This window comes from Hyphomonas sp. (assembly GCF_022844445.1).
Classification (GTDB): domain Bacteria; phylum Pseudomonadota; class Alphaproteobacteria; order Caulobacterales; family Hyphomonadaceae; genus Hyphomonas.
In genome coordinates, this window is the sequence record NZ_JALHLS010000005.1 from 56,424 (window position 1) to 111,153 (window position 54,730).

At 63.9% G+C, this 54,730-nt stretch carries 55 protein-coding genes and 1 tRNA gene (1 of these 56 running past the window's edge); 31 read left to right on the forward strand and 25 right to left on the reverse strand.

The genetic code is table 11. From position 1 onward, the window contains the following. Nucleotides 1-91 precede the first annotated feature (91 nt). From Q0C17_RS07330 to ald, 4 genes are all read left to right on the forward strand, one after another. Nucleotides 92-907: an SDR family oxidoreductase gene (locus Q0C17_RS07330; protein ID WP_291203604.1), complete on the forward strand. Its 816-nt coding sequence runs from the start codon at nt 92-94 to the stop codon at nt 905-907. 215 nt (nt 908-1,122) lie between these two features. After that, nucleotides 1,123-1,782 (forward strand): TorF family putative porin, encoded by a 660-nt coding sequence (locus Q0C17_RS07335; protein WP_291203607.1) that lies wholly within the window; start codon nt 1,123-1,125, stop codon nt 1,780-1,782. A gap of 313 nt (nt 1,783-2,095) precedes the next feature. Continuing rightward, nucleotides 2,096-2,776, forward strand: a complete 681-nt coding sequence (locus Q0C17_RS07340; protein WP_291203610.1) for a TorF family putative porin — start codon at nt 2,096-2,098, stop codon at nt 2,774-2,776. A 100-nt stretch (nt 2,777-2,876) separates the two neighbouring features. Beyond that, nucleotides 2,877-4,001 carry an alanine dehydrogenase gene (gene ald / locus Q0C17_RS07345; protein WP_291203613.1) on the forward strand — a complete coding sequence of 375 codons (1,125 nt, stop codon included), beginning with the start codon at nt 2,877-2,879 and terminating at the stop codon, nt 3,999-4,001. Nucleotides 4,002-4,024: 23 nt separating this feature from the next. Here the strand turns inward: ald and Q0C17_RS07350 are convergent, their stop codons facing one another. Both Q0C17_RS07350 and Q0C17_RS07355 read right to left on the reverse strand, forming a co-directional pair. After that, nucleotides 4,025-4,564: a phospholipid-binding protein MlaC gene (locus Q0C17_RS07350; RefSeq protein WP_291203616.1), complete on the reverse strand. Its 540-nt coding sequence runs from the start codon at nt 4,562-4,564 to the stop codon at nt 4,025-4,027. Between the two features lie 183 nt (nt 4,565-4,747). Continuing rightward, nucleotides 4,748-6,058 (reverse strand): amidohydrolase family protein, encoded by a 1,311-nt coding sequence (locus tag Q0C17_RS07355; RefSeq protein WP_291203619.1) that lies wholly within the window; start codon nt 6,056-6,058, stop codon nt 4,748-4,750. A gap of 136 nt (nt 6,059-6,194) precedes the next feature. Here Q0C17_RS07355 and Q0C17_RS07360 point away from each other — a divergent pair, with 136 nt between their 5' ends. Both Q0C17_RS07360 and Q0C17_RS07365 read left to right on the forward strand, forming a co-directional pair. After that, on the forward strand, nt 6,195-7,061 hold the full coding sequence (locus tag Q0C17_RS07360; RefSeq protein WP_291203622.1) for a pirin family protein: 867 nt from the start codon (nt 6,195-6,197) through the stop codon (nt 7,059-7,061). Nucleotides 7,062-7,114: 53 nt separating this feature from the next. Then, on the forward strand, nt 7,115-8,044 hold the full coding sequence (locus Q0C17_RS07365) for a hypothetical protein (RefSeq protein WP_291203625.1): 930 nt from the start codon (nt 7,115-7,117) through the stop codon (nt 8,042-8,044). Here Q0C17_RS07365 and Q0C17_RS07370 read toward each other — a convergent pair. Beyond that, nucleotides 8,023-8,109: transfer RNA gene (locus Q0C17_RS07370), tRNA-Leu, on the reverse strand. The genes Q0C17_RS07365 and Q0C17_RS07370 overlap by 22 nt on opposite strands. A 119-nt stretch (nt 8,110-8,228) precedes the next feature. Between Q0C17_RS07370 and Q0C17_RS07375 the strand changes: the two genes are divergently transcribed. Together Q0C17_RS07375 and Q0C17_RS07380 are read left to right on the forward strand one after the other, a co-directional pair. After that, on the forward strand, nt 8,229-9,692 hold the full coding sequence (locus tag Q0C17_RS07375; protein WP_291203626.1) for an SLC13 family permease: 1,464 nt from the start codon (nt 8,229-8,231) through the stop codon (nt 9,690-9,692). A gap of 160 nt (nt 9,693-9,852) precedes the next feature. Continuing rightward, nucleotides 9,853-10,515 carry a DUF2490 domain-containing protein gene (locus Q0C17_RS07380; protein ID WP_291203629.1) on the forward strand — a complete coding sequence of 221 codons (663 nt, stop codon included), beginning with the start codon at nt 9,853-9,855 and terminating at the stop codon, nt 10,513-10,515. A 97-nt stretch (nt 10,516-10,612) separates the two neighbouring features. Here Q0C17_RS07380 and Q0C17_RS07385 read toward each other — a convergent pair whose 3' ends face one another. The 3 genes from Q0C17_RS07385 to Q0C17_RS07395 all read right to left on the reverse strand — a co-directional run bounded on the left by Q0C17_RS07385 (nt 10,613) and on the right by Q0C17_RS07395 (nt 12,776). Then, entirely contained in the window at nt 10,613-10,822 is a 210-nt protein-coding gene (locus Q0C17_RS07385; RefSeq protein ID WP_291203632.1) for a cold-shock protein, read from the reverse strand. Nucleotides 10,823-11,061: 239 nt separating this feature from the next. Next, on the reverse strand, nt 11,062-11,562 hold the full coding sequence (locus Q0C17_RS07390) for a CAP family protein (protein WP_291203635.1): 501 nt from the start codon (nt 11,560-11,562) through the stop codon (nt 11,062-11,064). A 2-nt stretch (nt 11,563-11,564) separates the two neighbouring features. Beyond that, complete coding sequence (locus Q0C17_RS07395) at nt 11,565-12,776, reverse strand: acetyl-CoA C-acetyltransferase (RefSeq protein ID WP_291203638.1); 1,212 nt, start codon at nt 12,774-12,776, stop codon at nt 11,565-11,567. A gap of 173 nt (nt 12,777-12,949) precedes the next feature. Here Q0C17_RS07395 and Q0C17_RS07400 point away from each other — a divergent pair, with 173 nt between their 5' ends. Then, on the forward strand, nt 12,950-13,720 hold the full coding sequence (locus tag Q0C17_RS07400) for a class III extradiol ring-cleavage dioxygenase (protein WP_291203641.1): 771 nt from the start codon (nt 12,950-12,952) through the stop codon (nt 13,718-13,720). Between the two features lie 45 nt (nt 13,721-13,765). Here the strand turns inward: Q0C17_RS07400 and Q0C17_RS07405 are convergent, their stop codons facing one another. From Q0C17_RS07405 to Q0C17_RS07420, 4 genes are all read right to left on the reverse strand, one after another. After that, a complete protein-coding gene (locus Q0C17_RS07405; RefSeq protein WP_291203645.1) occupies nt 13,766-14,548 on the reverse strand; it encodes an enoyl-CoA hydratase in 783 nt (260 codons plus the stop codon). Nucleotides 14,549-14,627: 79 nt separating this feature from the next. After that, nucleotides 14,628-15,113 (reverse strand): hypothetical protein, encoded by a 486-nt coding sequence (locus Q0C17_RS07410; RefSeq protein ID WP_291203648.1) that lies wholly within the window; start codon nt 15,111-15,113, stop codon nt 14,628-14,630. After that, the gene (locus Q0C17_RS07415) at nt 15,110-15,865 is read right to left on the reverse strand and encodes a molybdopterin-binding protein (RefSeq protein WP_291203651.1); all 756 of its coding nucleotides are present in this window, start codon (nt 15,863-15,865) and stop codon (nt 15,110-15,112) included. The genes Q0C17_RS07410 and Q0C17_RS07415 overlap by 4 nt, the downstream gene beginning before the upstream one ends. Next, on the reverse strand, nt 15,862-17,175 hold the full coding sequence (locus tag Q0C17_RS07420) for a serine hydrolase domain-containing protein (RefSeq protein WP_291203654.1): 1,314 nt from the start codon (nt 17,173-17,175) through the stop codon (nt 15,862-15,864). Before Q0C17_RS07420 ends, Q0C17_RS07415 begins: the two co-directional genes overlap by 4 nt. A gap of 112 nt (nt 17,176-17,287) precedes the next feature. Here Q0C17_RS07420 and map point away from each other — a divergent pair, with 112 nt between their 5' ends. Beyond that, nucleotides 17,288-18,109: a type I methionyl aminopeptidase gene (map, locus tag Q0C17_RS07425; protein WP_366914782.1), complete on the forward strand. Its 822-nt coding sequence runs from the start codon at nt 17,288-17,290 to the stop codon at nt 18,107-18,109. 39 nt (nt 18,110-18,148) lie between these two features. Here the strand turns inward: map and Q0C17_RS07430 are convergent, their stop codons facing one another. Beyond that, complete coding sequence (locus tag Q0C17_RS07430) at nt 18,149-19,774, reverse strand: ABC-F family ATP-binding cassette domain-containing protein (protein ID WP_291203660.1); 1,626 nt, start codon at nt 19,772-19,774, stop codon at nt 18,149-18,151. A 258-nt stretch (nt 19,775-20,032) separates the two neighbouring features. Between Q0C17_RS07430 and Q0C17_RS07435 the strand changes: the two genes are divergently transcribed. From Q0C17_RS07435 to rnhA, 5 genes are read left to right on the forward strand one after another with little or no spacing between them, the layout of a single operon-like run. Further along, nucleotides 20,033-21,526 (forward strand): MFS transporter, encoded by a 1,494-nt coding sequence (locus Q0C17_RS07435; protein ID WP_291203663.1) that lies wholly within the window; start codon nt 20,033-20,035, stop codon nt 21,524-21,526. Between the two features lie 36 nt (nt 21,527-21,562). After that, entirely contained in the window at nt 21,563-23,065 is a 1,503-nt protein-coding gene (locus tag Q0C17_RS07440) for an MFS transporter (protein WP_291203666.1), read from the forward strand. Nucleotides 23,066-23,074: 9 nt separating this feature from the next. Further along, entirely contained in the window at nt 23,075-24,061 is a 987-nt protein-coding gene (gene thrB, locus Q0C17_RS07445; protein WP_291203669.1) for a homoserine kinase, read from the forward strand. After that, nucleotides 24,058-24,618 (forward strand): hypothetical protein, encoded by a 561-nt coding sequence (locus Q0C17_RS07450; protein WP_291203672.1) that lies wholly within the window; start codon nt 24,058-24,060, stop codon nt 24,616-24,618. The genes thrB and Q0C17_RS07450 overlap by 4 nt, the downstream gene beginning before the upstream one ends. Nucleotides 24,619-24,659: 41 nt before the next feature. Further along, a complete protein-coding gene (gene rnhA, locus Q0C17_RS07455) occupies nt 24,660-25,106 on the forward strand; it encodes a ribonuclease HI (RefSeq protein ID WP_366914776.1) in 447 nt (148 codons plus the stop codon). 74 nt (nt 25,107-25,180) lie between these two features. Here the strand turns inward: rnhA and ctrA are convergent, their stop codons facing one another. From ctrA to Q0C17_RS07470, 3 genes are all read right to left on the reverse strand, one after another. Beyond that, nucleotides 25,181-25,894: a response regulator transcription factor CtrA gene (gene ctrA / locus Q0C17_RS07460; protein WP_291203678.1), complete on the reverse strand. Its 714-nt coding sequence runs from the start codon at nt 25,892-25,894 to the stop codon at nt 25,181-25,183. Nucleotides 25,895-26,027: 133 nt separating this feature from the next. Then, nucleotides 26,028-26,855 carry an AAA family ATPase gene (locus Q0C17_RS07465; protein WP_291203680.1) on the reverse strand — a complete coding sequence of 276 codons (828 nt, stop codon included), beginning with the start codon at nt 26,853-26,855 and terminating at the stop codon, nt 26,028-26,030. A gap of 16 nt (nt 26,856-26,871) precedes the next feature. Then, a complete protein-coding gene (locus tag Q0C17_RS07470) occupies nt 26,872-27,882 on the reverse strand; it encodes a flagellar biosynthesis protein FlhF-like protein (RefSeq protein ID WP_291203682.1) in 1,011 nt (336 codons plus the stop codon). A gap of 292 nt (nt 27,883-28,174) precedes the next feature. Between Q0C17_RS07470 and Q0C17_RS07475 the strand changes: the two genes are divergently transcribed. The 7 genes from Q0C17_RS07475 to Q0C17_RS07505 are packed head-to-tail and all read left to right on the forward strand — an operon-like array spanning nt 28,175 to nt 34,816. After that, nucleotides 28,175-28,576: a hypothetical protein gene (locus tag Q0C17_RS07475; protein WP_291203685.1), complete on the forward strand. Its 402-nt coding sequence runs from the start codon at nt 28,175-28,177 to the stop codon at nt 28,574-28,576. 21 nt (nt 28,577-28,597) lie between these two features. Then, nucleotides 28,598-29,542: a pseudouridine synthase gene (locus Q0C17_RS07480; protein ID WP_291203688.1), complete on the forward strand. Its 945-nt coding sequence runs from the start codon at nt 28,598-28,600 to the stop codon at nt 29,540-29,542. A gap of 18 nt (nt 29,543-29,560) precedes the next feature. Continuing rightward, nucleotides 29,561-30,898, forward strand: a complete 1,338-nt coding sequence (locus tag Q0C17_RS07485; RefSeq protein ID WP_291203691.1) for a cytochrome P450 — start codon at nt 29,561-29,563, stop codon at nt 30,896-30,898. Between the two features lie 14 nt (nt 30,899-30,912). Continuing rightward, complete coding sequence (locus Q0C17_RS07490) at nt 30,913-31,641, forward strand: SDR family oxidoreductase (RefSeq protein ID WP_291203695.1); 729 nt, start codon at nt 30,913-30,915, stop codon at nt 31,639-31,641. An 8-nt stretch (nt 31,642-31,649) separates the two neighbouring features. Beyond that, nucleotides 31,650-32,981 carry a cytochrome P450 gene (locus tag Q0C17_RS07495; protein WP_291203698.1) on the forward strand — a complete coding sequence of 444 codons (1,332 nt, stop codon included), beginning with the start codon at nt 31,650-31,652 and terminating at the stop codon, nt 32,979-32,981. Then, on the forward strand, nt 32,978-33,724 hold the full coding sequence (locus Q0C17_RS07500) for an enoyl-CoA hydratase/isomerase family protein (protein WP_291203701.1): 747 nt from the start codon (nt 32,978-32,980) through the stop codon (nt 33,722-33,724). The genes Q0C17_RS07495 and Q0C17_RS07500 overlap by 4 nt, the downstream gene beginning before the upstream one ends. 21 nt (nt 33,725-33,745) lie before the next feature. After that, nucleotides 33,746-34,816: a DUF2855 family protein gene (locus tag Q0C17_RS07505; RefSeq protein WP_291203704.1), complete on the forward strand. Its 1,071-nt coding sequence runs from the start codon at nt 33,746-33,748 to the stop codon at nt 34,814-34,816. A gap of 4 nt (nt 34,817-34,820) precedes the next feature. Here the strand turns inward: Q0C17_RS07505 and Q0C17_RS07510 are convergent, their stop codons facing one another. From Q0C17_RS07510 to Q0C17_RS07545, 8 genes are all read right to left on the reverse strand, one after another. Next, entirely contained in the window at nt 34,821-35,669 is an 849-nt protein-coding gene (locus tag Q0C17_RS07510; protein ID WP_291203707.1) for an OmpA family protein, read from the reverse strand. Nucleotides 35,670-35,782: 113 nt separating this feature from the next. Further along, nucleotides 35,783-37,063, reverse strand: coding sequence for an amidohydrolase family protein (locus tag Q0C17_RS07515; RefSeq protein WP_291203710.1), 1,281 nt, complete (start codon nt 37,061-37,063; stop codon nt 35,783-35,785). 62 nt (nt 37,064-37,125) lie between these two features. Next, a complete protein-coding gene (locus tag Q0C17_RS07520; protein ID WP_291203712.1) occupies nt 37,126-38,037 on the reverse strand; it encodes a crotonase/enoyl-CoA hydratase family protein in 912 nt (303 codons plus the stop codon). Nucleotides 38,038-38,115: 78 nt separating this feature from the next. Further along, nucleotides 38,116-38,565, reverse strand: a complete 450-nt coding sequence (locus Q0C17_RS07525) for a host attachment family protein (RefSeq protein WP_291203716.1) — start codon at nt 38,563-38,565, stop codon at nt 38,116-38,118. Nucleotides 38,566-38,637: 72 nt separating this feature from the next. Then, the gene (locus tag Q0C17_RS07530; RefSeq protein WP_291203719.1) at nt 38,638-38,979 is read right to left on the reverse strand and encodes an MmcQ/YjbR family DNA-binding protein; all 342 of its coding nucleotides are present in this window, start codon (nt 38,977-38,979) and stop codon (nt 38,638-38,640) included. Next, nucleotides 38,976-39,884, reverse strand: coding sequence for a hypothetical protein (locus tag Q0C17_RS07535; protein WP_291203722.1), 909 nt, complete (start codon nt 39,882-39,884; stop codon nt 38,976-38,978). The genes Q0C17_RS07530 and Q0C17_RS07535 overlap by 4 nt, the downstream gene beginning before the upstream one ends. 44 nt (nt 39,885-39,928) lie before the next feature. Beyond that, entirely contained in the window at nt 39,929-41,161 is a 1,233-nt protein-coding gene (locus tag Q0C17_RS07540) for an MFS transporter (RefSeq protein WP_291203725.1), read from the reverse strand. After that, complete coding sequence (locus Q0C17_RS07545) at nt 41,158-42,246, reverse strand: phosphotransferase family protein (RefSeq protein ID WP_291203728.1); 1,089 nt, start codon at nt 42,244-42,246, stop codon at nt 41,158-41,160. Before Q0C17_RS07545 ends, Q0C17_RS07540 begins: the two co-directional genes overlap by 4 nt. A 103-nt stretch (nt 42,247-42,349) precedes the next feature. On the opposite strand from Q0C17_RS07545, the gene Q0C17_RS07550 reads away from it, so the two are divergent. Both Q0C17_RS07550 and Q0C17_RS07555 read left to right on the forward strand, forming a co-directional pair. Continuing rightward, entirely contained in the window at nt 42,350-42,940 is a 591-nt protein-coding gene (locus Q0C17_RS07550; protein WP_291203731.1) for a murein L,D-transpeptidase catalytic domain family protein, read from the forward strand. 40 nt (nt 42,941-42,980) lie between these two features. Next, nucleotides 42,981-43,235 carry a DUF3297 family protein gene (locus tag Q0C17_RS07555; protein ID WP_291203734.1) on the forward strand — a complete coding sequence of 85 codons (255 nt, stop codon included), beginning with the start codon at nt 42,981-42,983 and terminating at the stop codon, nt 43,233-43,235. Between the two features lie 389 nt (nt 43,236-43,624). Here the strand turns inward: Q0C17_RS07555 and Q0C17_RS07560 are convergent, their stop codons facing one another. Continuing rightward, nucleotides 43,625-44,275, reverse strand: a complete 651-nt coding sequence (locus Q0C17_RS07560; protein ID WP_291203737.1) for a TetR/AcrR family transcriptional regulator — start codon at nt 44,273-44,275, stop codon at nt 43,625-43,627. A gap of 157 nt (nt 44,276-44,432) precedes the next feature. On the opposite strand from Q0C17_RS07560, the gene Q0C17_RS07565 reads away from it, so the two are divergent. Genes Q0C17_RS07565 through Q0C17_RS07575 form a run of 3 tightly spaced genes read left to right on the forward strand, consistent with a single transcriptional unit; the run spans nt 44,433 to nt 46,823 of the window. Continuing rightward, on the forward strand, nt 44,433-44,966 hold the full coding sequence (locus Q0C17_RS07565) for a cupin domain-containing protein (protein ID WP_291203740.1): 534 nt from the start codon (nt 44,433-44,435) through the stop codon (nt 44,964-44,966). Continuing rightward, complete coding sequence (locus Q0C17_RS07570) at nt 44,966-45,754, forward strand: SDR family oxidoreductase (protein WP_291203743.1); 789 nt, start codon at nt 44,966-44,968, stop codon at nt 45,752-45,754. Before Q0C17_RS07565 ends, Q0C17_RS07570 begins: the two co-directional genes overlap by 1 nt. Before the next feature lie 16 nt (nt 45,755-45,770). Beyond that, nucleotides 45,771-46,823, forward strand: a complete 1,053-nt coding sequence (locus Q0C17_RS07575) for a zinc-binding dehydrogenase (RefSeq protein WP_291203746.1) — start codon at nt 45,771-45,773, stop codon at nt 46,821-46,823. Here Q0C17_RS07575 and purD read toward each other — a convergent pair. Continuing rightward, nucleotides 46,820-48,112, reverse strand: coding sequence for a phosphoribosylamine--glycine ligase (gene purD / locus Q0C17_RS07580; RefSeq protein WP_291203749.1), 1,293 nt, complete (start codon nt 48,110-48,112; stop codon nt 46,820-46,822). The genes Q0C17_RS07575 and purD overlap by 4 nt on opposite strands. A 147-nt stretch (nt 48,113-48,259) precedes the next feature. Here purD and xseA point away from each other — a divergent pair, with 147 nt between their 5' ends. The 4 genes from xseA to Q0C17_RS07600 all read left to right on the forward strand — a co-directional run bounded on the left by xseA (nt 48,260) and on the right by Q0C17_RS07600 (nt 53,140). Next, nucleotides 48,260-49,648, forward strand: a complete 1,389-nt coding sequence (gene xseA / locus Q0C17_RS07585) for an exodeoxyribonuclease VII large subunit (RefSeq protein ID WP_291203752.1) — start codon at nt 48,260-48,262, stop codon at nt 49,646-49,648. A 3-nt stretch (nt 49,649-49,651) separates the two neighbouring features. After that, the gene (locus Q0C17_RS07590; protein WP_291203755.1) at nt 49,652-50,263 is read left to right on the forward strand and encodes an FMN-binding negative transcriptional regulator; all 612 of its coding nucleotides are present in this window, start codon (nt 49,652-49,654) and stop codon (nt 50,261-50,263) included. Beyond that, nucleotides 50,260-51,672, forward strand: a complete 1,413-nt coding sequence (locus Q0C17_RS07595; protein WP_291203758.1) for an FAD-binding oxidoreductase — start codon at nt 50,260-50,262, stop codon at nt 51,670-51,672. The genes Q0C17_RS07590 and Q0C17_RS07595 overlap by 4 nt, the downstream gene beginning before the upstream one ends. 97 nt (nt 51,673-51,769) lie before the next feature. Then, a complete protein-coding gene (locus tag Q0C17_RS07600; RefSeq protein ID WP_291203760.1) occupies nt 51,770-53,140 on the forward strand; it encodes an endonuclease/exonuclease/phosphatase family protein in 1,371 nt (456 codons plus the stop codon). A 15-nt stretch (nt 53,141-53,155) separates the two neighbouring features. On the opposite strand, the gene mutL is transcribed toward Q0C17_RS07600, so the two are convergent. Then, nucleotides 53,156-54,730, reverse strand: partial view of a DNA mismatch repair endonuclease MutL gene (mutL, locus tag Q0C17_RS07605; RefSeq protein WP_291203763.1) — the 3' portion only. Its footprint extends 264 nt past the window's final position; only the last 1,575 of its 1,839 coding nucleotides appear in the window; its start codon lies off the right edge, out of view; it ends in the stop codon at nt 53,156-53,158.

A 54,730-nucleotide genomic window follows, 5' to 3' on the forward strand; every position in this document is an offset into this window, starting at 1 on the left:
TACCCGTCCCGCGAGCGCCCCAATGGACAGGCCCGGCCTGGGCGCGATACGAGGGAAACAGACAGATCAAACAACACCCGGGAGGAACATCATGACGCAGCCCAAGGACCTCGAAGGCCGCAGCGCCCTCGTCACCGGATCAGCCACCGGCCTCGGCCGCTCGATCGCGCTGCGCCTCGCCGAGCGCGGCGCCAGCGTCATCATCAACTGCACCAAGTCCGTCGCGGACGGCGAAGCCACCGTCGCCGATTGCCAGAAGGCCGGCGCGCAGGCGCGCCTCATCCAGGCCGACGTCTCGACCGATGAAGGCTGCGCCAAACTCGCCGAAGCAGCCGCCCAGGCCGGCCGGCTGGATATCCTCGTCAACAATGCCGGCATCACCAAGCACGCACGCGACCATTCGGACCTGGACGCCCTCTCGCGCGAAGACTTCCTGCACACCTATGCGGTAAATGTCGCCGGCCCCTTCCTGATGATGCAGAAGGTGAAGCCCCTTCTCGTCGAAGCCCACCGCCAGACAGGCCGTGCCTCGGCCGTCCTCAACGTCTCCTCGATCGCCGGCGTCACCGGTATCGGCTCCTCGGTCGCCTACGCCGCCACCAAGGGCGCCCTTAACACAATGACGCTCAGCCTCGCGCGCGCCCTCGCGCCCGCCATTCGCGTCAACGCCGTCTGCCCCGGCTTCATCGGCACGCGCTGGTTCAAGGACGAGATGAGCGCTGAGCAGTACGCCAAGATGGAAGCCGGCGTCGCCGCCTCCGTCCCGCTCCAGGTCGCCAGCGGGCCGGACGACATCGCCGATTCGGCGGTCTTCTTCCTCACCGATGCCTCCCGGCACGTGACGGGCGAAACCCTCATGGTCGATGCGGGCATGCACCTTGGCTATGCGCCCATGGTAGCACGTTAGAGCCGAAATCTGTGGCGAATCCGCCACAGGGGTGTGGATTCGCCGCAACGCCCAAAGGTGAGGCAAGGGGTGCATTGCCTGCCCAAAACCCCGGCGAACGCCCACCCCGGCAAGACTTTACGCTACGTTTCCCATCGAATTTTCCGTCACCCCCCGGCACCTTCCAGCGTGGCGCTCGATCAGGAGCGTACTGACAGAAGCGAGGTTTCCTCCAAATGACCAAGAAATTCACACGGGCGAGTCTGCTCGCAATCGCGCTGGCCTCGGCCGCAGGCGCAGCCTCTGCACAAGGCGACTTTTCCGCCAACGTCGCGGCGACCAATGACTATGTCTGGCGCGGCGTTTCCCAGAGCGACAACAACTTCGCCGTCCAGGGCGGCCTCGATTACACCAATGGCGGCTTCTATGTCGGCACCTGGGCCTCGAACGTCGATTTCGGCTCGGACGCAGATATCGAAGTCGATCTCTATGGCGGCTTCCGCGGCGCGCTGACCGAATCGCTCAGCTTCGATGTCGGCGTGATCGGCTACATCTACCCGGGTGAAGACGACCTCGACTTCCTCGAAGTCAAAGCCGGCCTCGGCTATACTGTCGATGCCCTCTCGGCCGGCGTTACCGCCTATTACGACCCGGACAACGAAAACACCTACGTCGAGGGCACCGGTACCTACGCCTTCACCGAGAAGTTCAAGGGTCTCGCCAGCGTCGGTAGCTACAGCTTCGATGCAGGCGGCGACTACACCAACTGGTCGCTGGGCGCGACCTACAGCTTCGACCTGTTCGATCTGACCGGCAAATACACCGATACGGATATCGACGGCGCAACCGACATCGCTGACGAGAACTTTGTCATCATGGTTTCGAAGGTCTTCTGATCTCCGCTTAGCCAGGCGTATGGCAGGGCTTGCGCCCCGCCTGTTGTCCCTCTTCCGGCCTGCCGGGAGAGGGACATTTTATTGCAGCACAGCCAAAGCCAAGCTTTTCGGCCGCCCCGGTGATACCGTCGGGAAACAGGCCCTGGTCGCTGTCACGACCTGTCGGCGACTGGCGCAGCCAGCAGATCGCTGAGAAGGCGGCGCGCTGCGCCGCGCGCCGAACAGGTGTTTGAACCCGCCCAGCCCCGCATCTCCTGAACTGACTGGACTTCAATTCCTTGCCCTCCGATACTGAAACCGGAGGCTGACGATCATGAAACCAGCGTCGTTGATGAAAGCATCGGTGTGCCTGATCGCCGCCGAGCTTCCCGTGTTTGAGAAAATGGCTGCGGCGCAAGGCAGCTGGACTGCCAATGCCTCCCTGGCCACCGACTATGTTGATCGGGGCATCTCTTCATCAAACGGGAACCCAGCGGTTCAGGGCGGGTTCGACTACGCAAACGGCGCGCTCTATGCCGGTGTTTGGGCGTCGACAGTCGATTTTGGTGATACATCCGCCGCAGACTTGGAAGTCAGCGCCTATGCGGGATTGGCTGACGTGCTGGAAAACGGCATCAGCTGGGATCTGATGGCAACTTTCTTTGACTATCCGGGCGCCGACGCGGAGGACCTGAGTGGTCTGGAACTCAGCGGCGGACTTGGATACAGCTTCGATACCGGTTTCTGGGTGGCAACCAACGGCGCCTTCAGTCCCGGTGAAGACTATGTCTATACGAGCCTCAAAGCCGGCTACGCGCTAAGCCCGTCTTTCAGCCTGGACGCAGCCATCGGATCTTACGCCAGCGAAACGGACGGCGACTATACCAATTGGTCAGTCGGCTCGACAGTTTCGCGGGGCAGCGCCGCAATCGGCCTTCGCTACTGGGACACCGATATCAAGAACTTTGCTCCGGCTTCCAGGCGCATTGTCCTGACGCTGTCGATCAGCAGCTAGTCAGGCGAAGTCTTGACCCCTGTACCGGCGTCTCGGCAGGGGGCTGGAAGTTGCCGGAAAGGGACGCTATACGGTTAGACTTTCCCCAATGAGAGGCCTCATGCGCATCGGCGTTCCAACCGAAATCAAGAAACAGGAATCCCGTGTCGGCCTGACACCTGAAAGTGTCGGCGAACTCGTCCGCGGCGGCCATGAAGTCCTCGTTCAGTCCGGCGCCGGCGTGAATTCGGGCTTTGCCAACGAAGCTTACGTCTCGGTCGGCGCTCAGATCGCGCCGGATGCAGATGCAGTATTTGCTGGCAGCGAACTGATCGTGAAGGTCAAGGAACCCCAGCCGGAAGAAACCGCCCGGCTCACGCCAAACCATACGCTCTTCACCTACCTCCATCTCGCGCCCGATCCGGTCCAGGCGAAGGGCCTGATGAAATCCGGCTGCCTCGCCATCGCCTACGAAACCGTCACCGATTCCGAAGGCGGCCTTCCACTGCTTCGCCCGATGAGCCAGGTCGCCGGCCGGATGTCGATGCAGGTCGCCGCCTGGGCGCTGATGCGCACCAAACGCGGACGCGGCATCCTGCTCGGCGGCGTACCAGGCGTTGCGCCTTCAAAAGTCATCATCATTGGCGGCGGCGTCTCTGGAACGCATGCGGCCGAAATCGCGGTCGGCATGCGCGCGGACGTGACCGTGTTCGACCGGAACAACATCCGCCTCAGCCAGCTCGACGAGCAGTTCCGCGGCAGCCTCAAGACGATGTATTCGACCGCGCATTCGCTCGCCGAAGCAATCAAGGACGCCGATCTCGTGATCGGCGCCGTTCTGATTCCGGGCGCCTCTGCGCCGAAACTGATCAGCCGCGCGCAGCTCAAAACGATGAAGCCCGGCGCCGTACTCGTAGACATTGCCATCGACCAGGGCGGCTGCTTCGAGACGAGCCACGCGACGACCCACGAAGATCCGATCTATGACGTGGACGGCATCCTTCACTATTGCGTGGCCAATATGCCGGGCGCGGTTCCGCGCACCTCCACCTATGCGCTGAACAACGCGACCCTCCCCTTCGTCATGCAGATCGCCAACAAGGGCGCCCGCGCGGCCATCAATTCGGATCGCCATCTCGCCAATGGCCTGACCGTTGACCGGGGCACGATCGCGCACAAGCTGGTTGCGCGCGACCTAGGCGAACCTTACGTGCGCCCGGACTGGCTGAACGTCGCGTTTACCTGAGATTTTCTCCGTCTACAGACGGATTAGGAATCCAAGGCCGCAATCGCGTCATCGATCGTCGCGCGCGGTTTATCGAGAATAGCCGCGATCTGTGCCCGCTGCTCGATGGCAAGCCAGAGGCCGAGCATTTCGACGTCAACGACGCGCCATTCTCCGTCCCGCTCCATCACGCGCCAGCGCACGATCATTTCGTCCTTTCCCGGAGGCGTAACCCGGGTCTCGACAATGGAATCCGTTGCACTCCGGTCGACTGAACCGATGACTTTCACTTCAGCATTGGTGAAGTCGTCCCGGTGTTTCTCAAATGTGCTGTCGATGAAGCTGTCGAAGGCTGCGGTGAAACGCTGGCTTTCGTCTACGCTGATCCGGCGGACATGCCTGCCGAGCGCGAAGCGAGCAACAGCCGGTACGTCAATCGACTCGGAAAACGCAGCTTCGCCGCGCGCCGGATCAGAAATCAGGGTCGCCGTGCTGGCGATCAGGGCTTCCGCTTCCTGTCCGGCAAAAGCCGGAAAGGCGGTCATCGCGAGGCTGGCACTGGCGAGAAGGGCGCGAATGCTCATGGGCCTGATCCTTCATGCTTTGCGGAGACGCTATCTGAACAAAGCGCTCGGCGCGGATTTGTTCCCGGCCCGGACCAAATCTCTTGTGACACGAACGTGGCATCGCCCGCATGAAACTTCCAGCAAGGAAGGATGAAGCACGACCGGGTGTTGCGGGCCAGCAACACCCGGTTAACTGCCGGTCTATTCTTTCGCGACTTTGCCGCGGACCATGACGAAATCGACAGCTTTGAGAACTTTTACATCCTTAAGCGGATCGCCTTTCACGCCGATCAGGTCAGCGCTCTTGCCCGGCTCCAGCGTGCCGATTTCGGAGGAGAGGCCAAGCAGGTCGGCGGCGTTGATCGTGGCGGCCTTGATGGCTTCGGATGCCGGCATGCCGAACTTCACCATAAGCTCGAATTCGTCTGCGTTGCGCCCATGCTTGGAGACGCCGGCATCCGTTCCGAAGGCGATCTTCACGCCCTTTGCGTAGAGGATTTCCAGGCTCTTTCCGGTGATGCCGATGCGCCATTCGATCTTGGCACGGACATCCGGCTCATAGGAGTCCGGATTGGCCTTCATGCGCTCGATATATCCGTTCACGGTCGAAAGCGTGGGCACGTAGTAGGCGCCGGAGTCGACGAAGGCGTCGATGGTTTCGGGGTCAAGGATCGTGCCGTGCTCGATGGAGTCGACACCAGCTTCGAGCGCAAGGCGGATGCCGTCCGCGCCGTGGGCGTGGGCGGAGACTTTCTTGCCGAACAGCTTCGCCGTTTCCACAATGGCGACGGCTTCATCCTTGAACATCTGCGCGCCGAGGCCCGCGCCGATTCGGCTGTTGACGCCGCCGGTGGCGCCAAACTTGATCACATCGGCTCCGCGCGCGATCTGCAGGCGAACGGCGCGGCGGCAATCTTCGGCGCCGTTGCAGGTATTGCCAGCGGAATTGAAATACTCGCGCAGCTCATCCCGGTAACCGAGCGAGCCATCCATATGGCCCGAGGTGCCTGAAATCGACGCGCCGGCATCCAGGATGCGCGGGCCGGTGACCTGGCCATCATTCACAGCGTCGCGCAGCGCCAGCACAGCGCCGTCTCCATCGCCAAGATTTCGCACGGTGGTGAAGCCGGCATTGAGCGTCTTCATGCCATTTTCCCAGGCATTGAACGCCTGCGCAGCGGGCGAGAGCGTTACGTCTTCCAGCTGAGAAGCTATACCGCCGGTATCCGAGGTCAGGTGGACATGGGCATCGATCAGGCCCGGCAGGACATAGCTGTCCTTCAGGTCGATCACGCGGGCCGACTTGTCCTTCGGCGCCTTGAGGCCGGGTTCGAGCGAGACGATCTTGCCATCCGTGATGACGATCGTGGTCTGGCCGAGCGGCGCCTCGCCCGGAACAGCGAGAACCTTGCCGGCCTGCACGTAGACGGTTTCGGCAAGCGCGGGCAGCGTCATCGCAGACGCAATGGCGACGGCGGCGGCAGCACGCAGGAAGCGGGCGGAAATCGGCATGTGGTTCAGGCTCCGGACTCGATTGGATAGAAGGACTGCATAGGTGTTATCAGGCGCGCGCTGATATAAAAAGCCTCGCCGCGAGGTTCATTGCCCATCGTGTGCGCCCCATATACCGGCGAGAAAGGAGCCAGTCATGATTGAACTCATCATCGACAAACGCTCGCGCGATCTGGGCGGCGGATTTGAAGTTGGCCGGGTGCTGCCGTTTGCCAGGCGGCGAATGGTCGGGCCATTCATCTTTTTCGACCAGATGGGGCCGGTGGATTTTGAGCCGGGTATCGCGCGCGAACTGGATGTGCGGCCGCATCCGCATATCGGTCTGTCGACCGTGACCTATCTGTATTCCGGCGCGATGACCCACCGCGACAGCCTTGGCTTCAAGCAGGAGATCAAGCCAGGCGCGGTGAACTGGATGACAGCCGGAAAGGGCATCACGCATTCGGAGCGGCTGGAGCATGCGCGGATGCACGGTGCGCATATGCATGGCATCCAGGCCTGGGTGGCCCTGCCAAACGAAGACGAAGAGACCGATCCCGCTTTCTGGCACCATCCGGCCAGCAGCCTGCCCGTGTGGAGCGAGAAGGGCCTCCGTGGGCGGATGATCGCAGGTGCGGCAGAAGGTATGGACGCAGGCGTCAGAGTGAACTCGCCGCTGTTTTACATGCATTGGGATATGGACGCAGGTTCGAGCCGCGCAGTGCCATCCGACCACCCGGAGCGGGCGGTGTACCTGACCGAAGGCGCCATTGAAGTGGACGGCGTGGCGCTTAAGCCCGGACAGATGGCCGTACTCGGCAAGGGTGACGTGCGCGTCAGCGCTCAGACGCCGTCAACCGTGATGGTGCTGGGCGGCGTGCCGGTAGGCGAGCGGTTCATCTTCTGGAATTTCGTGTCCTCCTCGAAGGATCGCCTGGAGCAGGCAAAGGAAGACTGGATACAGGGCCGGATGAAAATGCCGGACGGGGACGACTTCGAAAAGTCACCGATGCCCGCGGTTTGATAGACGCGGCGGAAGGGTTTGACGACCTGGACCGCGAGGGGCATGAATCCGGCATGATACACGCCGAATTGCTCTCATCCCTTTTTGCTCCCCGTGAAGCTGGCGACAGCCGGGACCTTCGGACTTTTTTGAGGACCTGGGGACCTGGCACAGTCTCCTCCTCCGCCTTCGAGCGGCTGGTTCGCGTCGCTCTGAAGGCCGACGGACGTCTCGCCGCCGGCGCAGCGGGCCATCAAGCCGCCATCCGGAGACTTTTCCCGGACACGCCAGACGATGCGATCGTCGCCTTCTGCGTCAGCGAGGACAAGGGCCCTCGACCTGCACATATCCTGACGACGTTGACCTCGAACGGCGCGGGCTTCAGCCTTAAAGGCACCAAGCGCTGGGGTTCGATGTCTCCCTTGTCGGATGTGCTCTACGTGGCCGCCTCAATTGGCGAATCGAACGGGCGAAACCAGTTGCGCATGGTACGTCTTCCAGCTGGCTGCAAAGGTCTTACGCTCGATACATCTGCCTACGGATCGTTTAAGGATCACATGCCGATAGCGGACCTGATACTGGATGATGTCGCGGTCCGAGCAGACGATGTCCTTTCCGCGGATGCCTACGAGGCGTACATAAAGCCGTTTCGCCTTGTCGAAGATGTGTACGGCACTGCGGCCACGCAGATCGGCGTGCTGGGAGTAGGCCTGACCCATGAATGGTCCCAAGACGTGCTTGAAGATCTTCTGGCACTGATCCTTCAGGCGCACACGATCTCGCAAACCCCGATGGCCCGGCCCGAAGATGTGGTTCTGATGTCGAGCTATTTCCGTGCCTCTGATATCCTCTGGGCGAGGCTTGGCGAGTGCTGGTCAAAGGTTCCGAACGACGAGCGCGCGCGTTGGAGCCCGGAGACGGGCACCCTGGGGGTTGCCGCAAGGGCCCGCGAAACACGACGGCAAAACGCCTGGTCAGAGATTGGTGCGGGCGGCCGGGCTTGAACCGGCAAGGCCTTGCGGCCGAGGGATTTTAAGTCCCTTGCGTATACCAATTTCGCCACGCCCGCACGTAAGGGAGACGGTTAAGGCGCGCCCGGGCGGATGGCAAGCGGGCAGCCCGGTTTCCCCTGCTGCCAAAGCGCGCTAAGCCTCAGTCCGTAAAATTCGGGGCTTGAGGAAACACGACATGACCGAGACGGGAGAGACATCCCCGCCGCGCGAAGGCTTGCCAACTGAGGGAAGCGGATTTGCCTCAGCCGCTGGCCTGATCGCGGGGCCCGTACTGGGCTTCATCGTGTGCCTGCTGCCGGCCCCGGCGGAGCTTGACCAGAGCGCGATGATGGTAGCCGGGCTGTTCCTGCTGATGGCGATCTGGTGGGCGACCGAGGCGGTGCCGATGGCGGTGACCTCGCTGCTGCCCCTGGCCATCCTGCCGCTGATCGGGCTGGTGCCGCTAAAGGAGATTGCCGCGCCGTATGCCGACCCGGTGGTAATGTTGTTGCTTGGCGGGTTCATCGTGGCGCTGGCGATCGAGAAATGGAACCTCCACCGACGCATTGCGCTGAACGTGCTGAGGGTCTCCGGCGCGCGGCTCAAACTCCTGACGGCGGGCGTGATGCTGACGACGGCGCTGCTGTCGATGTGGATCTCCAATACTGCGACGAGCCTGATGATGACGCCCATCGTGCTGTCGGTCGCGCTCGCAGCAGGCGGTGGTCCGCGTCTCGCGATCGCGCTGCTTCTGGGCGTTTGTTACGCGGCCTCGATCGGGGGCCTCGGCACGCCAGTGGGCACGCCGACGAACCTGATCGCAATAGGCTGGCTGCGCGACAATGCCGGCATCGAGATCAGCTTCAGCGAATGGATGGGCATCGGCCTTCCGATGATTGCGCTGATGCTGCCCGCAGCCTGGCTGATCCTGACCTGGGGATTGAAATCGACGCCGGACCAGGCGCAGGGGGCGAGCGAATCCATCCGTGCACAGCACAAGGCGCTTGGCCGCATGACCCGGCCCGAGGCACGGGTGGCGATGGTGTTCGGTCTGATCGCGGGCGCATGGATCCTGCGCGAACAACTCGTGAAGCTCGAGCCTCTGTCTGGCCTGACCGACATGGGCATCGCCATGATGGGCGCTGTGCTGATGTTCCTGGTACCGCATGGCGACCCGACGACCAGGACGGCGGGGCGCGGGCGCGGCTTGCTGGACTGGGATGACGCGCGCAATGTGCCGTGGGATGTAGTGCTGCTGTTCGGGGGCGGCCTGTCGATTGCCGCCGCGATCCAGGCAAGCGGCCTCGCCGGATGGCTCGGCGGCTACATGGCGGGGCTGGCGGCGCTGCCGCCGGTCCTGCTGATCCTGATCATCGTGACGCTGGTCGTGTTCCTGTCCGAGATCATGTCGAATGTGGCAGCGATGACGACATTCCTGCCGGTGCTGGGCGCGCTGGCGGAGGCGACGGGACTGGATATCCGCGCTTTGGTGATCCCCTGCTGCGTGGCGGCGTCGTGCGGATTCATGCTGCCGATTGCGACGGGTCCGAACGCCGTGGTGTTTGCCACGCGCAAGCTGACCGTGCGCGACATGGCCAAGGCGGGCTTTGCGCTGAACGTGACATGCATCGTGATCATCGCGCTGTATTTCGGCCTCTGACGGAAATCTGTAACAATTTCCCGCCAAACTGTCATAAAACATCCATCCAGAACGGCTATGCGCTGCGCGGAGGCCAATAGCGCCTTGATTCCTGTGGCGCATCTGGCGGGTCGCGGGCGTGTCAGATTTTTGTCAGACGGCTTGGTCCAGGATATATCCTATGCGGCACATGTTTCCGGTTCTCCTGGCCTTCGGGGCCGTCTGCGGCGCGGCTTCGGCCGAAAACCAGATCTGGACCAACTACGAGCTAAAGAAGAAACCGGCCGACAGCATCCCCTTTGAACTGACACTGAATGCCGAGGTGCGGTTTGATCCGGATGCCGACGTGTCACAGTTCGTGCTTCGCCCGGGCATTGGCTACGAGGTTAACGACCGGCTGAAGGTCAGCGGCGGCTACCGCTATAGTGAGGCCATCCGGTCGGGCCCCGACCAGATCGAACACCGGCTCTGGCAGCAGGCAGGCTATGACCTCTTCTCGCTGGGCGAAGTAGAGATTGCGGGGCGCACACGGCTCGAGCAGCGGTTTCGCGAGGGCGCCGACGGGACGGGCTGGCGGCTGCGCCAGCAGATCGCGCTGGAGTATCCGCTGACGACGTCGGGGGTAAAGCTGGCGCTGAGCGATGAAGTGATCATCGGACTTAACGACACCTCCTGGGGCAGCGCGAGCGACCTGCAGGAGAACCGTGCAAGGGCGACAGTCAAATGGAAAGCGGCGGGCGCAGGCTGGGAGGTGGGCTATCTCAACCAGTATCGCAACGGCACGCGCGGCGCCGATGACGAGACCAACCATCACGTTTTCCTCGGCTTCTCGAAAGACTTCTGATTTCTGTACAACGAAAAAGCGCGCCCCGTTGCCGGGACGCGCCTCTTCAGTTTGCCGCTGAGGCAGCCGCGCGAACGCGGCGCCAGCAGCTGCTGGCTTAAGCCAGTTCGATCGTGCTCACGGCAACTTTGCCGGAGCGCTGATCCTTGGCCGTGTCAAAATTGACTTTCTGGCCTTCATTCAGGGTCGCGATGCCCGAGCGCTCAAGGGCGGTGACGTGAACGAACACGTCGTTGCCACCGTTTGCAGGCGCGATGAAGCCGAAGCCTTTTTGGCTGTTGAAGAATTTCACAGTACCGTTCGTCATAGTTCTAAGTCTCATATCGTTTGTAGGCTGACAATGCGCCAGCCCTTGCATATCGAATTTTGGAGGGGTTGTCTGAAACTGCGCCCTTTTCGGGGAGCGGCGCCTGAGTGGCCGGCCAATGTCGATGAGGGGCATATGCGCTCCGCCCCGCCAAATAGCAAGTTATTTATCTGTAGGGTTTCCGGCGAACGGGAAGACCATCCGGATTCTGACATTCGGCAATCGGCTGGATTACCGCGCTACCAGGGCTTCTGGCCGGAATAGTTGCCCGGCGGATCGTAGCGGCAGACGAGAAAGATGGAGGCGCCCGCACTGGCGGTGGCGCAGCCCATGGAGGCCGTGCCTTCCCAGACCATCTGCGTATAATGTCCCACGTTGAACCAGTTGCCATCCGTGCTGACATCCGGGAAGGCGCCGTACTTGAAGAGCGCCTTCTCGTCGGCCCAGAGCTGGGCAAGCGCTTCCGCCGTATACCCGGATGAGCCCATGGCGAGGTTTTCGCCCGAACTGGGGTTCTCGTCATCGCCCGCGTGTTCGAACTTCCCCGTGGCGGCGAGGTGATCGGCCCAGCGCTGCGCATCTGCCGCGAGGCTCTCATTCCAGGTGAGCGCAGGCACCCCTACTTCCGCGCGCTCCCGGTTGTGGACCAGGAGGACCTGCGCGGCGATACCATCCGCATACGAAGCAGGCGCGGCGGCGATGAGGAGGCCTGCGGCGAAGATGGCCTTCTTGGCGAGCACGCTCAGCTCACGCGCTCGAATACCGCTGCCAGCCCCTGCCCGCCGCCGATGCACATGGTTTCGAGGCCGTACCGGGCGCCGCGGCGGTCCATCTCGCGCAGCATGGTCGCGAGGATGCGTCCGCCCGTGGCGCCGACCGGGTGGCCGAGCGAGATGCCCGAGCCGTGAACGTTAAGGCGGGCATAGTCATCATCCGAGAAGCCCATCGCCTTGGTGCAGGCGAGGACCTGGGCGGCGAAGGCTTCGTTGAGCTCAATCAGGTCGATGTCCTTCAGCGAAAGACCGGCGCGCTTCAGCGCTTTCTCCGTGGATGGCACAGGGCCGATCCCCATGACGGCCGGGCCGACGCCCGCGACGGCCCAGGAAACGAGCCGGGCGAGCGGCTTCAGGCCGTACTGGTCAGCCATTTCGCGCGTCATCACGAGGCAGGCTGAGGCGCCGTCATTCTGGCCACTGGCATTGCCGGCGGTGACGGTGGCTTCGGCGTCCTGCTTGGCACGGATGGCCTTCAGCTTGCCGAGCACATCGGCGGTTGAGTCCGCACGCGGATGTTCGTCCTGCGTGACGACCGTGTCGCCCTTGCGGCCCTTGACGGTGACCGGGATGATCTCTTCGGCAAAGACGCCGCTTTTCTGCGCAGCGACGGCCTTGGCGTGACTGGCGGCGGCAAACTCGTCCTGTGCGGCGCGGGTGATCTGGTAATCGCGGCGGAGGTTCTCGGCCGTCTCCAGCATGCCGCCAGGCACAGGGAAATTCTTGCCGCCGGCAGTGAGGCGGCCGGTGATCAGGCCGTCGTTCACGGTCATGTTGCCCTGGCCAAGGCCCCAGCGCCAGCTGGTGGAATAGAACGGCGCGTTGCTCATCGACTCTGCGCCGCCGGCGATCACGCAGTCCATCGCGCCGGTGGCGACCTGCATCGTCGCATTGATGATCGCCTGCAGGCCCGAGCCGCAGCGCCGGTCGATCTGCATGCCGCTGACTTCGATGGGCAGGCCGGCGTCGAGCGCGACGACGCGGCCGAGGGCGGGCGCGTCCATCGAGGGATAGCATTGAGCGAAGATGACATCGTCGACCTTGTCCTTCGGCAGGCCGGTGCGGGCCATCAGGCCTTCGACGACGGTGGCGCCGAGGACATGGGCATGGACGTCCTTGTAGGATCCGCCAAAGCCGCCGACCGCTGTGCGGACAGGCTCGACAATCACGACATCGCGCATGGTGTTCTCCCGAGTTTTCGCTGCGTCGTTGATAGGGCCGGTGGGGGCCCGCGCGCAACCTCGCTTTGGTCCATGCCGTTGCGGCATAGGTGTTAGCCGGGCGCGGCGGCTTACGGGCGCGCGCACCCGGGACTAGAAACAAAGAGACGCGCAGACTGCCGGAGGTTTGATCCTTGATTTCACCCATCTTTGTCTCGCATGGCTCACCGACGCTGATTTTCGATGATGTGCCGGCACGCGACTTCCTGCGCGGCCTCGGCGCCGTCCTTCCCCGGCCGAAGGCAGTCGTGATGGTCTCGGCGCACTGGGAGACGCACACCCCGGCGGTGAGCGCAATGCCGGTGAACACAACGATCCACGATTTCGGCGGCTTCCCGCAGGTCCTGTACCAGCAGCGCTACGACGCGCCGGGCGACCAGGACCTCGCCGCGCGGGTGGCCGGGCTGATCGGGGCGGCGGGGATGCCGGCGGCGCTGGATGCCCGGCGCGGCCTTGATCATGGCGCATGGGTGCCGCTCAAGCTGATGTACCCGGCGGCGGACATTCCGGTAGTGCAGGTGTCGTTGCAGACGCATCTTGGACCAGCGCACCATTTGCGGCTTGGCGAGGCACTGGCGAAGCTGGCGGCGGAGGATGTGCTGGTGGTCGGCAGCGGCAGCTTCACGCATGACCTGCGCAGCGTGGACTGGCGCGGGAACAATGCGGCGCCGGACTGGGTGACGGAGTTTGCAGATTGGGCCGATGCCGCACTGGCCCAGGGCCGCATCAACGACCTGCTCAACTATCGCACACAGGCGCCCCATGCGGCACGCAACCATCCGACGGAGGAGCATTTCCTTCCGCTGTTCGTGGCGCTGGGCGCGGGCGGACTGCATGCCGCACCACTGCACCGGTCGCTGACGTTCAGTGTGCTGAGGATGGATGCATTCGCTTTTTCGGCGTGAGCCTGTTCCCCTCCCCTGTTCACAGGAAAGGGGTTCAGGGACGGCTCAGCTTTGCTGGTCGCGGCCGCGCGCGGTCACCTGCTTGCGGGCTTCTTCGACGGCAGACGCTGAGACCGACTTTGAGTGATCAATCGATCGCTTGACCTCTTCCTTCATGGCGGCGGCAAAGGTCATGCCGAAGCCGTCGTCGATCAGAGCCTTGTACTTGAAAAGCAGATCCGGGTTGGTGGAGGTCATCTCAGTGGCGAGTTTCAGGGCGGCGGGAACGAGTTCCTCAGCCTTGTAGACGCGGTTGACGAGGCCCCACTTCTCGGCGGTCTCCGCATCGAGGAAGTTGCCGGTGAAGGAAAGTTCCTTGGCGCGGCTGATGCCGATGAGACGCGAGAGTTTCTGCGAGAGGCCCCAGCCGGGTACGATGCCGACGCGGGCATGGGTGTCGGCGAACTTCGCGTTCTCCGAGGCGAGCAGCACGTCGCACATCAGGGCGAGTTCGAAGCCGCCGGTGATGGCGAAGCCGTTGATGGCGCCCACGATCGGCCAGGGATAGGCCTCCAGTGCGGCGAGCATGTTGATCGACTTGGAATCTTCATCGGCGCCGAGGGCGAAGCCGGTCTGGCCCGCCTCCTTGAGGTCGATGCCGGCGGTGAAGGCGCGGCCCTTGCCGGTGAGCACGACGGCGCGGATGTCCTTGTCGTCCTTCAGCTCGGTGAAGACGCGGACGATTTCGGCGCGCAGGGCGCGGGAGAGCGCATTCAGCGCGTCTGCCCGGTTCAGCGTGACGAGGGCCACGGCGCCGTGGCGCTCGACGAGGACGATGGGTTCGGACATGGCGGAAGCTCCCTGATGTGTCTGGGCGAAATGATACTGCTGGCAGAAGGCTCGCGCCAAGCCTGACCTCGGGGCGGCCTTAGGCCTTCTTCTTGGCGACGAGGCGGAAAACGGCGACGGCGGCGGCGATCAGGGCAATGAGGGCGGCGAGATAGAAGAGATTCATCTTCAGCGGCGAGACCCAGGCCTTCGGCTCCAGCACATAAGCCGCGCCGGACAGCGTGATCGCCTGAAGCGTGTTTTCCGTGAGATCCACGATCAGCACGCCAAATCCGGGAATGGCGGCGAGCGGGCCCCACTTGCCGAAAAAGCGCCAGGCCATGCCGGCGAAGAAGAGGCCGAAGGACAAGGGATAGGCCGTGTCGAGGAGGACGGTAACCCAGAAATGGTTGGTGCGCTGCTGCGCCGTCATCGATTCGTAGGCGGCACGCGTGTCTGCCGGGGCAGAAACCATGTCGAGGAACTGGCCACCGACCATCGGCGCAAGCGCGCCGAAAGCCAGGGTAAGGGCGACCGTCAGTACAAAGAGTGTCCAGAGGACGGGTGTGCGAGTGATCAGGTTCATGTAGTGACCTCCGGTTCGGCGCCAAGGCTGCGCGCGAGGGCTTCGAGACGGGTGCGGACTTCGGCGAGCGCGCCAGCGTCCGTAGAGCGGGCGACGAGGGCGACACCGTGATCCTCGATGCTGCCATACCAGGGATAGGAGCCGATGCCGACAGCGGAAAACTCTTTCGCGATCTCGCCGAGCCGGATGGCGAGGTCGCCCTCGCGTAGGCCCTTGCCACGAACACTGACTTTGTGGACGACCGTGCCGGTTTCCAGCCGGTGGCCGATATCGTCAAGCATGGCGCGGGCGATCTGGGGCACGCCGGCAAGCGTGAACACGTTGCCGGTCTGGAAACCCGGCGCGCCGGAGACGGGATTGGCGATGAGGCTCGCGCCATGCGGCACGCGCGCCATCCGACGCCGGGGAGCGGTGAACTCAGTGTTCATCGCGGCGTAGCGGGCAGCCATGTCGCGGATGGCGTCCGGGTGTTCGGAGATGGCGACGCCGAAGGCGGCCGCGATGGCGTCTGCCGTGATGTCGTCATGCGTCGGGCCGATGCCGCCGGTTGTGAAGACGTAGGTGTATTTCGCGCGCAGCTCATTGACCGCGGCGACGATCTCTTCCTGCACGTCGGAGACGGTACGCGCCTCGCGCACCGGGATTCCGAGCGGCTCCAGATACTGGGCGACCTGCTGTAGATTGATGTCGCGCGTGCGGCCGGAGAGAAGTTCGTCCCCGATCAGCAGGACGGCGGCGGTGGGGCCGGTCATCGGACCTCCTCGAAGGCGTCATAGACGAGCGCGGCGGAGTCCGTGCGCATTGTCTGGTCGAGCGCGCCGCCGAAAACCTGAATCATGCCGATGAAGTAGAGATCGTTGGCCGGATCGACCCAGAACCAGGTGCCGGCGGCCCCGCCCCACATAAAGGAACCTTTGGGCTGTGCCGCATCGTCGGCGAGGATGACACCGACATCGAGGCCGAAACCGACCCCGACGCGGTTGTCGTTGGATGTGCCGTTGTGCCAGATGTACTGGCCGTCGGCGAGGACGTTGGTGCTCATCATCGCGACCGTTTCCGGCTTGAGGATGCGCACGCCGTCCAGTTCGCCGTCATTTGCCAGCATGCCGGCAAAGCGGGCATAGTCGTCCATCGTCGAGACGAGGCCATGGCCACCGCCCTCGAACGTGATCGTGTCGGCCCGGAACAGGAAAGGCGGCTGCGTCATCGCTCCGCCGAGGGCGCCGGTCTCGGGGTCTCGGCCCCAGACATCCGAGAAGCGGTCATACTCCGCCTGCGGAACATGGAATCCCGTGCTATCCATGCCCAGCGGCGCGAACAACCGGGCACGGAAAAACTCGCCCAGTGTCTGGCCGGACAGGCGCTCGATCAGCGCACCCTGGAGATCGACGCCGATCGAATACTCCCAGGTTGTGCCAGGCTGGAATTTCAGCGGAATCGCGGCGACACGGCGGACGAGATCGTCCAGATCCGGCGCGCGCAGCACCTCGGCGGCGCGGAACTGGTCATCAACAAAATTGCCGGGCGCGAGGCCGTAACCGAAGCCGGCAGTGTGGCTCATCAACTCCTGAACGGTCGGCGGCCGGGTGGCGGGCACCAGGACCGGGACGCCGGCCTCGTCGAGGCCGGTGAAGACCTGAAGGCTCTCGAACTCGGGGAAGTATTTCGTGATCGGGTCATCCAGCTCGAAGGCGTCTTCTTCCCACAGCTGCAGCAAGGCCACGCCGGTGACCGGCTTCGACATCGAATAGATGCGGAAGATGGTGTCCTCGGTGACCGGGGCGCCGTCGGTCTCGCGGCGGATACCGGCGCGGGTGTCGCTGATGATCTCGCCTTCCCTGACGAGACGGGTGGCAATACCCTTGACCCGGCCCTCATCGACATATGCGGCCATGCGGGCCTCAAGCGCGCCTACCGCGTCCGGATTGAACGCAGCCTTTGGCGACGTGACGACCAGCGAGAGCGGCTGGGGCGCAGACGCGGCCGGCGGCGCGGCGCTGGCGCAGGCTGCAAGAAGCAGCGCCGCACCGGCCGCCGTGAAAGTTCCGATCGTCCGCATCATGTGAGTTTCTGCCCGGTCCCTGCCAGTCTTTTCGGGTCGATAACTGGCAGCGACCGGACGTTTCGGCAAGAAGGGAGTGGAAAACGGACGCCCAGCCTGCCATATTGCCGCGATGGACGATACCAACCTTCTTCTGCCCGTGCGAACGGGCGATATCCGCATTCACGGGCCGGACGGCTTCGAGGGTATGCGCCGCGCCGGCCGCCTCGTCGCCGAATGCCTCGACATGCTCGTGCCGGAAGTGAAACCCGGCGTGACCACCGAGTATCTCGACAACCTGATCTACCAGTTCGTGAACGACCATGGCGCAACTTCCGCGACGATTGGCTACCGAGGCTATCGCCATGCCTCGTGCATCTCGGTGAACCATGTGATCTGCCACGGCATTCCGGGGCCGAAGGCGCTGAAGGACGGCGATATCGCGAACATCGACGTGACGCTGATCGTCGATGGCTGGCATGGCGACCATAGCCGGATGTACGGCGTGGGCGACGTGAAGCGCAAGGCCGAGCGGCTGATGGAAGTGACCTATGAGGCGCTGATGGCGGGCATCGCGCAGGTGAAGCCGGGCAACCGTTTCGGCGATATTGGTGGCGCGATCAGCGAGATCTCGCGGCTGAACCGCTATGCTGTGGTCGACGATTTTTGCGGGCACGGACTTGGCCGCCTGTTCCATGATGAGCCGAACGTCGTGCATTCCTCCGCCTACGGAACCGGCCCGGAGCTGAAACCCGGCATGTTCTTCACTATCGAGCCGATGCTGAACCTCGGGCGCAAGGACGCCGCGATCCTCCCGGATGGCTGGACCGCCGTGACGCGCGACCGCCAGCTCTCTGCACAGTTCGAGCACTCGGTCGGCGTGACGGAATCCGGCGTGGAGATCTTCTCTGCCTCACCGAAGGGCTGGCACGAACCTTACAAGGTCAAAGCCTGACCCGGCCTGCTGTCGCCGCGGCTGACGCGTCCACGCGCATCAGGTAAAGTCGGGGCCATGGATCACATTTCGGAACAAAGTCTGCGGGCCTGAGCTGAGGTCGATGCGGCGCGTGATCCCAATGCGCTCCAGAAACGCGGAGTCGTGGCTGACCACCAGCAGCGCGCCGTCGTAAGCCACGAGCCCCGCCTCAACCGCTTCCAGCGCGGTGATGTCGAGATGGTTCGTCGGCTCGTCGAGGATCAGCAGTTGTGGCGGGGCCGGGCCGCCGAGGACGCAGGCAAGGCCCGCACGCAGGCGCTCGCCGCCGCTGAGCGTGGCAACCTGCTGCAACGCGGCGTCTGCCCGGAAGCGGAAACGCGCCAATGCTGCCCGGCAGGCGTTTTCCTCAGACTGCGGATTCAGGCGGCGGAAGTTTTCGAGGATCGTCTCGGCGGGCTGCAGGAGGCTTACGTCCTGGTCAAGCATCACGTAAGGCACGGCAACGCGTGCCGCGCCGGAAAAGGGTGAAAGCGTCCCGGTGAGCACCTTCAGCAGCGTTGACTTGCCCGACCCGTTCGGCCCGGCCACCACCACGCGCTCTGGGCCCCGCAACTCGAAGCTCAGCTCACGGATGACCGGCGTTCGCGGCTCATATCCCGCCACAAGATTTCGCACTGCAAGCACGGTTCGGCTCGCTGGCAGCCCGGAGGACGGCAGCGTCACCTTCAGGGTTTCCAGAATTTCGATCTTCTCCCGTGCCGCCCGGGCGGCGGCATCCGCCTCGGCCATCTGGCGTTCGGAGAGGTTCTGCAGGTCGCCGCTGGAGGCCTCGGCCCGGCGCTTCATGGCGCCCAGAAGGATGCGCGGCGCCCCGCCCCGGATCGCCTTGCGCTTGCCGGCGCCGTCCTTGCGCGCCTTTTTTTCGGCGGCGAGCTGCACCTTCTCGCGCGTCTCGTCCAGCTGGCGTTCGGCCTCGGAAAGGTCGCGGTAGGCCGCGTCCAGTTCCAGCGCCTTGCGCGCCTCGAACGCGCTCCAGCCGCCGCCGTACCGGCGCGCGCCGAGCGTCGTCAGCTCAACGATGGCATCCATGCCTTCGAGGAGTTCGCGGTCATGGCTGACCACCAATGCGCCGCCGCGCCAGCCTGCGAGGAGGCTCGCCACCGCGTCGCGCCCCTCCCGGTCGAGATTGTTGGTCGGCTCGTCGAGCAGGAGGAAATCCGGCGCGCCGAAGACCATTGCCGCCAGCCCCGCCCGGGTGCGCTGGCCGCCGGAAAGGGAGGCGAGCGGCACGTCCATGCCGGCCGCAAGGCCTGCCCGGCCGAGCGCTTCGGCAAGGCGCGCGTCCAGCGTCCAGTCGGCCGCCTCCCAGGCATCTGCTTCGCCCGCTTCGGCGCGGCGAAGATTGGCGAGCGCGGCGCGCACGCCGAACAGGTCCGCCAGTGTTTCGCCCGGCTCAGGCGCCAGCCTCTGGCGGAGCACGGCAAGGCGCCCGCTCACGGAGACATGACCGGCAGAAGGCGGAAGCTCTCCGGCAATCAACTTGAGCAGCGTCGTCTTGCCGGTGCCATTTGCACCGACCAGGCCGGTGCATTCCTGATTGAAACTGAAGTTAAGGTCTGAAAATAGAACCCGGCCGTCAGGCAGCGCAAAGTTCAAAGATGACAGGGTGATTGAAGCAGGCATGGTCGTGTCTTATCCGGCAAATTGATCCGAGGGCGGTCATCTTGCGGGTGCGATCCATGGCGCGAGGTCTCCAGTTGCCGGTGCGGCAGTGCCGAATTAGTCATAAACAGCGCCCGTTTCAACCCCAACGCCCGGCGCGCGGCGGCGCGAAGCCTGCCCTGACGATAACACTTGCAGGCGGCGGCGGGCAGGTTACCGTCACGCCACAATCAGGCGCGCCACAAGAAGCGCGTTTTCCCCTGGGAGGCGAGACATACCATGACGGCCACTGCAGCTGCGGCTGACAGCGCGAACGGGCATATCACGGGCTACGGCTCGAAGGGCTATCGCTCTTATGTCCTCGTTGCCCTGACGCTGATCTACACGTTGAACTTCATCGACCGCACCATCATCACGGTGGTTGCCCAGCCGATCATCAACACGTTCTCGTTGTCAGACACCCAGTGGGGCCTGCTCACCGGTCCGCCTTTCGCGCTCTTCTACGCGATCATGGGCATCCCTATCGCGATGTGGGCCGACAGGGGTAACCGGGTTTTCATCATTACGCTCTGCGTGATCGTCTGGTCGCTCATGACCGTCTTCTGCGGCCTCGCGGCGAGCTTCCTCTGGCTGCTCATCTTCCGTATCGGCGTCGCTATAGGCGAGGCCGGCTGCACACCGCCCGCCAATTCGATGATCACTGACTATTATCCGCCCAAGAGCCGGGCGAATGCGATCGGCATCTATTCGATGGGCGTCACCATCGGCGGCGTCATGGCGCAGCTCTTCGGCGGCCAGCTTGCCAGCCTCGAGGGTGAGACCTTCGGCGGCTGGATCAATGCCCTCGGCCTCGGCTTCCTGTTTTCCGGCGTGAACTGGGCAGAAGTCGAAGGCTGGAGACTGGTCTTTGTGATTGTCGGCGCCCCCGGTATCCTTGTGGCACTCATCTTCTGGCTCACCGTGCGCGAACCGCCGCGCGGCTTTTCAGATCCGAAATCGACGGTCCCGGAAAAGGCCGGCTTCTTCGAGGCGTTCAAGGAATTCGGCCAGAAGCCGACCTTCTGGACTCTGTCGCTCGGGGCGGCCTTCGTGGCTTTTGTCGGTTACGGCCTGATCAGTTTCCAGGCGCCGTTCCTGATGCGTGTCCACGGGGTCAGCGTTGCCGAAGCCGCGATGAATTACGGCGCGCCTCTCGCGGCCGTTGCTGCGTTCGGCACGTTCGCCGGCGGGTTCCTTTCAGAGAAACTCTCGCCGCGCTTTCCGTCCGTCGCCGCGTGGCTGCCGGGCGTCGGCCTGCTGATCGCCATCCCCGCCTATGTCGGCGCCTTCCTGAGCCCGACGCTGACGATGGCTTTCTGGCTCTGGGTAATCGCCGCCATTGCGCACTACGCCTACCTCGGCGCGCAGTACACCGTGTCCACTTCGATCGTCAGCCCGCGGTCACGCGCCACCACGGTGTCAGTGATGCTGCTGATCGTCAGCCTGATCGGCAATGGCATCGGCCCCCTCTTCACCGGCATGATGAGCAGCGCCTTCATGGGCGGCATCGTCAAGAAAGCCGGGCTTGAAGAGGCATTTGCAAACTTCAATCCGGGCCTTTGCGCCGGCCGTATCGCCGAGCTCGGCGAGACTGGCCCAGCGCTCTGCTCAGCCTATGCCGAGGGACTGCGCCAGTCGATGGTTGCGACAGTCCTCTTCTTCGCGATCGCTGCCCTGTTCTATTTCCTTGCGGCGCGTACCTACCAGAAGGACCGCTGGAGCCCCGCTACCTGATTTTGCCCTGCCTTACCGCCTTAACTGGAGACGCCAATGACCGACGCCGCCAATTCGAGACAGACGCCAGCTGTGAGCCTCCCGCCCCACGAGACAGGCTTTGGGACCAAGGCTTATCGCAGCTATGTCCTGGGCTCGTTGCTGCTGGTCTACATCTTCAATTTCATCGACCGCACGATAATCAACATCCTCACCGAACCCATCAAAAACTCATTCGGCGTTGAGGACTGGCAGATGGGCCTGTTGGGCGGCCCAGCCTTCGCCATTCTCTATACCATGCTGGGCATCCCGATCGCACGCTTTTCAGAGCGCTCACATCGGGTCGGTATCATCGCGGCAGCGGTGGTATTCTGGAGCCTGATGACCGTTCTCTGCGGGTTTGCAACGACGTTCCTGATGCTGTTCCTGTTCCGCATCGGGGTTAGCGTCGGTGAGGCGGGCTGCACCCCGCCTGCGCAATCGCTTATTGCGGACTATTTCAAGCCTGGCAGCCGCGCCACAGCGGTCTCGATCTATGCCCTTGGTGTCCCCTTGGGGGGAATGTTTGCTGCGGTCTTCGGGGCATTCGTGGCCGGCAATCTCAGTGGGACGCAGATCGCAGCGGCTCTGACGGACTGGGGCTGGACCTGGGCGCTCAACATGCTGGATTGGCCTTCCATCGAAGGATGGCGCGTCGCATTCGTCGTGGTGGGACTACCTGGCGTGCTACTCGGCCTGCTTGTGTTCCTGACAATCCGTGAGCCGCCCCGAGGTTACTCCGATCCGCCGGAACTTCAGAACAAGACCGGAGAGCGGACGAGCTTTGTTCAGGTTCTGAAAATTCTGATCAAGAAGCCAGCCTACGTGCACGTTGTTGCAGGCGCGACCATTGCGTCTTTCATCGGTTACGGTGTCGGTCAGTTCACAACCTCCTTCCTGATCCGCACACACGGGCTGAACCTACAACAGGCAGCACTTCTGTTTGGCGTGATTCTCGGTGTGATGGCCGCAATCGGTGTCTTCCTTTCGGGATACCTCTCGGACAAGATGGCGAAGACTCGCCCGACATCGCTTTCCTGGCTTCCGGCGCTTGGAATGGGCCTTTCGGTGCCTCTTTATGCGATCGGCTACTCTGTCGATAATCTCTGGCTGGCCATGCCCTTCCTGATGATCGCAGCAATGATCCATTATTTCTATCTGGGTCCAATGTATGCTGTCTCTGGAGGAGTTGTGGACAGCAGAATGCGCGCAAGCGCAGTCGCGGTGACCTTGTTTGTTGTCAACCTGCTCGGCTATGGGCTTGGCCCGCCGATTATCGGCGCGCTTTCTACATTCCTTAAGTCGAGCTTCCTGGCAGGAGCGGACCTCGGACTGTCGCTCGACATCTGCAAGGCGGCGGTCGCTCTTTCTGCCGAGCAACTTGCAACCTGCGTCAGCGCTGACGCACGGGGACTGCAATGGTCGATCATCATATTCAACGCCCTGTATGCCTGGGCCGCCCTGCACTACCTGCTGGCGGGCAAGACACTGGTACGTGACATGGTGAACAAGACCGCTTAATCCGGCAGGATGGCGGTCTACACGCAAGTATCCGATGAGGCGTTGGCGGAGTTCCTCTCCGCCTACGACCTCGGCGCGGCCCTGGCCTTCAAGGGCATTGCCGAGGGCGTGGAGAACTCGAACTACTATCTCGAAACCGAGAAGGGCCGGTTCATTCTCACGCTGTTCGAGAAGCGCGTGAACGCGGCCGAGCTGCCCTACTTCATCGGATTGAAGCAGCACCTGGCCGGCAAAGGCTATCCCTGCCCCGAGCCGGTGATGGGCCGCGACGGCGGCGCGCTGCGTACGCTCGAAGGCCGGCCGGCCGTGATCATCACCTTCCTCGAAGGCCTCTCGCCGCGGCGGCCGAACGTGCGCCAGTGCCGCGCGCTCGGCGAGGGCCTGGCGAAGATGCACCTGGCGCTCGCCGACTTCGCGATGACGCGCGAGAACTCGCTCGGCCCGAAATCCTGGGGACCGCTCTGGGCGGGCCGCGCCGGGGATGCCAATACCCTGCAGTCCGGACTCTCCGATACCGTCGAGGCGGCTTTCGCCGAGATCGTCCGTGCCCGCAGCAGTTTTGCCGACCTGCCGCGCGGGACGATCCATGCGGACCTCTTCCCCGACAACGCCTTCTTCCTCGGCGACAGTTTCTCCGGCGCCATCGACTTCTACTTCGCCTGCACAGACGTGCTCGCCTATGACCTTGCCGTCTGCCTCAATGCCTGGGCCTTCGATGAGGGCAATGCGTCAGATGCCTCCCGCCTAGAGTTCAATTTCTCAAAAGGCGCGGCGCTGATTGCGGGCTATCAGGCCATCCGTCCACTGCGCCGGGATGAACTGGACGCGCTGCCCGTGCTAAGCCTCGGCTCTGCAATGCGCTTCTTCCTGACACGCCTGGTCGACTGGACGTCGACACCCGCCGGCGCCTTGGTTCGACCGAAAAACCCTCTTGAATATGCCGCACGCCTCGCGTTCCATCTGCGCATGAAGGGTGCGGAAGGATACGGCGCATGACCGGCAGTGCGGAAAGCGAGACACCGCTTCCCGCCTACGCGACAACACCGCGGCCGAAGCGCGTGAAGCGGATCCGGCTGTCGATTCTGGCGGCCTCCGTCGCCGCCTGTTTCAGCGTGACCCTGATGGGTCTCGTGTTCGGCGGACTGATGCAACTCGCTTTCGGCATCCTCGGGCTCGGCGGGCTCGGCATCGGCGAGACGGGCTTCATCGGCGGCGCGCGGATGGCGATGAGTCTCGCTTCGTTCAACTTTATCCTGTTCTTCATCACCGTGCCGGCGGCGGCAATGGCGCTCGGCCTTTCGGTCGGCCGGTTTCCGCAGCGGGGCATCACGGCGCTGGCACCCTACATGCGCTGGGGCACGATCTGGGGCGCGGTCCTGGTCGGGGCCACGACATTTGGTTTCGGCCTGTTCGGCGGGGCGGCAGCGGCGGCGGGCGCACTTGTCACGGGCGCTGTGATCGGCGGGCTGGCGGGCGCCTTCTGCGGCTTCCTGGTGCACCGGATCATCGCGCCGGCAAAGCAGCTGACCGAGATGGATGTCAGCATTTTCTGAGCGTCTTGACGCGTCCGGCGAAGCGGGCCACCTCGCGGGACATGACCGACATGATCGAAATCTGGACTGACGGCGCCTGCAGCGGCAATCCCGGCCCGGGCGGCTGGGGCGCGGTGATGCGCACCGGCGGCCACCTCAAGGAAATCTTCGGCGGCGATCCGGCGACGACCAATAACCGTATGGAAATGATGGCCGTCATCGAGGCGCTCAACGCGCTGAAACGGCCTTCGAAAGTGACGCTGCATGTCGACTCCACCTATGTGAAGGACGGCCTGACCAAATGGATCAAGGGCTGGAAACGCAATGGCTGGAAGACCGCCGACAAGAAGCCGGTCAAGAACCAGGAACTCTGGATGGCGATGGAAGAGGCCTGCGCCCGGCATGACATCACATGGAAATGGGTGAAGGGCCACTCGGGCGATCCGAACAACGACCGCGCGGATGAACTCGCCCGTCAGGGTACGGACGAAGCGCGCGGGAAGAAGTAGAAGCGCCGCGAGGATACTTCAGAATGCAAAACGCCCCGGCCAGGGCCGGGGCGCTTAGAGGGGTTCGAGAAGCCTCAGGCGGCTTCTTCGATTTCGCCAGCCTTCTGGCCCGGCCTAGGGTCCCGGAGCACATAGCCGCGGCCCCATACGGTTTCAATATAATGGTTGCCGCCAGTCGCCTGCTGCAGCTTCTTGCGGAGCTTACAGATGAACACGTCGATGATCTTGAGTTCCGGTTCGTCCATGCCGCCATAGAGGTGGTTGAGGAACATCTCTTTCGTGAGCGTCGTGCCCTTGCGCAGGGAGAGCAGCTCGAACATCGCATATTCTTTGCCGGTGAGGTGCACCCGGTCGCCTTCGACTTCGACAGTCTTGGCATCAAGGTTGACCAGGATTTCGCCGGTGCGGATGACGCTTTCGGCGTGGCCTTTCGAGCGGCGGACGATCGCCGTGATGCGCGCGATCAGTTCGTCCTTGTTGAACGGCTTGGTGAGGTAATCGTCGGCGCCGTAGCCGAGAGTCTTCACTTTCGCTTCGATGTCCGGATTGCCCGAGAGGATCATGACCGGCGTGTTGACGCGGCTCATTCGGAGCTGTTTCAGCACTTCAAAGCCCGAGATGTCCGGCAGCGACAGATCCAGAAGGATCATGTCGTATTCGTAGACCTTGCCAAGATCGACGCCATCCTCACCGAGGTCCGTCATATAGACGTTGAAGCCAGCGGCCTTCAGCATCAGCTCGATGGAGCGTGCCAGAGCCCGATCATCTTCAATCAATAGGACGCGCATCGCTCGTCTCCCGAATCACTTGAGGCTGGTCTAGCCCGATTGTTAACCTTTGTGAATCTTAACGCCGCATTCTTTTCAACTAGTTAATGTGGCGCTTAGACTCTGGCGAAGTCTTCATAATTCCCGATACGGATCAATTGCCCACGTGCGCGGATTGCCCCTCGCCGATAAGCATTTGTGCGATGGCCATGACATCCTGCACAGGCTGGGCCTGCGGGTCTGTGGAAATCAATGTCTTCTGACAACGGATGGCATCGCGGACTTTCGAGTCCCGCATCACGGTGCCGGCATGACGGGGCCGGAAACCGAGGAAGGTGGTGCAGGCGCGCGCGATCGCTTCATAGGTCCGCTGACCTGCGGCGCGCGTGTCGGCCTGGTTGATGGCAATGATAGGTTCGACCTGCGGCGCGTAGCCTTTCAGGACCTTGATAAAGGCGTAGGCGTCCGTCATCGAGGCGGGATCATCCGTGATGACGACGAGCGATTTGTCGGCAGCGCGTGCAAGACGCATGCAGTTGGCTTCGATGCCTGCGCCGAGGTCGAGCACGAGGTGATCGTATTGCAGTGCGAGCGCTGAGAGGCCGGCAGCCAGGCGCGCGACTTCCTCGGTCGGGAGTTCTGCAAGCGCGCCAGAGCCGGAGCGCCCGGGCAGCACGTCGAAACCGCCGCCACCTGCGCCGCCATCGACAGGCGTGACCGCGTCATCAAGTTCGACCCAGCCGGCCACAACGGCGGCGAGATCGGTCTCGGGCGCGATGCCGAGCTGGACATCAACGTTGGCGAGGCCGAGATCGCCATCGACCAGCAGCACGCGGCGGCCGGCCTTGGCGAGGGCCGAGGCAAGGGTGATCGAGACGAAGGTCTTGCCGACGCCGCCTTTGCCGCTGGCCACGGCAATAATGGAGGCGGGCAGCACCCGAGGCGGGGGGCGCACAGCGGGGCGGTCCTGGGATCGTCGCATGGTGAAGCTCATGGGATCAGGCTGCTCCTCTGAGGGCGATGACGTCGCCTCGGGCTTCTTCCATCAGAAGCGCCGAGAGCCGCGAAGGCGCCGCCGGCACCAGGCCCCCGCCGATGAACGGCGTTATGGCAAGGTGCGAAAAGGCGATGCCCGCAGACGTCAGGGCCGAGATGGCGCCGCCGCGGCGGCGGACGACATCGAGTTTGGTGAGAATGGCGCGGCGTACGCCGGCACGCTGAAAGGCACGGGCCGCTTCCGCGAGATCGTCCGGGTGACCCTCAGCGGAGAGGACGAGAACGGGCTCGGCGCGGATGGCGGCCACGAGATCGGCAAGGCTGGCGAGGTCGTCGCCTTCGAACGGATTGATGGCTGGCAGGTCGATGACGCAGCGGCGGTTTTCATTGCGCAAGGTACGAAGCGTTGCGAACAACGCGTCTGGCGTTTCAGCGACGCGGATCTGCTCACGCTCAAGTTCGAGATAGGCGGCGAGCTGCGCGCCGGCGCCGGAGCCGTCGAGGTCGGCGGCGAGCGGGATGATTTCGGCTCTGGCAACCGAGGCACGGCGCGTGAGCTTGGCAGCGGTGGCGGTGCGGCCGTGGCCGGGCGGGCCGACGAGCAGGATGTCGCGGTCGAAGCGCGCCGGGATCGGGTCGCAGGTGATCATCCGGGCGAGGCCCTCGGCCATCGCGTCTTCCGGCGCGGCGAACTGGCCCGGAAGGCGGCCGGCGCCTTCATGCGCGACGCGGTCGGCAAAGCGCTGCGGGGCGCCGTGCCAGAGCAACGCGTCTCGGACGCGGGCATACATCGGATTGTCGACGCCCCGGCCATGGCCGCCGGCGCGGGCATCGCGCAGGAAAACGGGTTCATTGCCGACGGCCGCTGCGCCCATGCGGTCGATCGCGGCGCGGACTTCGACGCCGCCTTCCACTTCGCGCTCGGAAAGAATCACGGCATCAGAGCCCATCTCCGCGAAGATCATCGCTTTGGCAGCTTCCATCGACTCTGCAGCGAACATCTTCATGCGCATGGGGCGGCTTCCTCGCGACGCTGGGCGGCTGGGACAGTGATTCTGCCGGAAACCGCGAAACTCAGGTTCCAGCAAAGCCGGGAAATGGTTAATTTTTTGCCAAACCGGGTTAGTATTTACCGCGAATTCATGTTGGCGGCGCGCCCGCAAAAGGCCTGATATCGGCGCAACCGGACGCGCTTTACGCTGGGGAAGACGGCTGGCGGAGCGCCGGCGGGCAGACAGGTTCAGCGCTTAACTTCCTTCCAACCCGTTTCGCCCTATCCTTGGGTCTGAAAACGGGGATGAGACGATGCATTACAGTGAAATCCTTGCGCTGATCGGGCTTGGCCTCGGCGCGCTGCTGGGGCTTGGCGCCCTGTTTTCCCCGAACTGGGCGGCGGGCGTCGTGCGGTTGCAGCCCGATCCGGCAAAACCGGGCGGGTATTCGGAGTTCCGGGCGACCTATGGCGGCCTGCTTTTGCTGCTGCACCTTTCGGCCTTCATAGTGGTGCTGCACGCACCGGCGGCGATGGGGCTGGCGGCAGCGCTGCCGATTGCGGCAGGCTGGTTCGGCGCCGCGATCGGGCGGACTTTCTCGATGCTGCTTGACCGCGGCAAGGGCGGCGAAGCGAAGATCATCCCGATCTGGATGGCGACGGAAATCGCGCTCGGGCTTGCCATTGCAGCGCCGATCCTTCAGTTCACCGGCTGAAACCAGAAGAAAGATAAAACCATGACGGAGCGTCGCGAGACGGGCCGCCCCAGCCGGAAACCGTCCGGCCCGCGCCCCACTGCATCCGGGAAGCCCGCACCTGCCGGCACCCCCAAGACCGACGAAGAGTGGAACGAGGGCGGCGAGCGGATTGCCAAATACCTCGCCCGGGCCGGCGTGGCCTCGCGCCGCGAGATCGAGCGGATGATCGAGGCGGGCGATGTCAGCGTGAACGGCAAGACGCTGACCTCGGCGGCGTTCAAGGTGACCGGCCGCGAGACGATCAAGGTCGGCCGCAAGACGATTTCCGCGCCGGATGGCACGCGGCTCTGGCGCTATCATAAACCCTCAGGCCTGATCACCACGACCGATGACCCGGCGGGTCGGCGCACGATCTTTGACGAGCTGCCGAAGTCCCTGCCCCGCGTCGTCACCGTCGGCCGGCTCGACCTGACGACCGAAGGCCTCTTGCTGCTGACCAATGATGGCGAGCTCGCCCGCTTCCTGGAGCTGCCGAGGTCCGGCCTCGAACGCACCTACCGCGCCCGGGCCAAAGGCACGGTGACGCCGCAGAAGATTGACGAGCTGGCAAGCGGGATCACGGTGGAGGGCGTGCGGTATGCGCCGATCCGGGCCGTGTTCGACCGCGAGATGGGCGCCAATTCCTGGCTGACGGTCACGCTGTCGGAAGGCAAGAAGCGCGAAGTGCGCCGCGCGTTGGAAGCCGTCGGCTTGACCGTGAACCGGCTGATCCGGGTAAGCTATGGGCCCTTCCTGCTGGACGTCCTGAAGCCCGGACAGGTGGAGGAAATTCCCACGGGCCTGCTGGCCGAAGCGCTGGCAAGTCTTGGCGCGCCAATGGATTCTGCCGCGCCGCAGAAGAAGCCTGCCGCTAAGTCACACCTTGGCAGGGGGCCGCGTCCGGATACATTGGGGACGAAGCGGAAAAACCCGCGCCGCCCCTGAATTGCCGGAGAACATATAATGGCCGACACTGTCGCGCTCGCCGCGCCGCCTGAGACCAAGTTTGATCCAGCGCGTACCATGAGCAGGGCGGCAGCGGAGACGTGTAACCTGATCGTCACGCCCGCGGTTTACGCCGATCACAAATTGCTGGACGCGACCTTCACGCGCCTGCGCGCCGAAGACCCGCTGGCCTGGTGCGAGCCGGAAGCGTTCCGTCCCTTCTGGGCCGTGACCAAGCATGCCGACATCATGGAAGTGAGCCGGCAGAACGCGCTGTTCACGAATGGCGAGCGCGAGATGCTCTCCTACCACGAGGCCGAAAAAGGCGTGTATGCGAAGTTCGGCCAGCCGCACCTCCTGAAGACGCTCGTGCAACTCGACGATCCGCTGCACTACAAGCTGCGCCACCTGACCCAGGAATGGTTCATGCCGCAGAACGTGAAGAAGCGCGAAGACGCAATCAAGACGATTGCCAGGCAATATGTCGACCGGATGGAAGACCTCGGCGGGGAATGCGACTTCCAGCGCGATGTGGCGCTGTATTATCCGCTGCGCGTAATCATGCAGATCCTCGGTGTTCCAGAGTCGGACGAACCGATGATGTTGAAACTGACGCAGGAGATTTTCGGCGCGCAGGATGAAGACCTGATGCGTGACAAGTCGCTCGCCGAGGAGCGCGACGTCGAGAAAGGCCTCGCCTCGATCCAGGCGACGCTGGCTGAGTTCTTCATGTATTTCACCTCGATCACCGCCGACCGCCGTGCGAACCCGAAGGACGATGTGTCGACCGTTATCGCCAACGGCATGGTGGACGGCGAGCCGATCGGCCAGCTGGAAGCGATGAGCTATTACATCATCACCGCGGCAGCCGGCCATGACACGACGAGCGCATCGACCGGCGGCGGCGTGCTGGCGATGCTGCAGGATCCTGCCCAACTGAAGAAGATGATGGCGGATCCGAAGGGCATGTCGCGCACGGCAGTAGACGAGGCGATTCGCTGGACCACACCCGTGAAGCATTTCATGCGCACCGCTCAGGAGGACTATACCCTGCGTGGCAAGAAGGTCCTGAAGGGCGAGAGCCTGCTGCTCTGCTATCCGTCCGGCAACCGCGACGAGGAAGTCTTCGATGAGCCGTTCAAGTTCAAAGCCGACCGCAGCCCGAACAAGCTCATCTCGTTCGGCCATGGCGGGCACATGTGCCTTGGCATGCACCTCGCCCGCCTCGAAATGCAGGCGATCTACGAAGAACTGTTCAGCCGCGTGAAGTCCATCGAACTTGCCGGCGAGCCGAGCTTCATCAAAGCAAACTTCGTGGGCGGCCCGAAATCCATCCCGGTACGGTATAGATTCTAGATCAGGAGATCGTCATGACCGCTGCAGGCAAATCTGTCATCGTTACAGGGGCCTCAAGCGGCATTGGCGCCGCGACGGCCAGAGTGCTTGCCGCCGCCGGCGCGCAGGTGATGCTGGCCGCGCGCCGGGAAGACAGGCTGAAGGCCCTGGCCGCAGAAATCGGCGGCACTGCAGAGTGGCGGGTGACCAATGTGGCCAACCATGGCGACATGCTTAAACTGGGCGAAGCCGCCATCAAGGCGTTCGGCAAGGTGGATGTGATCGTCAACAATGCGGGCATCATGCCGCTCTCTCCGCTCGCCAACCGGCGCGTGGCGGAATGGGACCAGATGATCGATGTCAACATCAAGGGCGTTCTCTACGGTATAGACGCGGTGCTGACGCACATGCTTGAACGTAAGGAGGGACACGTGATCAACGTATCCTCCGTGGCCGGACTGATGACCAACCCGACCTCGGCGGTCTATAGTGGCACCAAGCATGCGGTGAAAGCCATCTCCGAGGGCCTCCGGAAAGAGACAGCCGGCGTCATCCGCGTGACCTGCATCTATCCCGGCAAGGTGAACACCGAGCTCGGCTTCTCGATCAAGGACCCAGCGGTGATCGCGGGCATCGGGAGCCGCTTCAACTACAAGGGCCTCGAAGGCGAGGACATTGCGAATGCCGTACTGTTCGCGGTGGCGAGCCCGCGGAACATGGGCGTCAATGACATCGTCATTCGCCCGATCGAACAGGAAATGTGAGACGAGCGATGACTTTTCAGAATGTGACCGAAACCTATCAGGTCGAGCGCCCCCCCTCCGAGCCCAAGTATCCCAGGGCCTCCAGCCTGACACCGCCCGCGGACCTGACGGACCCGGAAGTGTTCTCGCGGCGCGGCGGCTATACGCATGACGCGTTCGCCAAGATGCGTGAGACCGCGCCGGTGATGTGGCATCCGGAAGTGATGGGCGCGGGGTTCTGGGCGGTGACAAGCTACGACCTCGTCAAGAAGGTGGAGCTTACGCCGGAGACCTTCTCGTCCCAGAAAGGCGGTATACTGATGAATTACGGCATGGAGGGCGTGCCGCGCCATCCGCTGCTGCATTCCTCCTCGCTGAACTCCCTGATAAATCTTGACCGACCCTACCACACGCCCCTGCGCATGGAGCACATGGCCTATTTCCGCGCGGACTTCGTGGCCGAGCTGAAAAAAAAGGTGGAAGCGGAAGTCAATCGCCTCTTGGACTCCATGCAGGCGCAAGGGCCGGTGGTTGACATGGTGGAGATGTTCTCTGCCGAGCTGCCGCTGTTCACGCTGTGCGAGATACTCGGTGTGCCGGCGGCCGACCGGCCGAAGCTGGTGCATTGGATGCACTTCCTGGAGACTTCGCAATACCAGGCGCAGCAGGAAGGCCTCGGCAACGTCTCGCCCGAGCAGATCATGACCTTCCTCTCGGAAATCCAGGCGATGTTCGAGTTCGGCCGCTACCTCCTGGAGGAGCGGCGGAAAAATCCGCAGCCGGATCTTCTGTCCGCCATCGCGAACGTGAAGATCGACGGAAAGCCCTTGTCGCCGGAATTCCTCGACGGCTCGTGGCTTCTGATCGTATTCGCGGGCAATGACACGACGCGCAACTCGCTGTCGGGCACGATGAAACTGATCACCGACAACGCAAACATCCGCAATGAGCTTAAGGCCGAGCCGGACCTCTTCCCGAACTTCGTCAATGAAGCGATCCGCCTCGTCACGCCGGTGACCTACATGCGCCGCACCGCGACGCAGGACACCCAGCTCGGCGCGCAGAAAATCGCGGCCGAGGAAAAGATCGTAATGTATTATCCCGCCGCCAACCGCGACCCGGCAAAGTTTGCTGATCCGCACCGGTTCGACATCCGCCGAAGCAATGCGAAGGAACACCTCTCCTTCGGCCATGGCCCGCATGTGTGCCTTGGCCAGCGCGTCGCCAACATGCAGCTGGAGGCGGCCTACCGGCAGATTCTCGGCCGTTTCCCGAACGTGCGCGCGACAGGCGAGATGACGCTGGCGCCGAACAATTTCGTGCACGCGATCTCTTCTCTGATGGTGGACCTCGGCGCATGAGCGATCTCGTCACACGCCAGGACAAGGACGGCCTTGCCCTTCTTACCCTCAACCGGCCGGACAAGCTGAACTCGCTGACCGTAGGCATGTTCCGCGAACTGCGCGACCATGTCAGCGACCTGTACAAGGACGAGTCCATCGGCTGCGTCGTGTTGCGCGGAGCGGGCAAGTGCTTCTCTGCCGGACATGACCTCGCCGATATTGCCGAAGGCGAAAAGGTGCCTTCGCGCGGCTGGCATTCGGAGACGCTGCGCCTGATGGAGCGGCTGCCGAAGCCGGTGATCGCCGCCGTACACGGACATTGCTATACCGGCGCGCTGGAAGTGGCGCTGGCAGCGGATTTCATTCTCGCTGCAGAAAGCGCGAAGTTCGGAGACACCCACGCCAAATGGGCGTTGACACCGGTCTGGGGCATGAGCCAGCGCCTGCCGCGCCGCGTGGGCGTGGCCACCGCGAAGCGGCTGATGTTTACCGCCGAGATGATCAATGCGGCAGAAGCGTTCCGCATCGGGCTTGCCGAGACGGTCGTGCCGGATGCGGAGTTCGAGGCTGCGATTGACACCCTCGCGCGCCAGATCCTCGCCAACTCGCCATTCAGCCATGCCGCCAACAAGCGGCTTCTGGACGCGACCGACGCACGAGACATGGACAGCGGCCTGCAATGGGAAGTATTGAACAGCGAGGGCGTCGGCCCTGACATGCAGGCGCGAATCGGCGCCTTCATGGGCAAACCGAAGAAGTAACCAGCCAAGGGGACGGCGTTCATGGCAGATTTCCTGATCAAGCGCGCGGACCTGCGCGAAGGCAAATGGACTGACACCAAGCCGGGCCCGCTCGCGCCGGGCGCTGCACGGCTGAAGGTCGAGGCTTTTGCGCTGACCGCCAACAACGTGACTTACGCAACCTTCGGCGAGGCGATGGGGTACTGGAATTTCTTTCCGGCGGCTGATCCCTCCTACGGGCGCGTGCCAGTCTGGGGCTTCGCGACCGTGACGGAGTCGAATGCCGAAGGTCTGGCCGCAGGCACGCGCGTGTACGGCTACCTTCCGATCTCGGAGACTTTCGACGTGACGCCGGTGCGCGTGGGCAAGGAAAGCTTCATGGACGGGGCCGCCAACCGGCAGGGCCTTGCGCCGATCTACAATACCTACATCCTTACGGCAGCAGATCCCGGCTACGACCCCAAGCTCGAAGCGGAACAGATGCTGTTCCGCCCGCTGTTCACGACCGGCTTCATGATCGATGACTGCCTGATGGAAGGCGGCGGGAACGTGCCGGAAACCGTGGTGATCTCGAGCGCGTCGTCAAAGACCGCGCTGGCGCTGGCGCATTGTTTGAAGCAGCGCGGCGGGGTCGACGCGGTGGGCCTCACTTCGCCGGGCAACAAAGCCTATGTCGAAGGCCTCGGCCTCTACGCGCGCGTCGAAACCTATGACGCGGCCGACCGGCTGCATGCGCGCGGCCTGACCGCCTATGTCGATTTTCTCGGCCGCCCGACGCTGACCGCAGATGTGCACAACGCGTTGAAGGACCGTCTCGTGCGCAGCCTCGTGATTGGCGTGACGGACTGGGAAGGCAACCGCGCGCCCGTGGCGCTCCCCGATCCGCAGCCGGAATTCTTCTTCGTGCCGGACTATGCCGCCGCCCGCGCGAAGGCGCTTGGCGCAGACGTGCTGAACGCGCGTCTCGGCAAGGCGATGCGGGGTTTCTATGCCGCCTCGGGCCAATACCTCACGCCGCAGACGGCGAAGGGCAAGGATGCAATTGCGGCAGCCTGGCTGAATACGCTGGACGCGAAAGTGCCGCCGTCAAAAGGCCTTATCCTGAGCTTCTGAAGGCTCAGCGCGAAATCACCTTGAATTCGGTGCGGCGGTTGCGGTCGTTGGCTTCCGGCGTGGTGGCGGTGTCGAGCAGTAATGTCTCGCCGTAGCCGATCGACTGCAGACTATCTTCCGGCACGCCCTGGTCCATCAGGTAAGCGCGTACGGCATCGGCGCGGTCCTGCGAGAGCGTCAGGTTGTAATCGTCCGCACCCGGAGAAGCAGTGTGGCTGCCAATCTCGACCACGAAAGCATTGCAGAGCGTCGCCACGCCGGTGACGGCATCGAGCAGGCTGGCGCTGACAGGCGAGATGCGGGCATTGTTGGATTCGAACAGGAGGCTGCGGCCGGCCATCGTATCGTTGAAGGCGCGCTGGCAGCTGTCGAGGCTGATGGGCGACTCGGCCAGCACTGCGAGGCCTTCGCCAACACCGCGCTCGCCGCCATCCACCGAGACGGCGTCAATCACCATGAGGCCCGCCGGGCCGGCCTGCGGATGGGCCGCGATCGCCGCTTCACCGGAGGCAAGGGCTGCGGCCTTGGCATCGGCGCTGGGCGCAGTGCCGGTCAGCACTGCGACGCGGTCACGGATGCGCACGCCCATCCAGGGAAAGCCCGCGCCGGCAAAGCCGGCCGCAATCTCGTTCTGCCAGGCGGCCGCGCCATTAACCGCCGCATATGCGGAAGAGACGGCCAGGAACTGGCCATCATCGAACTCGTAGAGGCCTTCGGCGAGCGTCACGCAGTCCGGCGAATGCGCGGCAGACTGGTCAGACGCGGGAACGCCCGGCGGCGGCGCATCGCACGCACCCAACATCGCCAGCGCCAGCACCGACGCGCAAAGTGTACCAGAGCGGATCGCAACCATGTCTCATCTCACAGCTAAGAGGCCGGAAAACCGGCCGGCAGCCCCTGTTCCTGCAAGCCTTAAGCCGCCGCTACGCCGAGGTCAAAACGCCTGCGCAGGCCCAGGCGGCAAGGTTAACTGATCGGCTTGAAAACCGTACCGCCCTTCATCACGAAATCGACGTCCTCGAGTTCCTTGATGTTCTTCAGGGGGTCGGCGGTGACCGCGATCAGGTCTGCATACTTGCCGGTCTCCAGCGTGCCGATGTCCTTTGCCATCTGGACGTGTTCGGAGGCGACGACCGTGGCGGCCCGGATCGCCGCTTCTGGCGTGAAGCCAGCCTCCACCATCAGGGCAAATTCCTGCGCGTTGTCGCCGTGGCGGGAGACGCCGGTATCCGTGCCGAAAGCGACATTGACACCGCCCGCATAGGCACGGCGAAGCATGTCGAGCATCAGCGGGCCCGCTTGCAGCGCCTTGACGCGGGAGGCTTCCGGGAAGGTCGGATCGGTGCGCGCCCAGCCGGCCGCCGTAGCGCCGGCCAGGACGGTCGGCACGAGCGTCGCACCTTTCTCGATCATCAGCGCAACCGACTCGGCGTCCATGAAGGAGCCGTGCTCGATTGAGTCGACACCCGCGCGGAGGGCGGCATCGATGCCACCCTTGCCATGCGCGTGCGCGGTGACCTTACGGCCCATGAAATGCGCCGTCTCGACGATCGCCGCGAGTTCCTCGTCGGAGAATTGCTGGTCAAGGCCGGCCGCCGTGTTCGACAACACGCCGCCGGTCGCGGTGATCTTGATGAGGTCAGCGCCTTCCTTGACCTGCTGGCGCACGGCGCGGCGGCAATCGTCCGCGCCGTCGCAGATATTGCTGCCCGTCATCGCGGCCATCACCTTGGCGGAAAAACCGTTGATGTCGCCGTGCCCCCCGGTGACCGCGATGGCCCGTCCCGAGGCGCGGATACGCGGCCCTGGCACGGCGCCGCGCGCGATGGCGTCGCGCAGGCCGAAGATGGAATCATTTCCGCCGCCAACATCCTGCACGGTGGTGAAGCCCGCCATCAGTGTCTTGCGCCCGAAATCCGCACCATTGAAGGCCGCGTCGACATCGGAGTCCTCGAAGCCCTTGAGGCGGTTGGCCGGGCCGCCTTCGAACGTGATATGCACATGGCTGTCGATCAGGCCCGGCAGGACGTAAGCCTTCTTCAGATCGATGACGGGATACTTCTTCGGCACCGTGAAGCCTGGCGTCACCGAGACGATGCGGCCGTCCTCGACGAGAATTGTCTGGTTGGTGAGGTAACCCTCGCCCGGCACCGCCATCACGTGGCCCGCCTGAATGACGGCGTCTTGCGCATGCGCCATGGCAGACAGGGATACAGCGCCGATCAGCGCGGCAGCGAGCTTTTTCATGTTGGGTCCTTCCCCGGAATATCTGGCGCCACCGTAATGCAGTGCGCCGCAGAATCAACGCGCTAGTCCCCGATCAACCGTCCATCCGCGTCGCGCGTCTCGGGCCCATCCACCCGGGCACGGCCATCGCCGAAAGCCGCGTCGCGGGCGCGCAGCGTCGCCTTGAGGCCGTTCTGCTGTACCGACTTGCGGAAGCCGCCAGCGGCGCGCGTATTGTGGCCGCGCACATCGTTCTCCACGGCAAGCCGCTGCAGCGTGCGGGCCCCCATCAATTCCATCGCGAGGTTTACGATGCGCTTGTTGGCGGAAAGGAGGTCCGGATCGATCAATGCGAGGCGAGCGGCAAGGCCGGTGACTTCCGCCTCGAGGTCTGCCTCCGGCACGGCCTTCATCACGAGGCCGATCGCTTGCGCCTCGCGGCCAGTGATCGTGTCGCCGGTCAGCATCAGCCGCTTCGCCCACTGGGGCCCGCAATGATAAACCCAGAACTGGTTTGGCAATGCGCCGAGATCGCGCGCCGGCGGGAAGCCGAACGTGGCCGATTCGGCGGCGATCACCATGTCGCTCATCAGCGCCAGGTCGCATCCCCCTGCGAGGCAATAGCCATGTACCTTCGATATGACCGGCTTGTGCATGTCAAAGATCGCCATACGCCAGCGCTGCTGGCGCTCGAGCTGCCAGGCGTCATCGTCAATGGAGCGATGACCACGATAGGATTTCTCCGCCCTGTCCTCGACCGGCGAGACGGCAACCTCGCCGTCCGCGCCTGACAGGTCATATCCCGCACAGAACGCCCGGCCCGCGCCTTCCAAAATTACGCTGTGTACGGACGTGTCATTGTCCGCTTCCCAGAGTGCCGCGCAGAGTTCGTTCTGCATGACATAGGACAACGCATTCAGCTTGGCCGGGCGGTTCAGCGTGATGCGGGCATGGCCGTCCTGTGTGCTGTAGAGGATCGTTTCAAAACCAGTCATTGCGGGCGCTCCTGATGGGAACCCTGACTATCCCCCGCCTTCCGTCAATTGCCAAGACGCGGCGCGGCGCCCGGTCACTCAGTCTTCCATCGCGCGGGCGACAGCCTCAGCGATCGCCGGAACCGGGTGCTTGGTCAGGTCCTTGTCGATCCATGCAACTACACGCTTCGACAACTCTCCACTTGCCGCCTTGCGGAAACGCCCGAGCGAGACCGGCGGCGCCACGACCGCGATGGCCTTGAAGGCGCCACGGGCCGCTTCGGCGGCCAGATCTGCGGCGATCCGGTCAATGAAACGGTCTTCGGCAATCTGGTGCAGGTCCGGTGCTTCCTGCGCCGACCGACGCCCGTCAGCGGACTGGATTGTACGGGGCGGCTGGTCGCGGCCCTGCTCGTGCGTGCGCGGGTTGTCCTGATTGTAGACCTTGAGCGCCTTCAATTCCGGCGCGAGCGCAGTGCCCTGATTCTCGAAGACGATCGCGTGGCCTCCATCGGCGACAACGACCCACATGCCTGTCTTGAGCTTCATCGACGCCTCCGTGATTGCAGGCTCAGCAAACGCCATGTGTGCCGACGGGTCAGTCCGTAAAGTTACCTAGTCTCAGAAGGGCGGCAGAGCGGCTTGGACTTTCTTCGTCAGGCCGCTGCGGACGATGGCATAGGCCTGCCGGATACGCCCGCAAAGCTCTGCGTCCGGAAGACCATCGGCTTCAACACGAACCCATTTTGCACGGGCCAGATAAGGCGCCGGAATCGCTGCGCCGGAGTCGATCAGCAGGTAGAAGGCCTCGTCGCTGCACTTGAACGATATCTTCGTGAAAGCCGCATCGGTAACCGCGAACATCTTGCCCGAGATCTTGTAGACTTGGTCATCGCCCCATTGCTCCACGCACTCCGCCCCCGGAAGGGACAACGCATGCTTGCGGAAGGCGGCGGGGGTCATGCAAGGCGTTCTTTCGGATAGTGAGGATAGCTCGCCTTCATCACACCATGGTTGAGCAGCATTTCGGCCTTCTGCGTCTTGCCGGCGGCATCGAAGATACGCGTGCGCACCCAGTAATTCTCCACACGGCGAGATTCCGAAAGTGCAACGATCTCGCGGCGCAGGAGATACTCCTCCCCTACGAAAAGCGGGCCGTCGATCATGCGGATTTCCAGATCGGCAAAGAGGCCAATACTGGGATTCTTCACCGGAAAGCGGGCGCCGTGACTTGAATAGTTTGCCAGTACACTGACCATCTCCAGCGGGATAACCGCCCGGCCCCAGGGCGAGGCAGCAGCGTCCGAATACATTGGGTCCGTCTCGGTGATGACCTTGAGCTTGTCGGCCAGCGAGAAGGGATAGAGGTCGCCCATGTGCTGATCCGGTCCCATGCTGACAATCTCGTTATCGCGCCCTGTCATGCCAACCTTGAGATCCGAGAGGATAACGAGATCACCCGGCGGGCGCAGCGCCTTCATCCGGGCCTCGAGCAACGTCTCGCCATGGTCCGGTCCAACGCTGGCGCTCGCCTCCAGCACCGGCGTGCCGTCTGCTTTGAAAGCACGGGCAAGCGTGCGCGTGGCGTTCGGCGCCGGCGCGTCGATTTCCGCCCAGACCTCTTCGCCTTCGAACACCATGTTGAGGAAGTGACAAGAGAAGCACCCCCGCTCAAACCAGTCCCTGCCCCACACGTCTGCCAGCAACGGTACGAACTGGGAGAAATGCGTTGGCCCTTCCACAGGTCCGGCCTTGATACCGAGGCGCGCGGCTTCGGCATCGTCGTGCAGCGATTTGTGACCAGCGTATTTCTGCTCGGTCAGCAGATTGATGGGTCGGCGCAGTTCGCCTTTGAGGATCTCGTTCATGGTGTCTCCCTTTCGAATATCTCTGCCACTCCAGGCCGCGTTCGTCACGCCTTGTTGCGGCCGGGAGCCGTCCGCATGGCAAAGAACGACAACGCCACCAGCATCGCCGAGAGCCCGGCCGCCAGCATCGCGGTGCCGTCCCAGCCTTCATGTTCATACACCCAGGTCGCCGCCCAGCTCGCAAGGCCGCCGCCGATGAACATCAGCACGATATACGCCGTCATCAGGCGCGTGCGCACCGCAGCGGGAAGCGTCAGGAAGGTCATCCGGCCGGTAATGTCGATCAGCGGGCCGACGAGGTTCATCACGATCAGCGGCAGGACCAGCAGCCAGAGGCTGTGTCCGAACAGGCCGAGCAGACAGACGGCGCAGAACTGGATCAGCGAAATTATAAAGCGCGCGCGGCGCGGGCCCGTGCGGTCTGCCCAGGCGCCGAGGGCGGGCGTCGTGAAGAGGTTCAGCAGCGAGATAGCCGCGAGATAGCCGACCGTGTCGGCGCCGTACCCCATTTCCGGGCTGGTCAGGTGCAGGCCGAGGCCCAGCCAGACAGCGAGGAAGATGCCGAAGCCCAGTCCCTGGATTGCGCCGGACAACAGAACTTCCGGGTGCTGACGAATGATCGGGAACACTGAAAGCACCAGCGCCGCGTGGCTCTGCTGCGGCGGCTCCGCTTCGGACTTGTCCCGGTCCTCCATGATGCGCGGCAACAGCAGCGTAACGAGTAGCATCACGCCCGCTGCGCCATAATAAACCGTCCGCCAGCCGAGATGTTCGCCCACCCATCCGGCGCCGACGCGGGCCACGAGGATGCCCGCGATCACCCCGGTCGTCAGCGTGGCCGTCGCCTGCCCGAGACGCTGCGGCAGCACGCGCTTCGATGCGTAGGCAGGCAACAGGTAGGGGGTGATGGTGGAGAAGCCCAGGAAGGTGGAGCCCGCGACGAAGAGCCAGAAGTCAGATGCCAGCGCCATCACCGCGAGGCCGATGAGCTGACCGGCGGCAAAGATCGTGGCGAGCTGGCGATTGCTGAACCGGTCGCCCAGCGGCAGCAATACGAAGATGCCAAGGGCCAGCGCGATCTGGTTCAGCGCCGGAACCAGACCGATATCCGCGTGCGAGACGCCGAAATCCTGTGCGACGAGCGCGATGATCGGATGGATATAGTAGGCGTTCGCCGTCACCACCGCCGCCGCAAAAGCCAGCAGGACAAGCTCCCGCCGGCTCAGCAGCTTCCGCCCGGGCGCGCCGTCCGGCGTACCGGATGGCGGAGGTGTCACTCCTTCATGCCGGCGCGGCGGGCATACTCATAGGCGAACCGGGCCAGCGGCACGACGCGCGCGGCGTTTGATTCGGCATTGGCGCTGTTGGCGGTGCCGTCGCGCACGCGCCCGACGATGCCCTGCAGGATGCCCGCGAGGCGGAAGGCGTTGTAGGAGAAGTAGTAGTTCAGCTCCGGCAGGCCTTTGCGGCCCGTGTGCTGACAATAGAGCGCCACGTATTCTTCCATCGTCGGAATACCCCAGGCCTTGAGGTCCGGGATCGACATGATCGAACCGCGCGTGGAGTCGCCCGGCGGCATCACCCAGTTCATCAGGTGGTAGGAGAAGTCTGCAATCGGATCTCCCAGCGTGGAGAGTTCCCAGTCGAGTACTGCGATCACGCGCGGCTCGGTCGGGTGCAGGACCATGTTGTCGAGGCGGTAGTCGCCGTGCACGATCGTCGTCGTGTCGCCCGGCGGGATATTCTTCGGCAGCCAGTCGATCAGCTTTTCCATCTCCGGAATGTGCATCGTCTCCGAGGCTTTGTACTGCTTCGTCCAACGGTGGATCTGGCGCGCGATATAGTCGCCCTCCTTGCCGAAATCCTGCAGGCCGGCCTTCTTCCAGTCGACGTTGTGCAGGTCTGCGAACGTCTTGACCTTGGCCTCATAGATTGCGCGGCGTTCGGCCGGCGTCGAGTCCGGCAGGGTGCCGTCCCAGAGGATGCGCCCCTCCACCATGTCCATGACATAGAACATCGTGCCGACGACGCTTTCATCCGTGCACAGCCCGTACGGGCGCGCAACCGGATAGCCCAGCGGCCAGAGCGCGTTGATTACCGTGAACTCGCGGTCCACCGCATGCGCACTCGGCAAGAGGTTGCCCGGAGGCTTGCGGCGCATCACGTATTTTTTCTTGGGTGTGATCAGCTGGTAGGTGGGGTTCGACTGGCCGCCCTTGAACTGGCGCACAATCAGCGGGCCCTCATAGCCTTCGACATGCTTCTCCATCCACGCGGCCAGGTTGGCCTCGTTGAAACGGTGGGATTCGGCGACTTCCTTGGTGCCTGAAAACAGGTCCTGTGCGTTGGCGGCCTCTGCCATGTCGTTCCCTCTCAATTTTGCCGATTTTAAATGATAGCATAGCAATACAAGCTGTCGCGCCAAGACCTGCCGCGACGTCGCCGCCCATGAGGAGCTAGCCCGCATGTTCCGCCTCTTCGCCCTGTTCTTGCTGGGAATTTTTGGCCCGGCAGCTTCCGCCGACGCCAAGACGATCGATCCGGGTGGCCTGATCCGCCCCGCCCTTCTGGAACGCGCCGTAACCGCGATGGAGGCCCACACCGCCAAAGGCCGAACCACTGACAAGCTGGTCGTCGTCGACTATAGCCTGCATTCGAGCAAGGAACGCCTCTTCGTCATCGATCTGGCGACCGGCGCAATCTCCGCCTACCGGGCCGCCCATGGGCTCGGCTCGGACGCTGACCATGACGGCTACCTCGACGCGTTCTCCAGCGCTAACGGCTCGCAGGCCAGCCCGGAAGGGACCTTCCGCGTCGCCGAGGAATATTCCGGCAAGCATGGCCAATCGTTCCGTCTCGACGGCCTCGACGACACCAATCGAACGGCGCGGGACCGCGCCATTGTCATCCACTCCGCCAGCTATGCCGAGCCCACCTTCGTCCAGACGCACGGCAAGCTCGGCCGCTCCAACGGCTGCATCGTCTTCTCAAGTGCCGACCTCGCCCGCTTCGTGGACGAGGTGCCCCAAGGCACGCTGATCTTCGTAGGGAAGTAATCCCTTGATCGCCCGGCCCCGGCGAGGCTAAACCCCGCGCATGACCGATACAACGCCCCCCGACCGCCTGTCCGTGAACCCGCGCAGCCCGCACTACAACTATGACGTTCTCATTCGAGGCGTCGGTGTGCGCTTTCGCGGCGAGGAGAAAACCACGGTCGAGGAGTATTGCGTCTCCGAAGGCTGGATCAAGCTTACCGCGGGCAAGGCGCTGGACCGCAAGGGCAATCCCCTGACGATCACGCTGAAAGGACCGGTCGAGGTCTGGTTCAAGGACGACGCCCCGGCCGCCTGAATTGCCTCCCCATTTTTTGAAATACAGGCTCAAACCCTTATTCAAGCCCTCCTCTTCCGGGGGGATCGGGGCAGCCTGACTTCGCAGGAAACCAGGCCTCCACCGGACGGGTCCGATACGCCTGCCGCTGCCTGACCTGCCCGGCGGCGACGCTGGCCAATTTTGCGCCGGACTCGGACGATTGCCGCGCCGCAGGCTCGAATATGGATTCCGCGACATGGACGAAAGACGGCGCCATCCTGTCCAACGAATGGAGCACGCTTCGCGCCTCGCGGGCCGAGATGCCGCCCTCTGTCACCTTCCAGTATGATCCGGCGCAGTTTGCAGACGCAGAGCTTCGTGAAGTCCGGGCGATCCTTGCGATCGTTGCCGTGGATGAGCCCTGCCCCTCAGCGCCCGGCCAGCACCCGGTCGCAATGCGCCGCGTGCTGCGCGCGGATCTGGTCCAGCGCGCGGTTGATCATCTTGCGGCGCGAATCGAAGGAAAGCTCCAGCGTGATCCCGCGCAGGCTCAGAATCAGCAGGCGCCCGTGGAGCAGGCAGACGTCGATGTCACGCTCTTTCACGCCCGCCGCCCGGGCCAGCTCCCCCGTATACTGATCAATCTCCGCCTCGATGCGCCGCGCCACCGGACGGAAGGCCAGCGCCAGCGCCTCGTCCCGCCGCGCTGCCAGCAGCACTTCGGTCACCGCCGTTCCCTCGGTCATGTTCTGCGCCGCCCAGGTGACATCGCACATCGCCCGGTAACGCCTGACCGCGTCCGGCATCGCGTCCATCCGTGCGTGCGTGTCGGCAATCATCGCCTGCATCGCTGCCTCGCTGGTCGCCGCCATCAGGGCAATCCGCGTCGGGAACTGGTTCAGCAGCGAGCCGCGGCTGACGCCCGCCTCCGCCATCACGGCCTCGATCGACGTGCCCGCATAGCCGTGCGCGTTGAGGCACCGGATCGCCGCCTCGATGATCTGGCGGCGCGCGGCCTCGCCTCGCTTGTTGCGGCGGCGCGGGGCGCTCAGCGTCTCGGCGGCGGGTGTCTTCGGCATGCACTGACTAACCCTGCTCCACCCCGGCCAGTCAACCGGCTCAAGATAAAAATCAGTCAATATTGACTGATTTTGGATTCACAGGCACCTTCTCTCAAACGGCAGCGCCCGGCCGGTGCGCCGCCCGCCAGAGAAAGCCGGCCCCGGAGGAGACATCATGGCCGACACCGTTCACACCCCATCCGCCAATACCGGTTACGAAATTTACCGCACGTCATCTGCGCCCTCGCTGGACGAAACGGCGCATATGGAAGTCACCGGCATGAACCCGGAGTTCGAAGCCGGGATCACGAAAGCGCTCGAGGCCGGTTTCGCTGAAGGCAACATCGTCAAGACGCTCTTCTCCCGCCCCGGCTTCAGCCTCACCTATGCCTGGTTCAAGAGCGGCTTCCCGCTTCCTCTGCACACGCACAATGCGGACTGCCTTTACTACATCGTCGCCGGCTCCCTGCAGCTCGGCACCGACACGCTCGGCCCCGGCGACGGCTTCTTCCTGCCCGCAGACAAGGCTTACCGCTACACGCCGGGTCCGAACGGCGTAGAGGTGCTCGAATTCCGTACGCAGGAAAACTTCGACATCAACTTCCTCGCCAAGTCGCTCCCCGCCTGGGAAAAAATCGCGGCCGCCGTCACCGCGCGCAAGCCCGACTGGACAAACGAGACCGCGCCGCCCAGCGCCGTGCTTGCCTGATGACCACCAACCGCTTCGAGAACAAGGTCGCCGTCATCACCGGCGCAGCCTCCGGCATTGGCGCGGCCACTGCCCGTCTCCTCTGGCAGGAAGGCGCGCATGTCGTCCTCGCCGACATTGGAGATAATGGCGGCAAAAGCCTCGCCGCCAGCCTCGGACCCTCTGCCATGGCGGTAAAGTGCGATGTGTCGAAAGCTGACGAGGTCGAAGCCCTCATCAAGGCTGCCGTCGCCCGGCATGGCCGCATCGACATCCTGTTCAACAATGCCGGCATCGGCAGCTTCGGCACCTCCGTCGAACTCGCCCCCGCCGAGTGGGAAAACATCATCGCTGTCGACCTTAACAGCGTCTACTACGCTTGCCACTTCGCCATTCCCCATATGCCCGCCGGCAGCGCCATCGTGAACACGGCCTCTATCTCCGGCATGGGCGGCGACTATCGTTTCGCCGCCTACAACGCCGCCAAGGGCGCCGTTATCAACTACACGCGCGCGCTGGCCGTGGACCACGCCCGCGACGGCATTCGCGTCAACGCCCTCTGCCCAGGCCTCGTCGATACGCCGATTACGGCCGGCGTCTCCCAGATGCCGGGCCTCAGGGACGAGTGGACCAGCCGCATCCCGCTCGGTCGCGCCGCCCAGCCCGAGGAAATGGCCAAGGTCGTCGCCTTCCTCGCCTCGGGTGATGCCTCCTACATGACCGGCGCCATCGTGGTCGCCGATGGCGGTACCACGGCTCATACCGGCCAGCCGGAAGTCGCCCGGTTCCTGCTGCCACCCAACCTGTAAGCTCAGGACACGGATCATGCGCGCCGCCACACTTCACGGCAAAGCCTTCACCGTCCGCGATATGCCGGATCCGACACCCACCGTCGGCCAGCTGCTCGTGCGCCCGCTGTTCACCGGCATCTGCGGCAGTGACCTTTCGCTGCGCAAGCAACTCGCCGCGCTTGCTGAAACACTCCCCGCCGAACAGCTGCCGGTGATCATTCCGGGCCACGAATTTTCCGCTGAAGTCATTGGCATCGCGCCGGGCACCGAGACGAAGCTGAAGTCCGGAGACCGCATCACTGGCCTGCCCTTCACGCACACCCATGACGGCCCGCAGACCATCGGAATCTCCCCTGGTCATGGCGGCGGTCTCGCCACCCTGAGCTGCATAGACGCCGCGCGTAGTTTCCGTATCCCCGAAAGCGTGCCGGACGATCTGGCCGCCCTCACCGAGCCGCTCTCGGTCGGCCTGCACGCCGCCAACCTCGCCAGGCGCCACAAAGGCCCGAATGTCGTCATCGGCTGCGGCCCGGTAGGCCTCGCCGTCATCCTCTCGCTCAGCCTTCAGGGCCGCGGCCCGATCCTTGCCGCGGATTTCTCACCCGAGCGCCGCGCGGCCGCAGCCGCCCTCGGCGCCGACATCGTGGTCGATCCGTCCACGGAGTCCGCCTTCACGCACTGGGACACGCTCGCCTTTACGCCGCATACGATGTCACCCTTGCTAGCCCGCGATTTCCGCGGCCTGCCACCCGGCCCCAACATCTTCGAATGTACTGGCGCCCCCGGCCTCATCGACCAGGTTATCAAGGGCGCTCCGCCGCACAGCCACATCATCGTCGCCGGTGTCTGCCCGCACGAGGAAAAGCTGACGCCGCTCGACGGCATCCTCCGTGAACTGACACTAGAGTTCAGCTTCGCTTACCGGCCCGAAGAGTTCGCCGCCGCCCTGAAGCTGATCGAAGCCCACCCGGACAAGGCTGCGCGCCTCATCACCAGCCGGCAGCCCCTCGCAAGCACCGAAGCCGCCTTCGACGCCCTCGCGAAGAACCCGACCGAAATCAAGATCCTGATCGACCCGAACGCCTAATCCTTCAGCGCCCGCCAGCCGATATCGCGCCGGCAGAAGCCTTCCGGCCAGCCGATCGCGTCCACGCCTGCATAGGCGCGCTCCACCGCTTCCTTCAGCGTCGCGCCGCTCGCCGTCACGTTCAAAACGCGCCCACCCTTCGCAACCAGCTTGTGGCCCGGCGCAATGTCCGTACCTGCATGAAACACCGTCACACCCGGCAACGCATTCGCGGCGTCCACGCCCTCGATCACGCTGCCCTTGTCATAGCTGCCCGGATAGCCCTTCGCCGCCATAACGACCGATGCCGTCGGCCGGAAAGCTTCCAGCTCCAGCAGCCGCTCGAAATCCTTCTCGCTGCCCTTCAGCCCGCCTGTCGCTGCAATCAGGATCAACGGCACGATATCACCGGTGAGGCCCTTCATGAGCACCTGGCATTCGGGGTCGCCGAAGCGCGCGTTGAACTCGACCACCTTCGGCCCTTCAGGCGTCACCATGATGCCGATATACAGCGCGCCCTGATACGGCATCCCGTCTTTCGCCATGCCCTTAAGCATTGGCTGGGCAATCTCGCGCTTCACCCGCTCCATGATCTCTGTACTAACGACCGGCGCCGGCGCATAGGCGCCCATGCCGCCGGTGTTCGGCCCCGTGTCGCCGTCCCCGACGCGCTTGTGGTCCTGCGCCGCAGGCAAGTAGACCGCGCCGACGCCGTCGGTGATGACGAACACACTCGCCTCTTCGCCGTGCATGAATTCTTCGATCACCAGCGTTGCCGAGGCCGAGCCGAACTTACCGGACAGCATCTCGTCGACTTCCGCTTCCGCCTCGGCCAGCGTCTCCGCAATCACGACGCCCTTGCCCGCCGCGAGGCCATCCGCCTTCAGCACATACGGGGCCTGCATCTTCTTCAGAAATGCCTTCGCCGGTCCCGCTTCGGTGAACTCGCCATATGCCGCCGTCGGCACGCCGTATTTCACCATCCGCGCTTTCGAGAACGCCTTCGACGCCTCCAGTTGCGCCGCCGCCTTCGACGGCCCGAACACGTCAAACCCGCGTGCCCGGAGAATGTCAGAAAGCCCCAGCGCCAGCGGCGCCTCCGGCCCGATCACCACCAAGTCCGGCTCGACCTGCAGCGCGAGCTTCACGAGCCCGTCCACATCGTCCGCCGCCACGTCGAAACACGGTCCGACCGCGTCCATGCCGGGATTTCCCGGCGCGCAGTGCACCACGTCCACCAGCGGGGAGGCCGCCATCTTCCAGGCCAGGGCGTGTTCACGGCCGCCCGATCCGATCAGGAGAATGTTCATGGGATCGCTCCATGCGCGGAGCGGCTCTGGAGATCAAGAGCTGAGGCGGCCTGCCTAGGACACCACGCGAACATTTTCCGCCAGCCGAAAACCCCCCATTGCCAGCCCGCCCTTGCCCGCCCGCCTGCGCCTTGCGACAAGGGGCGCATGAGCGACTCGCCCCCCAGCAACGACCACGCCCTCTCGGTCTCCGAACTCGCCGCCAGCCTGAAGCGGACGATCGAGACGAACTATGATCATGTCGTCGTGCGCGGCGAGCTTGGGCGCGTCACCATTGCCAAGTCCGGCCACATGTATGCGGACCTGAAGGACGACAAGGCCGTCCTCAACACGATCATGTGGCGCGGCCAGGTCGAACGCCTGCCCTTCCGCCCGGAAGAAGGCCTCGAGGTCATCGCGACGGGCCGCCTTTCCACCTATGAGGGCCGCTCCGCCTACCAGCTGATCGCAAGCTCCATGCGCCCGGCTGGCGCCGGCGCGCTTATGCAGCTCCTCGAGGAGCGCAAGAAGAAACTCGCCGCTGAAGGCCTCTTCGATCCGAGGCACAAGAAACCGCTGCCTTACATGCCGCGCACCATTGGCGTCGTCACCTCGCCGACCGGCGCGGTTATCCGCGACATTCTCCACCGCATCCGCGAGCGTTTTCCCGTGCGCGTCATCGTCTGGCCCGCCCTCGTACAGGGCGAGCAGGCCGCCGCCCAGGTCACCGCCGGCATCCGCGGCTTCAACGCGATGACCGGCCCGGACCGCCCCGACGTGCTGATCGTCGCACGCGGCGGCGGCTCCATCGAAGACCTCTGGCCCTTCAACGAAGAAATCGTCGTCCGCGCTGCCTTCGAGAGCGAGATCCCGCTGATCTCTGCGGTTGGGCACGAAACCGATACGACGCTGATCGACTATGTCTCAGACCGCCGCGCGCCCACGCCCACCGGCGCCGCCGAGATAGCCGTCCCGGTACGGACGGAACTTCTCCTCTCCACCGGCGAGAGCGGCGAGCGCCTGAAGCGCGCTCTCACGCGCGCCCTCTCCCGCAGCCGTGACAAGCTCGCTGCCGCACGCCTGCCGCGCCCGGAAATGTTGCTCCAACCTGCCCGGCAGCGGCTGGACTTTGCCAGCGCCAACCTGCCGAAAGCCGCCCTCGCGCTGACACAGAAAGCGCGCCTGAAGCTCTCACGCCTGCAGCTCTCGCCGGCGCTTCTGAAATCCGAAATCCGGACAAGTCGCCAACGGCTGCGTGATGTCTCCGTCCGCGCGCGACCCGCCCTGATGCGCCTCATCGAAAAGCGCGCCGCTGCGCTGAACACCGAAGCCAAGATGCTGGAGACGCTGTCCTATCAGGCGACGCTCAAGCGCGGCTACGCGCTTGTGCGCGGCACCGATGGCCGCCTCATCCGCTCGGCGGACATTGCGGCCGTTACGGATGAATTCAAGGTCAGCTTCGCCGACGGTGACGTCGCCGCTGCGCCGCTCGGGAGTGCGCCGTCCAAGCCCAAGCCCCCGCCGCGCAAGCCAGGCCAGCAGGGCAGCCTGTTCTAACCCATGCACCCCGCCCCGTTCTTTCGCGAATCCGATCCGGAAACGCTGCTCGCCCGCATTCGTGCCTATCCGCTCGGCCTTGTCTGCGCCAATGGCGAAGTCGCCCCACTCGCGGCCCATACGCCCGTGCTTGCCGACATGGAGACTGGCACACCGCGCCTGCGCTTTCATCTGTCTGCGCACAATCCGCTGACCCGCCGCCTTGAGTCCGGCGCGTCCGCGCTGATCGTCTTCACCGGTCCGGACGCCTATATCTCGCCCGACTGGTACGGCCCGGTTCCCGATCAGGTGCCTACCTGGAACTACCTCTCCGTCGAAGCAGACGGCGCCGCCGAGCCGACGGACGCAACCAGGTTCCTTGACGATGTCTCGGACCATTTCGAAGGGCTCCTCCTGCCGAAGCCGCCCTGGACCCGCGCCAAGATGGCCCCCGGCGCGTTCGAGCTGATGCTGCGCGGCATCCGCGCCTTCCAGCTCACCCCCGTTCGTCTCGAAGGCATCACCAAGCTCAGCCAGAACAAGACGACCGAATCCCGCGAAGGCGTGATCGAGGGCCTCTCTGCGACAGCCGGCGGCCTCGCCATCGCTCAGGAAATGCGTAAACTGCCGCTATGACCTCGCCCCCGCCCCCCGCCTTCCTCACCGCCGCCAAGGACCTGCTCGGCCCGAAAGGCTGGACGGACGATCCGGAAAAACTGAGCGCCGCCTCAACGCCCTGGCGCGGGACCTATCAGGGCGAAACGCCCTTCATCGCCCGCCCGGCCTCTACGCAAGAAGCCGCCGCGTTCGTCAAACTCTGCGCCGCCCACCGTGTCGCGATGACGCCGCAAGGCGGCAATACCGGCCTGGTCGATGGCGGCACGCCGCATGGCGAAGTCTGCGTGTCGATGACGCGCATGAACGCTGTGCGCGAGGTTGATCCCTTCAACAATTCCATGGTCATCGAAGCCGGCGCCACGCTCGTCGCCGCGCAGGAAACAGCCGAAAAGGCCAACCGCCTCTTCCCCCTCGCGCTCGGCTCGCAAGGCACCGCCACGCTCGGCGGCCTCATCTCCACCAATGCGGGCGGCGTCGCCGTGCTGCGTTACGGCATGATGCGCGACCTGATCCTTGGCCTCGAAGTGGTCCTGCCCTCCGGCCAGATCTGGGACGGACTTTCCGGCCTGCGCAAGAACAATACCGGCTATGACCTCAAACACCTTTTCGCCGGCGCCGAAGGCACACTGGGCCTTATCACGGCGGCGACCTTCAAGCTCTTCCCGAAAGTCCAGCGTGCGACAGGCTGGGTCGTTGTCGAGACCGCCGAAGACGTCGTGAAACTCCTCGCCCTCGTGCGCGACCATGCGGGCGACTCTGTAACCAGCTTCGAGATCATCCCAGCCAACGCCGTCTCGATGGTCGTCGCCGATATTCCGGGCACACGCGATCCGCTGCCCGCGAATGCCGAATGGCGCGTTCTCATCGAAATCTCCCAGCCACGCGCCGAGCAGGCCGAAGCCCTCCTCGCCGCCGCCCTCGAAGCCGGCGCCGAAGCCGGCCTCGTGCAGGACGCTGCCATCGCCGCCAGCGAAACGCAGGCGAAAGCCTTCTGGAACATTCGCGAGACGATCCCGCTATCCAAACGCGCCTACGGCACCGCGCTCAATCAGGACATCTCCGTTCCGATCAGCCGGATCCCCGCCTTCATTGCGGCGTGCAATGCGAACGTCCGGAAACTTGTTCCGCCTGCGGACTTTGTTATCTTTGGCCATGTCGGCGACGGCAATCTCCACTACTCGGTGGTCGAGCCCGCAGGGGCCTCGACACCCGTCCTGAAACAGCACGAAGCCGCGGTCACGCGCACCGTATTCGACACGGTCATGGAATTCGGCGGCTCCATCTCCGCCGAGCACGGCGTCGGCCGCCTGAAGCGCGACGAACTCGCCCGCCTGCGCCCGCCCGCCGCCACCGACGCGATGCGCGCCATCAAGAAAGCACTCGACCCCTTGAACATCATGAACCCGGGCCGCGTCGTCGACGTCTGATCGCCCTGCTTTCATGACGCATTTCACCATTCGTTAACGCGCCGCTAACCAAACTTAACGATTGATCGCCCGTCGCAGAATGCGAGGGGACAAGGGCATGGTCTGGTACACCGATTTGCGTAACGAGCGGCTGTTCACGCTGGCCGAGCGCGACTGGACCTCGCGCCGCCTGCTTGACCTGCGCGCGCATCTCGCCTCGCCGCCGCCGAAGGGCGTGCCGCGCCGGACGAAGGATGCAAGCCTCATCATAGGCACCTGGAACATCCGGGACTTCGACAACAACAAGTTCCGCCACGGCCCGCGCCGCCGCGAAAGCCTCCACTATATCGCCGAGATACTCTCCTCTTTCGATGTCTGCGCGCTGCAGGAAGTCAATGAAGACCTCCAGCCCCTGAAGGATGTCATCCGCCTCATGGGTCCCGGCTGGGACTTTATTGCCACCGACGTCACCACCGGCTCATCAGGCAACCGCGAGCGCATGGCCTTCGTCTATGACAGCCGGAAAGTCCGTTTCCGGAACATCGCCGGCGAAATCGTGTTGCCCAAGCACGCACTCCTTCCCGGTGAACAGCAATTTGCGCGCACACCTTTTCTCGTTTCCTTCCAGTGCGGCTGGTTCAAGTTCTCGCTTTGCACCGTGCACATCTACTTCGGCGAAGAATCCAAAGGATCTGAGGGCTATCAACGCCGCGTTCAGGAAATCGAATACCTCGCGAAAGAGATGGCCGGGCGCGCTGAGCGCGAAAAGGAAAATTACATCCTGCTCGGCGATTTCAACATCAAGAATCCCATCGACGAAACAATGCAGGCGCTGAAGAGTGCCGGCTTCCAGCTGCCCCCGGAACAATATCCGTCAAACCTGCTCCGCACGAACTACTATGACCAGATTGCCTTCCGTACAAAACAGGATGAGCTGACCTTTCTCTCGTCGGGCGCCTTTGACTGGTCAGCGACCGTCTTCAGGCCGGAGCATTACGACCACTACGCCCCAACCCTGCCCGCACGCCACCGCGACCTTGGACCGGATGGCACGCCGAAAGACAAGGCGAAGGACAAGGAATACTACGCCAAGCGCTGGCTGACCTGGCAGATGTCGGATCACCTTCCGCTCTGGGTGGAGCTTGCCGTCGATTTCTCCGACGCCCACCTTCTCGGCAATCTGGACCCAGCCTTTGAAACCGCCGGCGCGCCTGCCCAGCTGGAAACGGGCGCGGAAGACATCATCGCAGCCGACATTCCGCCGACCCTTCCCGAACCCGTCCGCACAAGGACGCAACGCCGCAAGCCGCCGAAGATCGCCCCGCCCGAGAAAAAGGGCACGCTGGCGCCTGCCCCGAAGATGACTGCAGGCGAAGCCTGGCGCATCTTCAAATGGGTTGCAGGCGGCGGCATGGACCGGATGCGCAAGACGCGCGAGGCCGGAAAGTCCGCAGACAAGCCAAAGAAAGCGACAAAGAAGAAGGCCTGACGGGCGGCGCCTGACCTAGCGCCGGCCGAACAGCTTCTCGATATCGGCGAGCTTCAGTTCCACATAGGTCGGCCGGCCATGGTTGCACTGGCCGGAATGCGGTGTGGCTTCCATCTGGCGCAGCAGCGCGTTCATCTCGTCTCCGTTGAGACGCCGTCCGGCCCGCACGGAGGATCGGCAAGCCATATTGCCCATGACGTCCTCGAATCGCTCCTTGAGCGCAAGGCCGGCATTATACTCGGCAAAGTCATCCGCAAGATCGCGCAAGAGGCCCGCCGTATCCATCTCGCCGAACAGCGCCGGCGTCGCCCGCACGCAGACGGCGCCGGGCCCGAATGCTTCGACTTCCAGGCCCAGCGCGCCAAGGTCATCCGCGCGGTCCAGGATGCGGCCAGCCTCGTCTTCGCTCATCTCGACAATATCCGGGATCAGCAGCGCCTGACGGCGCACGCCGCCGTCTTCCATCTGCCGCTTCATCGCCTCGTAGACGAGGCGTTCATGCGCAGCGTGCTGGTCAACGATGACAATACCATCCGCTGTCTGAGCAATAATATAAGTCTCATGCACCTGCGCGCGCGCCGCCCCAAGCGGGAACTCGCCGGTATGTGGCTGAGATTTCTGCTCATCAAAGCGCGCGGCAGGCGCGGTGTTCGGCATGAAAGGCTCGCGCGAGACTTCCGGTACGCCGCGCGGCAAGCTGACCGGGCGGTAGGCCGCCGATGATGGCGACTGCCAGAGGAGACCAGCCTGCGCCGCCTCAGGCCTTGCCCGGCCGAGCGCAAAGCCAGCCACCGTGGTCGAGGCACGATGGCCTGCATCGGCGAGCGAATGGCGTAGCGCGCCAATCATCAGGCCGCGAATGCTGGCGCCGTCGCGGAACCGCACCTCGGTTTTCGCGGGGTGGACGTTCACGTCGACTTCCTCGGGCTCGACATCAACAAACAGCGCGAGCATTGGATGGCGATCCCGCGCCAGAAAATCCTGGTAAGCCGCGCGCACAACGCCGGTCAGCATCCTGTCCTTCACGGGGCGTCCGTTCACAAACAGGAACTGCATCTGCGCATTGCCGCGATTGAGCGTCGGCAGGCCTGCAAAGCCGGTAAGCCGCGTACCGTCGCGCGTCGCATCAATCGCGATAGCATTGTCGCTAAACTCGCGGCCCATGATGGCGCCGAGCCGGGCGAGGCGGCCGGCTTCATCATCAAACTCCGGCGCGTAGCGCAGCACGTTGCGGCCATTGTTTTCCAAGGTGAATCCCACGCCCGGATTGGCCATCGCGAGGCGCTTGACGACATCGGTTACCGCGAGCGCTTCGGCGCGCTCCCCGCGCATGAACTTCAGGCGCGCGGGCGTGGCATGGAACAGGTCCGCCACATCGATGCGCGTGCCGGTTTCACTTCGCCCGGTGAAGGCAGCCGGTTTCGGTCCATCGATCCGTCCGGCCTCGGAGTATATTTCTGCTGCTGCTTCGCCCGCCGCGCGGCTGACAATCCGCAGGCGGCTGACCGAAGCGATCGACGGCAAGGCTTCGCCGCGAAAGCCCATCGTGTGAATGTTGAGAAGGTCGACGCGCCCATCGGCGTCCGGCAC

Coding starts and splice junctions, on each gene's coding strand:
- Q0C17_RS07330 (WP_291203604.1), top strand. CDS start 92: ATGACGCAGCCCAAGGACCTCGAAGGCCGCAGCGCCCTCGTCACCGGA.
- Q0C17_RS07335 (WP_291203607.1), top strand. CDS start 1,123: ATGACCAAGAAATTCACACGGGCGAGTCTGCTCGCAATCGCGCTGGCC.
- Q0C17_RS07340 (WP_291203610.1), top strand. CDS start 2,096: ATGAAACCAGCGTCGTTGATGAAAGCATCGGTGTGCCTGATCGCCGCC.
- ald (WP_291203613.1), top strand. CDS start 2,877: ATGCGCATCGGCGTTCCAACCGAAATCAAGAAACAGGAATCCCGTGTC.
- Q0C17_RS07350 (WP_291203616.1), bottom strand. CDS start 4,564: ATGAGCATTCGCGCCCTTCTCGCCAGTGCCAGCCTCGCGATGACCGCC.
- Q0C17_RS07355 (WP_291203619.1), bottom strand. CDS start 6,058: ATGCCGATTTCCGCCCGCTTCCTGCGTGCTGCCGCCGCCGTCGCCATT.
- Q0C17_RS07360 (WP_291203622.1), top strand. CDS start 6,195: ATGATTGAACTCATCATCGACAAACGCTCGCGCGATCTGGGCGGCGGA.
- Q0C17_RS07365 (WP_291203625.1), top strand. CDS start 7,115: ATGATACACGCCGAATTGCTCTCATCCCTTTTTGCTCCCCGTGAAGCT.
- Q0C17_RS07375 (WP_291203626.1), top strand. CDS start 8,229: ATGACCGAGACGGGAGAGACATCCCCGCCGCGCGAAGGCTTGCCAACT.
- Q0C17_RS07380 (WP_291203629.1), top strand. CDS start 9,853: ATGCGGCACATGTTTCCGGTTCTCCTGGCCTTCGGGGCCGTCTGCGGC.
- Q0C17_RS07385 (WP_291203632.1), bottom strand. CDS start 10,822: ATGACGAACGGTACTGTGAAATTCTTCAACAGCCAAAAAGGCTTCGGC.
- Q0C17_RS07395 (WP_291203638.1), bottom strand. CDS start 12,776: ATGCGCGATGTCGTGATTGTCGAGCCTGTCCGCACAGCGGTCGGCGGC.
- Q0C17_RS07405 (WP_291203645.1), bottom strand. CDS start 14,548: ATGTCCGAACCCATCGTCCTCGTCGAGCGCCACGGCGCCGTGGCCCTC.
- Q0C17_RS07410 (WP_291203648.1), bottom strand. CDS start 15,113: ATGAACCTGATCACTCGCACACCCGTCCTCTGGACACTCTTTGTACTG.
- Q0C17_RS07415 (WP_291203651.1), bottom strand. CDS start 15,865: ATGACCGGCCCCACCGCCGCCGTCCTGCTGATCGGGGACGAACTTCTC.
- Q0C17_RS07420 (WP_291203654.1), bottom strand. CDS start 17,175: ATGATGCGGACGATCGGAACTTTCACGGCGGCCGGTGCGGCGCTGCTT.
- map (WP_366914782.1), top strand. CDS start 17,288: ATGGACGATACCAACCTTCTTCTGCCCGTGCGAACGGGCGATATCCGC.
- Q0C17_RS07430 (WP_291203660.1), bottom strand. CDS start 19,774: ATGCCTGCTTCAATCACCCTGTCATCTTTGAACTTTGCGCTGCCTGAC.
- Q0C17_RS07435 (WP_291203663.1), top strand. CDS start 20,033: ATGACGGCCACTGCAGCTGCGGCTGACAGCGCGAACGGGCATATCACG.
- Q0C17_RS07440 (WP_291203666.1), top strand. CDS start 21,563: ATGACCGACGCCGCCAATTCGAGACAGACGCCAGCTGTGAGCCTCCCG.
- thrB (WP_291203669.1), top strand. CDS start 23,075: ATGGCGGTCTACACGCAAGTATCCGATGAGGCGTTGGCGGAGTTCCTC.
- Q0C17_RS07450 (WP_291203672.1), top strand. CDS start 24,058: ATGACCGGCAGTGCGGAAAGCGAGACACCGCTTCCCGCCTACGCGACA.
- rnhA (WP_366914776.1), top strand. CDS start 24,660: ATGACCGACATGATCGAAATCTGGACTGACGGCGCCTGCAGCGGCAAT.
- ctrA (WP_291203678.1), bottom strand. CDS start 25,894: ATGCGCGTCCTATTGATTGAAGATGATCGGGCTCTGGCACGCTCCATC.
- Q0C17_RS07465 (WP_291203680.1), bottom strand. CDS start 26,855: ATGCGACGATCCCAGGACCGCCCCGCTGTGCGCCCCCCGCCTCGGGTG.
- Q0C17_RS07470 (WP_291203682.1), bottom strand. CDS start 27,882: ATGCGCATGAAGATGTTCGCTGCAGAGTCGATGGAAGCTGCCAAAGCG.
- Q0C17_RS07475 (WP_291203685.1), top strand. CDS start 28,175: ATGCATTACAGTGAAATCCTTGCGCTGATCGGGCTTGGCCTCGGCGCG.
- Q0C17_RS07480 (WP_291203688.1), top strand. CDS start 28,598: ATGACGGAGCGTCGCGAGACGGGCCGCCCCAGCCGGAAACCGTCCGGC.
- Q0C17_RS07485 (WP_291203691.1), top strand. CDS start 29,561: ATGGCCGACACTGTCGCGCTCGCCGCGCCGCCTGAGACCAAGTTTGAT.
- Q0C17_RS07490 (WP_291203695.1), top strand. CDS start 30,913: ATGACCGCTGCAGGCAAATCTGTCATCGTTACAGGGGCCTCAAGCGGC.
- Q0C17_RS07495 (WP_291203698.1), top strand. CDS start 31,650: ATGACTTTTCAGAATGTGACCGAAACCTATCAGGTCGAGCGCCCCCCC.
- Q0C17_RS07500 (WP_291203701.1), top strand. CDS start 32,978: ATGAGCGATCTCGTCACACGCCAGGACAAGGACGGCCTTGCCCTTCTT.
- Q0C17_RS07505 (WP_291203704.1), top strand. CDS start 33,746: ATGGCAGATTTCCTGATCAAGCGCGCGGACCTGCGCGAAGGCAAATGG.
- Q0C17_RS07510 (WP_291203707.1), bottom strand. CDS start 35,669: ATGGTTGCGATCCGCTCTGGTACACTTTGCGCGTCGGTGCTGGCGCTG.
- Q0C17_RS07515 (WP_291203710.1), bottom strand. CDS start 37,063: ATGAAAAAGCTCGCTGCCGCGCTGATCGGCGCTGTATCCCTGTCTGCC.
- Q0C17_RS07520 (WP_291203712.1), bottom strand. CDS start 38,037: ATGACTGGTTTTGAAACGATCCTCTACAGCACACAGGACGGCCATGCC.
- Q0C17_RS07525 (WP_291203716.1), bottom strand. CDS start 38,565: ATGAAGCTCAAGACAGGCATGTGGGTCGTTGTCGCCGATGGAGGCCAC.
- Q0C17_RS07530 (WP_291203719.1), bottom strand. CDS start 38,979: ATGACCCCCGCCGCCTTCCGCAAGCATGCGTTGTCCCTTCCGGGGGCG.
- Q0C17_RS07535 (WP_291203722.1), bottom strand. CDS start 39,884: ATGAACGAGATCCTCAAAGGCGAACTGCGCCGACCCATCAATCTGCTG.
- Q0C17_RS07545 (WP_291203728.1), bottom strand. CDS start 42,246: ATGGCAGAGGCCGCCAACGCACAGGACCTGTTTTCAGGCACCAAGGAA.
- Q0C17_RS07550 (WP_291203731.1), top strand. CDS start 42,350: ATGTTCCGCCTCTTCGCCCTGTTCTTGCTGGGAATTTTTGGCCCGGCA.
- Q0C17_RS07555 (WP_291203734.1), top strand. CDS start 42,981: ATGACCGATACAACGCCCCCCGACCGCCTGTCCGTGAACCCGCGCAGC.
- Q0C17_RS07560 (WP_291203737.1), bottom strand. CDS start 44,275: ATGCCGAAGACACCCGCCGCCGAGACGCTGAGCGCCCCGCGCCGCCGC.
- Q0C17_RS07565 (WP_291203740.1), top strand. CDS start 44,433: ATGGCCGACACCGTTCACACCCCATCCGCCAATACCGGTTACGAAATT.
- Q0C17_RS07570 (WP_291203743.1), top strand. CDS start 44,966: ATGACCACCAACCGCTTCGAGAACAAGGTCGCCGTCATCACCGGCGCA.
- Q0C17_RS07575 (WP_291203746.1), top strand. CDS start 45,771: ATGCGCGCCGCCACACTTCACGGCAAAGCCTTCACCGTCCGCGATATG.
- purD (WP_291203749.1), bottom strand. CDS start 48,112: ATGAACATTCTCCTGATCGGATCGGGCGGCCGTGAACACGCCCTGGCC.
- xseA (WP_291203752.1), top strand. CDS start 48,260: ATGAGCGACTCGCCCCCCAGCAACGACCACGCCCTCTCGGTCTCCGAA.
- Q0C17_RS07590 (WP_291203755.1), top strand. CDS start 49,652: ATGCACCCCGCCCCGTTCTTTCGCGAATCCGATCCGGAAACGCTGCTC.
- Q0C17_RS07595 (WP_291203758.1), top strand. CDS start 50,260: ATGACCTCGCCCCCGCCCCCCGCCTTCCTCACCGCCGCCAAGGACCTG.
- Q0C17_RS07600 (WP_291203760.1), top strand. CDS start 51,770: ATGGTCTGGTACACCGATTTGCGTAACGAGCGGCTGTTCACGCTGGCC.